Here is a 57300-nt window from a genome sequence, read left to right on the forward strand (position 1 = left end):
GGCGGGGCTGGCGCTCAGCGCCAACGGCGACCCTTCGCGCTTCTCGAGCGTGTTCGACGGGCCGGTCCTGCCCGATTCCCTGCCGGGCTCCCTCGGGCCGCTGGCGGGGATCCTCGCGGGGCTGGAGCACGCGGCGGGCCTGCCCGGCGTAACGCATGTGCTCAGCGTGCCGGGCGATGCCCCGTTCCTGCCGGGCGACCTCGCGGCGCGTCTGGCCGCGTCGCTGGGCGCGAGCCCCATCGCGATGGCGGCATCCGGCGGACGGGACCACTACACGGCGGCGCTCTGGCCGCTGGCCCTGCGGGACGACCTGCGGGCGTGGCTGGAGGCGGGCGAGCGGCGGGTCGGCGCCTTCATTGCCCGGCACGGGGCGGCCGTGGAGGAGTGGCCGATCGAGCCGGTGGACTCGTTCATCAACATCAACACGCCGGAGGACCTGTCACGCGCGGAGGCGTGGCTGCGCAGACGGACCTAAGCATTCACGCCGTCATTGCGAGCGGGGTTCCTCTCCCCGCATGAGGTGCGGGGAGAGAACAGGATTGATCCGTCAGGCGGCGCCGACGGTCGCCTTCACGATCTTGTCCGGCGAGCGCGGCGGCTCGCCCTTGTTGATCGTGTCGATCACGTCCATGCCTTCCACGACCTTGCCCCACACGGTGTATTGCTTGTCGAGGAAGCGGGCATCGTCGAAGCAGATGAAGAACTGCGAGTTCGCCGAGTGCGGGAAGTTCGTGCGGGCCATGGAGCAGGTGCCGCGCACGTGCGGCTCCGCGTTGAACTCGGCCTTCAGGTCCGGCATCTCCGAGCCGCCCGAGCCGGTGCCGGTCGGGTCGCCGGTCTGGGCCATGAAGCCGTCGATGACACGGTGGAACACCACGCCGTCGTAGAAGCCCTGCGAGGCGAGCGTCTTGATGCGCTCCACATGGTTCGGGGCGAGGTCGGGGCGCAGCCCGATGACCACGCGGCCCTTGGTGGTCTCGAGGATGAGGGTCTCGGTGTCGGCCATGAGCGGTTCTCCGTTTCCGTGAGGGGGGATGGGCGTCGCGGGCGGTGGTGAGGCGTCGCCTCACTTCGCCTTGTCGGCCAGCGTCATCCGGACGATCTTGTCGGGGTCCTGCACCGCGCCGCCGGGGGCGCCGGGGGCGGCCTTCTTGATCTTGTCGAGGACGTCGAGACCGTCGGTGACGTTGCCGACAATCGTGTACTGGCCGTTCAGGAACGGCGCGTCGCCGAGGCAGATGAAGAACTGCGAGTTCGCGGAATTCGGGTTCTGCGAGCGGGCCATGCCCACCGTGCCGCGCTTGAACTGCGCGCTCTGCGAGAACTCGGCCGGGATGTCGGGCAGGTCCGAGCCGCCGGTGCCGTTGCCCTTCGGGTCGCCGGTCTGGGCCATGAAGCCGTCGATCACCCGGTGGAACTTCAGCCCGTCGTAGAAGCCGCGGGCGACCAGCGTCTTGATCTGCTTGACGTGCTTGGGCGCGAGGTCGGGACGCAACTCGATGGTGATGCGGCCGTCCTTGGTCTGGAGGTAGACGGTGTTCCCGTCGGCGGCGAGGGCCGGGGTGGACAGGCCCGCGGCGAGGGCGAGCGCGAGGAGCGTGCGGCGTTTCATGGCGCTGTCTTGTCCTTATCGAGGTCGTTCAGGAATGGGTGGCGGCGAACCGCGCCTTGAGCCTCGCGGCCACGGCTGCGGGAACGAAGGGCGAGACGTCGCCCCCCATCCCGGCGATCTGGCGTACCAGGGTCGCGGTGATCGGCCGGGCACTGGTCGAGGCCGGGAGGAACACGGTCTGCACCTCCGGCGCCATGGCGCCGTTCATGCCGGCGAGCTGCATCTCGTAATCGAGATCGGTGCCGTCCCGCAGGCCGCGAATGAACAGCCGCGCCCCGCAGCGCCGCGCCGCCGAGACGGCGAGGTCGTCGAAGGTCACGACGTCGAGCGCCGCCCCCTCCGCCTGCGCCACCGGCCCGCAGGTCTCGCGCAGGAGCGCGGCCCGCTCGTCGGCCGAGAACAGCGGCGCCTTGCCGGGATGCACACCGATGGCGAGCACCAGCGTGTCCACGAGGCGACAGGCTTGGCGCACGACGTCGAGATGGCCGTTCGTGACCGGATCGAACGAGCCTGCATAGAGGGCGGTGCGGGTCATGGCCGGTTGCCCTAGCCTGTTTTGCGGCGAGACGGAACCTTTGGAGGCGAGTTCCCCCTCTCCCCGCCTGCGGGGAGAGGGCTCCGGCGACCTTGTCGTCGCCGGAGCGAGGCGGCCGCCGGGGGTGCGGGGGCGTGCCGGAAAAAGCTCATCCTGTCGGCCCCCTCACCATCGCCCTTCCGGGCTCGCCTCGCCCCCGACAGGGGGGCTCGGCCCTCTCCCCGCATGCGGGGAGAGGGGAACATCCGCGCCCTCGTTACGGAACCGGCGCCACCTCGTGATGCCCATCGAGCACCACGTCGCCCGTCGGCACGGTCTCGGCCACCGCGTCCGCCCGGCGGCGGTCGGGGCTCGTGGCCTCGTCCACGAAGGCGGCGACGGCCTCGGCGAGCGGCAGGGTGCGGGTCTGCTGGCTGCCGAGGCGGCGGATCGAGACGGTGCCCTCCTCCGCCTCGCGCTTGCCGAGCGCCAGCAGCACCGGGACCTTGGCCAGCGAGTGCTCGCGGACCTTGTAGTTGATCTTCTCGTTGCGCAGGTCCGCCTCGACCCGCAGGCCGGCCTTCTCCAGCGCCCGCACCACCTTGGCGGCATAGGCGTCGGCCTCGCCGGTAATGGTGGCGACCACCACCTGCACCGGGGCGATCCAGAGCGGGAAGTGCCCGGCGAAATGCTCGATCAGGATGCCGGTGAAGCGCTCCATCGAGCCGCAGATCGCCCGGTGGACCATGACCGGCGGCTTCTTCTGTCCGTCGGCGTCGATGTAGAAGGCGCCGAACCGCTCGGGGAGGTTGAAGTCCACCTGTGTCGTCCCGCACTGCCAGTCGCGGCCGATGGCGTCGCGCAGCACGTACTCGAACTTCGGCCCGTAGAAGGCGCCCTCCCCCGGGTTCACACTGGTCTTGATCCGCCCGCCGGACTGCTCCTCGATCTGGGCCAGCACGCGGGTCATCACGCCCTCGGCGTGGTCCCACAGCGCGTCCGAGCCGACGCGCTTCTCCGGCCGGGTCGAGAGCTTCACGACGATCTCGCCGAAGCCGAAATCGGCATAGGTCGAGAGGATCAACTCGTTGATCTTCAGGCACTCGTCGGCGAGCTGGTCCTCGGTGCAGAAGATGTGCGCGTCGTCCTGGGTGAAGCCGCGCACGCGCATCAGCCCGTGCATGGCGCCCGAGGGCTCGTAGCGGTGCACCACGCCGAATTCCGCCATGCGCAGAGGCAGATCGCGGTAGCTCTTCAGACCGTGCTTGAAGATCTGGACGTGGCCGGGGCAGTTCATCGGCTTGAGGGCGAACCAGCGCTTGTCCTCAGCCTCGTCGCCGGCGGATTGCGCGGCGAACATGTTCTCGCGGTACCAGCCCCAGTGGCCGGAGGTCTCCCACAGGGCCTTGTCGAGGATCTGCGGCGCGTTCACCTCGGCGTAGTCGCCCCGGAGCCGGCGGCGCATGTAGGCGATGAGTTCCTGGAACACCGTCCAGCCCTTGGCGTGCCAGAAGACGACGCCCGGCCCCTCCTCCTGGAAGTGGAACAGGTCCATCTCCCGGCCCAAGCGGCGGTGGTCCCGGCGCTCGGCCTCCTCCAGGCGGTGGAGGTAGGCGTCGAGGTCCTCCTTCGTGGCCCAGGCGGTGCCGTAGATGCGGGTGAGCATCGGGTTGTTGGAATCACCCCGCCAGTAGGCGCCCGCGACCTTCATCAGCTTGAAGGCGGTGCCGACCTTGCCCGTCGAGGTCATGTGCGGGCCGCGGCAGAGGTCGAACCACTCGCCCTGGCGGTAGATCTTCAGGTCTTCGCCGGGCGGGATGGCGTCGACGAGCTCGACCTTGAAGCCCTCCTCCTTGTCCGCGAACAGGGCGCGCACGTCGTCGCGCTTCCACACCTCCTTGGTGAAGGGCGCGTCGCGGGCGATGATCTCGCGCATCTTCGCCTCGATCGCCGGGAAGTCCTCCGGCGTGAACGGGGCCTCGCGGTGGAAGTCGTAGTAGAAGCCGTTCTCGATCACCGGGCCGATGGTGACCTGCGTCCCCGGCCAGAGGGCCTGCACGGCTTCCGCCAGCACGTGGGCGCAATCGTGCCGGATCAACTCCAGGCTGCGTGGGTCGGCGCGGTCGAGGAACTCGATGCGGGCGTCGGCGGCGATGGCGTCGTCGAGGTCGCAGACGGTCCCGTCCAGGGCCATGGCGACGGTGCGCTTGGCGAGCGACTTGGCGATGCCCTCGACCACGCTGCGGCCGGTGGTGCCGGCGGCCACCTCACGGGTGTTGCCATCGGGGAAGGTCAGGACGGGCATGGTCTCGGCTCCTGGCTCACTCCTGCGAACGGGGCAGGTAAGCGGTTCGGGTTGATACGAAGGCGGGCCGTGTAGACGGTTTCGCGGCGCGAGGAAACGGGTTCCCGCGCCGTCCTTGCGAGCGCAGCGAAGCAATCCAGAGGGAGCCGCCACGCCTGGAGAGGTCCCGCAGCCCTGGGTTGCTTCGCTGCGCTCGCAAGGACGGTGAGGTGAGCGATCCGCCTACCCCGCCGCCCGGATCGCGCCCTCGGCCTCGGCCTCGGCCAGCGCCCGGCCGACCATCAGCAGCGCCGGGCCCTCGAAGCCCGCCGCCTCGACGAGACCGGCGAGGTCGGCGGCGGTGCCGCGCACCACCTCCTGGTTCGGGCGGGTGGCGTTGAAGACGAGGAGGGCCGGGGTCCGCGGATCGAGGCCCTCGGCCACGGCGCGCTCCAGCAGGGCGCCCAGCGTGCGCTTCGGCATGTAGACCACCGTCGTCACGCTCGAATCGCCCAGCGCCGCCCAGTTCAGGTCCTCCGGCAGGCCGCCCTTGCGGTCGTGGCCGGTGACGTATTGCAGGCGGCGCGCCGCGTCGCGGTGGGTGAGGGACAGGCCGAGCGAGGCGGCCGCCCCCTGCGCCGCCGAGACCCCGGGCACCACCGTCACGGGGATGCCCGCGTGGCGGCAGGCGTCGATCTCCTCGCCCGCCCGGCCGAAGACCAGCGGGTCGCCCGACTTCAGCCGCACCACCTGCTTGCCGGAGCGGGCGAGCTGCACCATCAGCGCGTTGATGTCGTCCTGGCGGCAGGAGGGGCCGTGCCCGGTCTTGCCGACGAGCATGGTCCGGGCCTCGCGCCGGGCGTAGTCGAGGATCGCGGGGGCGACGAGGTCGTCGTAGAGGATCACGTCGGCGTTGCGGAGCGCCCGGAGCGCTTTCAGCGTCAGGAGTTCGGCATCGCCCGGCCCGGCCCCGACGAGGGTCACGGCCCCGCCCTTCGGCGCCGTCTCGGTCTCGCCGAGGAGTTCGGCGAGGTCGGAGGGAGCGGGTTCCCGGTCGGGCTCGGCGAAGGCGCGCTCGGTGAAGCGTTCCCAGAAGAACCGCCGGTCGGAGAAGCCGTGGAAGCGGGCCGTGACCTGCTCCCGCCAGTCGCGGGCGGCGCCGACCCAGCGGCTGAACCCGCGCGGCAGCATCGCCTCGATCCGGGCGCGGATCGTCTGTCCGAAGACCGGCGCGGCGCCCTCCGTCGAGATGCCCACCACCAGCGGTGAGCGGTTGACGATGGCGCCGAACTTCACGTCGCAGAGATGCGGCCGGTCCACCGCGTTGACGATGGCGCCCGTGGCCCGGGCGGCGGCCACGAAGGCCACCGCGTCCACCTCGTCCTCCATGGCGCCGACGCAGAAGGCCGCGCCCCAGAGGTCGTCGGGCGTCCAAGACCGTTCGTGCAGGGTGACGGCGCCGTCGACGATCTCGCCCGGCACGGCGCGCAGTTCCTCGGAGGGCTCGGGCGCGTAGACATCGACATGGGCGCCGGCGGCGGCGAGCACCTTCACCTTCCACGGCGCCCCGCCGGAGGAGCCCGCCAGCACCACCCGCTTGCCGCGCAGGGGCACGAAGACCGGCAGCACGGCGAGCGGTTCGAGGCCGGCCGCGGCGGTCTCGCGGGGGGCGCGCATCGGGCGGGGGGCAGACACGTCAGTCACTGGTCTTTGTCCGAAGCTCCGTCCCTCCCACGACCTCATCCTGAGGTGCTGCGAAGCAGCCTCGAAGAAGGGCTCCAGGGGGCGCTGCGGGCACTGGAGGCCTCCGTCGAAGCCCGCTGACGCGGGCACCTCAGGATGAGGTCACGGGATGGACAGCCGTTTTTCTCTGACGCGAAGGTATAGCACCAATCACGCCGCTTTTGCGGTCTCCCCGGTGAGCAGCTTGCGGATCTCTGGGATGCACGAGCCGCAATTCGTCCCGGCCTTGCAGGCGGCGCCCACGGCTTCCACGCTGCCGGCCCCGCCCTGGATCGTGGCGGTGATGACGTCGAGGCCGACGCCGTGGCAGGCGCAGACGGTGGGGCCCGCACCCTCCGTGGCCGCCCGGCCGGAGAGGAGCGCCCGGCGCTCCGGCGCCTCCGGCTCGGGGGCGGCGAAGAGGGCCTTGGCCGCCTCCCAATCGGGGCGGGCTTCGGTGGGGGCCACCGCGATGCTGGCGACAAGGCGCGTGCCGTCGTAGACCGCGCAGCGGTAGCGGCCGCGGGCGTGGTCGGCGTATTCGGCCAACTCGTATCCGCCCGCCTGGACGAGGCCGCGGAGCGCCAGGGCGACCTCCCGCGAGCCGTCATGGGTGGCGAACTGCACGCCCCAGCCGCCGGGGATGGCGGCCCTGGCCCACCACCAGGCCTCCGGCATCGGCACCGCCTCGCGGGAGAGGACGAAGCCCCGCGCCCGGTAGGCGACGGCGGCGATGGCGGCGGGCGTCGCCTTCAGCTCCGGCTGGCCCGAGACCGGATCGGGCACGCCGCGCGCCAGGGCGCCGACGCGGGCCGCCGAGGCGTAGGTGGCGTTCCAGTGCATCGGCATGAACAGGTGCCCCGGCGCCACCGCATCGGTGACCATGACCTCCAACTCGGCGGCGCCGTGGGCCGTCGAGACCCTCGCGATCCCGCCCACGGTGAGGCCATGAAACGCCGCATCCTCGGGGTTGACCTCTACGAAGGGCACCGCCCGGTGGGCCGAGAGCCGCTGGCTCTTTCCCGTCCGGGTCATGGTGTGCCAGTGGTCCCGGACCCGGCCGGTGTTGAGCACGAAGGGATGCGCGCCGCCCGCCGCCTCGGCGAGGCCGGGTGGCTGCACGGCCACGAACCGCGCCCGGCGGTCGAAGGTGAAGAACCGCCCGTCGGAGAACAGGCGCGGCTTCGGCCCGCCGCGCTTCGGCAGCGGCCACTGCACGGGCGAGGCCGCCGCGTAGGCGCCGTCCGAGAGGTCGGCGAGGGCGCCGAGGTCGAAGTCGCGGGTTCCCCCGTTCTCGAAGGCGGAGAGGGCGGCGTGCTCCCGGAAGACCGCCGCCGCGCTGGGCCACGCGAAGGCCTTCCCGTGTCCGAGGCGGCGGCCGACCTCGGCCAGCACCGCCCAGTCGGCACGGGCCTCGCCGGGGCTGTCGAGGAAGCGGCGCTGGCGGGAGATGCGCCGCTCGGAATTCGTGACCGTGCCGTCCTTCTCGCCCCACCCCTGTGCGGGCAGCAGCACGGTGGTCCGCGCCCTGGCTCTGGCGGTGTCGGCATTGGCCATGATGTCGGAGACGATCAGGAGGTCGAGCCCCTGGATCGCCTCGCGGACGTGGTCGGCGCGGGGCATGGAGACCAGGGGGTTGGTCCCCATGACCCAGAGAGCCTTGATCCTGCCCGCCCGCACCGCCTCGAACAGGGCCACCGCTTTCATGCCCTCGCCGGTGATGATCCGGGGGGCGTTCCAGTAGCGGCGGACGCGGTCCACCTCCTCGGGGGCGAAGTGCATGTGGGCGGCGAGCATGTTCGACAGCCCGCCGACCTCCCGCCCGCCCATGGCGTTGGGCTGGCCCGTCAGGGAGAACGGCCCCTGCCCCACCCCGCCGATCCGGCCGGTGACGAGATGGCAGTTGATGATGGCGTTGCCCTTGTCGGTGCCCTGCATCGACTGGTTCACGCCCATGGAGAAGGCGGTGACGACCCGGCGCGTGCGGGCGAACAGGTCGTAGAAGGCGCTGATGGCCTGCGGGGCGAGACCCGTGGCGATGGCGACCGCGGCGAGGTCCGGGGCGATCTGCCGGGCACGGTCGAGGGCGGTGTCGAGGCCCGCCGTGTGCTCCTCCACGAAGGCCCTGTCCCTGAACCCGTGGTCGGCGAGGTGGACGAGGAGGCCGGAGAACAGGGCCACGTCGCTGCCGGGCTTCAGCCCGAGGAACATGTCCGCCTCCTGCGCGGTCTGGGTGCGGCGGGGGTCGATCACCACCAAGTGGGTGCCGCGCTTGGCCTTCGCGTCGGCCATGCGCCGGAACAGGACGGGATGGCACCACGCGGCGTTCGAGCCGACGAGGACGATGAGGTCGGCCTCGTCGAGGTCCTCGTAGCAGCCGGGCACCGTGTCGGAGCCGAAGGCGCGGCGGTGGGCCGCCACCGCGCTCGACATGCACAGGCGCGAATTGGTCTCCACATGGGGCGTGCCGACGAAGCCCTTCGCGAGCTTGTTGGCGACGTAATAATCCTCGGTGAGCAACTGGCCGGAGAGGTAGAAAGCGATCGATTCCGGCCCGTGCGCCTCCGCAATCCGCTGCAATTCGGCGGCGGCGGTGCCGAGCGCCGCGTCCCAGGAGACCCGGGCGCCGTTGAGCGCGGGGTGGAGCAGGCGGTCCTCCAACGACAGGGTCTCGCCCAGCGCCGCGCCCTTGGAGCAGAGGCGGCCGAAATTCGCGGGATGCTCGGGATCGCCCGCGATGCCCGCGCCGCCCTGCCCGTCCGGCGTCGCGAGCACGCCGCAGCCGACGCCGCAATACGGGCAGGTGGTGCGGACCGTGGCGGTCATGGGGATCCTTCCGGCTGTCCCCCTCCCCCTTGCGGGGAGGGGTTAGGGGTGGGGGTGGTTCAGGAGGCGCCAGTGCGCTTCGTTCTGCGCCACCCCCACCCCCGGCCCCTCCCCGCAAGGGGGAGGGGAGCAGGTCGCGCTCAGTACACGTCCGCCTGATACCGCCCGGCCTTCTTCAGCGCGGCGAGGTAGGCCACGGCCTCCTCGGCGTTCATCTTGCCGTGCTGGGCGGCGACGTCGATGATCGCGCGCTCCACGTCCTTAGCCATGCGCTTGGCATCGCCGCAGACATAGAAATGCGCGCCGCCGTCGAGCCACTTCCACAGGTCGGCACCGTTCTCGCGCATCCGGTCCTGGACGTAGGTCTTCTCCGATCCGTCGCGGGACCATGCCAGCGACAGGCGGGTCAGCACCTTGTCATCCTTCAGCTTGTTCAGCTCGTCCTTGTAGAAGAAGTCCGACGCCTGCTTCTGGTGGCCGTAGAACAGCCAGTTCCGGCCCGGCGCCTGCGTCGCCGCGCGCTCGCGCAGGAAGGCCCGGAAGGGCGCGATCCCGGTGCCGGGGCCGCACATGATCACGTCCTTGCCCAGATCCTCCGGCAGGGCGAACCCGTGGGCCTTCTGAAGGTAGACCTTGACCTTGGTCTGCTCCGGCAGACGCTCGCCCAGGTGGGTCGAGGCGACGCCGAGCCTCAGCCGGGAACGGTGGTTGTAGCGTACCGCATCGACGGTGAGGGACACCCGGCCGACATCCATCTTCGGCGAGGACGAGATGGAGTAGAGCCGGGGCTGCAACTCGTCGAGGGCTTCGAGGAAGACCTCCGCGTCGGGCCGGGCGCCGGGGAACTTGTGCAGGGCGCCGAGCACGTCGAGGTACGCCGCGTCCCCGTCCGGGTCGTCGCCGGAGGCGAGCGCCTGCGCCTTCCGCCGCGCCTCGCCGGAGGTGAGGAGGGAGAGAAGCTGGTAGAGGTTGTCCGGCGCCGCACCGAGGGAGTAGTCGGCGAGCAACCTTTCCCGCAGGGTCTTGCCGCCGATCATCCGCTCCGGCCGGGCGCCGAGTTCGGCGATCACCGCGTCGGCCAGCGCCGGGGCGTTGGCCGGGAAGAGGCCGAGGGAATCGCCCACCACGTACTTGATCGGCGTGCCCTCCAGGCCGATCTCGATGTGCCATGTCTCCTTCTCGCCGCCGGGCTCGTTGAGGCGGCGGCGGGAGAGGAACAGGGCCTCCACCGGGTTCTCCCGGCAATAGCCGAGGGGGCCGAGGTCGGGGGCCTTCGCCTCGGCGGCGGGCGCTGAGGCGGCGGGAGCGGCGCCGCCGGCGGCGCCGAATTCCTCCTCCAGCTTCTTCAGCATCCGCATCGTCTCCTTGCCGCCGGGCTGGCAGAGGTTCAGACGCGCCTCGTTCTTCAGGAAGATGGCGTTGGCGTAGTCGGCGCAGTTGTAGCCGCACTGGCCGCAATCCTGCTGCGCCATGGCGGCCATCAGCTTCTGGGCCTCGGGCCGCTCCTTGGCGAGGTCCATGCGGTCGGGCAGCGGCATCGACGGGTCGTGCCAGGGCGCGTCGTCGTTGTCCGCGAGTTTTTTGGACTCGCCGCCGGGCATTTCACCTGGCGCCAGCGCCGTGGCGCCCTCGATGGCGGGGCCGAGGAGGGCGGCGAAATAGCCCGAGAGCCACGCCCGCTGGTCCGGGTCGAAGGGCGCGGTCTCGGGGATCAGGACGAGAGGAGGAGCGACGTGCTGGGTCATGCGGCTTCCCTCATGGCAGGGACGGCTTCGGCGGCGTCGCGCAACGCCTCCGGTCCAGTGCGGGCGGTGAAGGCTTGAAAGGTCTCGTCGCGGCCGGCGCGGCCGGCGAGGTAGGCGTGCAGCAAAGCCTCCACGCGCTTGGGCGCGTCCTCGGCCTTCACGGCCTTCCAGATCTCGGTGCCGATCTTCGGGGTCTCGGCGAAGCCGCCGCCGACCACGATGTCGTAGCCCTCGACGGTGTCGCCCTCCTCCGAGACCACGACCTTCGCGCCGATCAGGCCGATGTCGCCGATGTAGTGCTGGGCGCAGCTATGGTGGCAGCCGGTGAGATGCACGTTCACCGGCACGTCGAGGGCCGTGACCGTGCGCTCCACATGCTCGGCGATGAGCATGGCGTGGCCCTTGGTGTCGGAGGCGGCGAACTTGCAGCCCCGCGCGCCCGTGCAGGCCACGAGCCCCGCCCGGATGCCCTCGGCCTTGACCGAGAAGCCGAGCGCCGCGACGCGCTCCTCCACCTCCGCGAGCTTCGCATCCGGAACGCCCGAAAAGATGAAATTCTGCCAGACGGTGAGGCGGATCTGCCCGTCGCCGCACTCCTGGGCGATCCTGGCCAGCGCCCGCACCTCGTCGCTCAGCATCTTGCCGACGGGGAGCACGACGCCGACCCAGTTCAGGCCCGGCTGCTTCTGCGGATGCACGCCGACATGGCTGTACCGGCTCGTGGGCTTGCGCGGCGCGATGTGGGCCGGATCGACCCGCTCCAGCTTGCGGCCGAGCTTGTCCTCGACGGCGGCGAGGTACTTGTCGAAGCCCCAGGCGTCGAGCACGTACTTCATCCGCGCCTTGTTGCGGTTCGTCCGGTCGCCGTTCTCGATGAAGACGCGGATGATCGCGTCGGCGACCTGGTTGCACTCCTCCGGCTTCAGCACCACGCCGGTGTCGCGGGCGAGGTCCCTGTGCCCGGAGATGCCGCCGAGCACGAGGCGCATCCAGATGCCGGGGGCGACGGACGCGTCCTCCAGCACCTCCACGGCCTGGAAGCCGACATCGTTCGTCTCCTCCAGCACCGGCATCACGCCGCCGCCGTCGAAGGCGACGTTGAACTTGCGCGGCAGGCCGTAGAGGGAGCGGTCGTCGAGGATCCAGTTGTTCCAGGACTTGGCGAGCGGCCGCGTGTCGAGGATCTCCTGCGGGTCGATCCCGGCGGTGGGCGAGCCGGTGACGTTGCGGATGTTGTCCGCCCCCGCGCCCTGGGCGCCGAGGCCGATGTCGGCGAGCCCGTCGAGGAAGGGCTGGGCATGCTCCGGCGCGATCTCCCGGACCTGCAGGTTCGCACGGGTGGTGACGTGGACGTAGCCGCCGCCATGGGCGTCGGCGAGGTCGGCGACCCCTGAGAACTGCCAGTGGTGCAGCACCCCGTTCGGGATGCGCAGGCGGCACATGAAGCTCGTCTGGGTCGGGGCGACCCAGAACATGCCGTGGTAGCGCCAGCGGAAGTTGTCCTCGGGCTTGGGCGCCTTGCCCTGGGCCGCCTCGGCCTTCAGCCGGTTGTGCCCGTCGAAGGGGCTTTCGGCCCGCTTCCACTTCTCCTGATCGCAGAGCTTGCCGCCGGCCTTCACCGTGGCGTCCTGCGCCTTGAGGTGGATCGCGTCCGGGCCGGTGGGCTCGGGCGCCGGGGCGGCGGCCGGGCCGCCCGCGAGGCCGCCGGTGATCCGCGCCGCGCCGATGCCGGCGGCGAAGCCTTCGAGGTAGCGTGTCTGCTCGGCGTTGAATGCGTCCGCCATCTGGGCCTCCTTACGCCGCGAGGGAGTGGGGCGCCGGGCGCCCGAACATGAGATCGTCCACGTCGCCGACCGGCTCGCCGGAGCGGATCAGCGCCTTGCAGGCCGCCTGCTCGGCGATGTCGCCGACGAAGACCGCGCCCACGAGTCGGCCCTCCCGCAGCAGCAGCTTGCGGTAGAGTCCGGCGCCGGGATCGAAGAGGGTGACCGCCTCGGCATCCTCCGGCGTGTCCACGATCCCGGCCGAGAACACCGGCAGCCCCGAGATCTTGAGGCTGGTGGCGAGATGCGTGCCCGCGTAGGCGGCGGAATGCCCGGCGAAGAGCCGGGCCAGCGCCTCGGCCTGCTCGTAGGCGGGCTCCACGAGGCCGTAGACGAGGCCCCGGTGCTCGGCGCACTCGCCCAGCGCGAAGATGCGCGGGTCGGAGGTCGCCATCGTGTCGTCCACGAGGATGCCCCGGTTGGTGGCGAGCCCGGCGCCCTGCGCGAGCGCCACCGACGGGCGCACGCCCACCGACATCACCACGAGGTCTGCGGGGAGGACCGTGCCGTCCGCGAGGCGCAGCCGTTCCACCCGGCCCTCGCCCTCCACCGCCGCCGTGTCGGCGCCGAGTATCACCCTGACGCCGCGCTGCTCCATGGCCCGGCGGACGAGCCCGGCGGCCGGATGGTCGAGCTGGCGCTCCATCAGCCGGTCCATGACGTGCAGCAGCGTCGTGTCGATGCCGAGCCGACCGAGCCCCGCTGCGGCCTCCAGCCCGAGGAGCCCGCCGCCGATCACGATGGCCTTCGCATGCTGAACGGCCGCCTGGCGGATCGCCGCCACGTCGGCCAGATCGCGGAACGTGATGACGCCGGGCAGGTCCATGCCGGGCTTCGGCAGGCGGATCGGCAGGGAGCCCACCGCCAGGACCAGCCGGTCGTAGGGCAGGACATGGGTGTCGCCGACGATCGCCAGACCGTTCTCCCGGTCGATGGCGGTGACGGGGGCGCCGGTGATGAGGCGGATGCCGTGGGCCTCGTACCAGTCGAGGCCGCGGAAGGCGGTGGCGGCCTCCTCGATCTCGCCGCCGAGCAGCGAGGAGAGGAGCACGCGGTTATAGGCGGCCCGGGGCTCGGCCCCGATGCATGTGACCTCGTAGCGGCCGGGGCAGCCCTCGGTCAGGCGTTCGAGGAAGCGGAGGGAGGCCATGCCGTTGCCGACGACGACGAGCCGCTCGCGCGGTTGCCCGTCCGTCGCCCGCGATGGCGGTCTCGCGGTGTCCAAGAGATGAGTCGGCATCGATCGGTCGCGTCTCGAACCTCGAATCCAGGGATCGTCGGCGGACCGCCCACGAAAAAGCCGCTGCCGGACTCTCGAGCCGGGGCAAGCGGGAGCCCCAGGAGAACCGGATCAGCGGCCTCGCTGACGGCGCTGCCCGTCGCCGTTGACGGACGCGGAGGGTCTTGCACGACGCGTGCCAAGCGCCGATCGTGCGGGATCAGGAGAGGTTTGTCCGCGCTGGCTGTCGGCCGGGAGCCGCGGAAGGTTTGACCAAGGCCGCGGTGCGTTGCACAAAAAGCGGGCGGCTGGCTGCCGAGCGGTCACTATTGACGACGGGAGCGCTGCCGATCGGCACGACGTCCCGTCACCGCGAGCGGAGCGAGGGAATTGGAGGATGCCCTCACTCAGCCGGAGAGCGGCTATCCCTGGATGCCTTCTCTGCGGTCTCAGTGACGGAAATGTATAAAGAGGCGCTTCAGAGCAGCGCAGAGAGGGCCACGAGGAGACCTAGGGTCGGCATGGCGCCGACGATGACGGCCCAGTACCACGTGCTCGGGGCGAGGTTGCGCCGGTTGTCGTTGGCGGGCCGCGGGCCCCGGCGGACATGCCGCACGTAACGCTGCAGCTCGACCCGGCGTGGCAGGGTCGGCGGGAGCGACGCGGCGTCGAATTTGCGGCAACCGGGCATGGTAGATCGACAACGGCCGCAACCCCTGACCGTTCCGTGCGTCCCGCGCATGTCTTGAGGGTGTGGGGCTCGCCGGGCGCGGGGTTCCTCCGTCATCCATCGCCGAAGGGATGATGGCGGACGGATTTCTCCGCGAAGCCGTCGGGAGCGGGCCGCCGGGCGGGGCGGCTCACGGGAGGCCGGCCTCCCGGAGGAGGTCTGGCCGGTACACCGCCCGCGCCGCCGCCTCGCTGGCGCCGTCGCCCGGCACTTGGCCCGCCGCCCGCATCTGCGCGATCAGCCAGTCCAGGCGGGCCGGATCGTGGGCCTGGGCCGAGGCATCGAGCCGCAGATGGCCCAGGGGGCGCGGGATACCGTCCTCCGCCCCGTCCCGGCCGAAGGCGCGGGCGACCGGCCCGGCCTCGCGGTCGACGGCGTGGCGGCGGGCGAGACGGTGGACCAGCTCCTCGCGGTTGGCCGGATCGGCGCACCAGAGCCCGGCCCTGGCCACGGCGCGGACGAGGGGCGGCGTCGCCCCCGCGAGGCGGCTCGACACCGCGAAGACCTTCTCCGGCGCGTCCGGCGCGAGGTCGTAGCCCAGCGCCGCCACGCGGCCGATCCCGGCCGCCACCGCGACCTCGTTCCAGGGCGCCCCGGCGCAGGTGCCGTCCACCAGCCCCCGCGTGAGCGCCTCGACCCCGTGCTGCGGCGGCACCACGACGAGGCGCAGCGCGGCGGGATCGAGCCCTCCGGCCTGCGCGAATAGCCGGACCTGATAGGCGTGGCAGGAGAACGGATGCACGATGCCGATGGTGACCGGCCGCCCCTGCTCCCGCCGGGACGCCGCGACGCGGGCGAAGGCCCGCGCCGTGTCCTGCCACCCTCCACCCGGTTCGAGGGGCAGCGCGTCCCAGAGGGTCCGCGACAGGGTCAGTGCGTTACCGTTGAGGCTGAGCGGCAGGGGCACGACGAGATCGGAGGGCGGTCCCGACAGGCCCAGCGCGCTCGCCACCGCCAGGGGCGCCAGCATGTGGGCGCCGTCGAGATGACCCAGCGCCAGCCGGTCCCGCAGCGTCGCCCAGGACGGCTCCGCCGACAGGTCGAGGTCGAGGCCCTCCTCGCGGGCGAAGCCGAGTTCCCGGGCCATGATCACCGGGGCCGCATCGCAGAGCGGGACGTAGCCGATCTGGAGCCTCATGGTCGTTTCACCCTGAACGTCGCGCACGACAGGCGTGCCCTTTCCCTCCCCCCTCGGCGGGGCTCGTTGCGAGACGCGGTCATCGCCTCCGATCCGACCCTCCCCCTCATCCCGAGGTGCGGCGAAGCCGACTCGAAGGAGGGCTCCGGAAGGCTCCGCGAGCCCTGGAGCCCACCTTCGAGGCCCGGGAAGCCGGGCACCTCGGGATGAGGGCGAGCGTGGGACAACCGGCCACTCGGCCGGACCCTCAGGATGAGGGCGGGGGTGGGAGGAGTATTGCCAAGACCCGCGCAGAGGGGAGAGGAGGAGACGGCGCGCTTCGTCGACCATCCCCCGACGGTGCCCACGGGGCGGGGAGGCAGGCGGGCCGCGCTCATCCGAGCAGGTCCGCCGTGGTGACGATAGCGCGGGCGATGTCGGCGATCTTGCGCTTCTCGTTCATGGCCTTGCGCCGGAGCTGCTTGTAGGCCTCCTCCTCGGAGAGCCCCTTGAGGTTCATGAGGATGCCCTTCGCCCGCTCGATAAGCTTGCGGTCGGCCAGTTCGCCCCTCGCCTCGGTGAGCTCCCGCTGGAGCCGGGCGAAGGCGTTGAAGCGCAGGATCGCGATGTCGATGATCGACTTGATCCGCTCCGGCCGCAGACCGTCCACGACGTAGGCGGAGATGCCGGCATCCACCGCCGCCTCCATCATCGTCGTGTCCGAGCGGTCGACGAACATTGCCACCGGCCGCCCGGCATGGCGCGAGACGCCCGACATCTGCTCCAGGATGTCCCGGCTCGGACTCTCCAGATGAATTACCACCACGTCGGGCTTGAGCGCGCTCACCCGCTCCTGGAGGTCGGCCGTGTCGGGTAGGACGACGATGCGGCCGATCCCGGCGGCGCGCAGGCCCTCCTCCAGGATCGCCGCGCGGGCCTGGCTCGGGTCGATCACGGCGACGGTGAGGCTGGTGTCAGTCATCGCGGCCCAGGCACGGGGGGCGGAGCGCGTCCTGTAACCCACGGATCCTGGGACGCGAAGGGAGCAGGCAAGGGACGTGCCCGACGGCCAGCCCGCCGCGCCGCGCCCCGACGGGCGGATCCGCCGGTTACCCCCGCGTAACCGATCGGTCCAGCTTCCGCCGCATTTGCGCGGCCAAGTTGCGACATTCGGTGTCGTTCAGAGGGTCGAGAAGCGAATGCGCGGACCTGATGGAGCCTCGGCCGGGATGTCCTGCCGGTCCAGCGACCGGTCCGCCCTGGCCGATACGGGCGGGCGCATGAGCATGCCCTTCCTGCCGACGCTGGCGACGGTGGTCGTCCTGGCGGCGGCCTCGGTGTTCTGTCCGAAGGGGCAGGCCCCCTCCCCCGGCGCCGCCGCACGGATGATCCCGGCCACCGGCGCGCCGAGCCTCGCCATGGCCGAACCGGTGGCACCCGCTCCCGAACGCGTGCCCCGCCTCCCGGCGGTGGTGGCCTTCGGCGAACTCTACCCCCTGACGGTCCTCCCCGCCGAGCCGACCACCACCGCCGCGATCCCGGCGCCGGCCGCCCCCGCCACGCGGGCGGCCTCCGCCGCGAGGCCGCAGCGGCGCCTGACCGCGACGGGCCGGCGCTCCTGCACGGGCCATCACTGCCCGGACAATCCCCTCGCCGCCGCCAAGTCCTCGGTCGACTCGCCCTTCGCCGCCGCCAAGCCTTCGGCGAACCCGGCCACCGAGACGGCCGAGGCCGAGACGCCCGCCTCTGTCTCGCCCTCCTCCCCCGTTCCCTCCGCCCTGCCCTTCACCGATACGGTGGCCGAGGCCGTCGTGCCGGTGGCCCGGAAGGTCGGCGCGGGGCTCGGCGCGCAGATCGAGGGGCTCGGCGCCCGCGTAGACCAGATCACCGGCACGGCCGGAGATCTGGTGCGCGGTGGGCGGAGCGTGGTGAAGGGCTCCGTCGCCGCCCTCACCGACAGCCTGCTCTGACGGTCGCGGCCGGGACAGCCGTCTCGTCCAGGCGGAGCCCTCGGCCGGACTGTCCGGCCGGAAAGGCCCTGGCGGCCTATGAACTCCTTCCCGTTCTTGCTGTCGCGGCGAAGCCCTTCAGGGTGGCGGACCCCATCCCGATGGGGCGCATCCCGGCTCTTTCCGGCTGGACACTTGGCCGGATTCCCGGATTGAGGGCGAGGATGGCGCAGGCCGACGTCCCGGCCCATACCGGAGGGCCGCCCGCCGCTTTTTCGCACCGCAGCACACGCGCCCCTGGACCTCGCCGCCGCCGAGCCTAGTTCGGCGTCATCGTCGACCGGGGACCGCGGCTGTGGCCGAACGCATCGAGGACTACGCGCTTCTCGGAGACGGACGCACCGGCGCCCTGGTCAGCCGCAAGGGCAGCGTCGATTGGCTGTGCTGGCCGCGCTTCGACGCCGCCGCCCTGTTCACCGCCCTGCTGGGCACGCAGGAGCACGGTTTCTGGGCGATCGCGCCCGTCGCCGGGCATGTCGAGACCCAATGGGCCTACCGCGAGGGCTCCCTCGTCCTCGAGACGCGGCACAGGACCCGCCAGGGCGAGGTCCTCGTCACGGATTTCATGCCCACCGGCGACGGGCCGCACCTCGTGCGCCTCGTGGAGGGCGTCCACGGGACGGTGGCGATGCGCACCGAACTGGCGGTGCGGTTCGATTATGGCTCGGCGGTCCCTTGGGTCTCGCACTCCGAACTCGGGGACCTGCGGGCGGTGTCGGGCCCTCACAAGGTGGTGCTGCGCACCGACGTGCCCCTGCAAGGCACCGAGCGGCAGACGACGGTGGGCGAGTTCACCGTCCATGCGGGCGACCATCGCCGCTTCGTCCTGAGCTACGGCGCCTCGCACGAGCCCGATCCGGCGCCCATCGAGCCCCGGGCGATGCTTGCGGCCACCGACCGGACGTGGCGCGACTGGTCGCGCCGCTGCGCCCACGGCACGCCCTGGGACGCGCTGCTGCAACGCTCGCTCCTCACCCTCAAGGCGCTGATCTACCACCCGACCGGCGGCATCGTCGCGGCCCCCACCGCCTCCCTGCCGGAGGGCCTCGGCGGCGAGCGCAACTGGGATTACCGGTTCTGCTGGCTGCGCGATTCCACCCTCACCCTCATCGCCCTGATGGACGGGGGCTACATCGACGAGGCGCGCAACTGGCTGAACTGGCTGGTCCGCGCCGTGGCCGGCAATCCCGAGCAGGCGCACATCCTCTACGGTATCGGCGGCGAACGCCTGCTGCCCGAGATCACCCTCGATTGGCTGCCGGGCTACGAGAACTCTAGCCCCGTGCGAATCGGCAACGCGGCGGCCTCGCAGTTCCAGCTCGACGTCTACGGCGAACTCTTCGACGCCCTGTACCAGGCGCGGGTGCGCGGCCTCGCGGTGAGCGAGGACGGCCGCCGGGTCGGCCTCGCGCTCCTCGGCCACCTGGAGACGGCGTGGCAGCGGCCCGACGAGGGCATCTGGGAGGTGCGCGGCGGCTCGCGCCACTTCGTCCATTCCAAGGTGATGGCCTGGGTCGCCTTCGACCGGGCGCTGAGGATGTACGAACTCAACCCCTCGACGGTGTCGAAGGAGCAGGCCGAGCGCTGGAAGACGATCCGCGACACCATCCACGCCGAGGTCTGCGAGAAGGGTTTTGACAAGGATCTCAACAGCTTCGTCCAGTATTACGGCGCGAAGGCGCTTGACGCGAGCCTGCTCCTCATCGCCCATACCGGCTTCCTGCCGCAGCACGACCCCCGCGTCGTCGGCACCGTGGAGGCGATTGGCAGGGGCCTGATGCGCAACGGGTTCATCCTGCGCTACGAGACCGAGGGGCAGACGACGGACGGCCTGTCGGGCAACGAAGGCGCGTTCCTCCCTTGCACCTTCTGGTATGCGGACAATCTGATCGGTCTGGGGCGGCGGGACGAGGCCCGCGCCCTGATCGAACGATTGATCGGGATCTGCAACGATCTCGGCCTCGTCAGCGAAGAGTACGACGTGCATGCCGAGCGACTTGTGGGTAACTACCCGCAAGCGTTCACCCATGTGGCCCTGGTCAACACGCTTCTCAGCTATGCCCACGGCGAAGGGCCGGCGGAGAAACAGGGCGGTAAAGCTGATGGCGCGCCCCCCGCCGTTCACCGGCACCGGGTGGCCCAGCGGTAGAGACGAAAGAACAGGACGACCCCATGAGCGGAGCCGACACACCCGCCCGCGCCGGGCTTGCCGAGATCGACAGGCTCAGCATCGACACGATCCGCACCCTGGCGATCGACGCGGTGCAGAAGGCGAATTCCGGCCATCCCGGCGCGCCGATGGCGCTGGCCCCCATCGCCTACACCCTGTGGAACCGCTACCTGCGCTACGACCCGGCGCATCCGCACTGGCCGAACCGCGACCGGTTCGTGCTTTCCTGCGGCCACGCCTCGATGCTGCTCTACGCGCTGCTGCACCTCGCCAACGTCGCGGAGAGCGACGGCGGCAACGCACCGGCCGTGAGCCTCGACGAGATCAAGCGCTTCCGGCAGATCGACAGCCGCACCCCCGGCCATCCGGAATACCACTTCACCACCGGCGTGGAGACCACCACCGGGCCGCTGGGCCAGGGCGTCGCGAACTCCGTCGGCATGGCGATGGGCGGGCGCTTCCTCAGGGAGCATCTCAACCGGCCGGGACTGCCCCTCTTCGACTACAACGTCTACGCGCTGTGCTCGGACGGCGACCTGATGGAGGGCGTCGCCTCGGAGGCCGCCTCCATCGCCGGGCACCTGCGCCTGTCGAACCTGTGCTGGATCTACGACGACAACACCATCACCATCGAGGGCCACACCGAACTCGCCTTCGGGGAGGAGGTCGCCACCCGCTTCCTCGCCTATGGCTGGCAGGTGCTGCGGGTCGCCGACGCCAACGACGTCCACGCCATCACGGCGGCGCTCGACACCTTCGTCGCGAGCCGGGACCGGCCGACGCTGATCATCGTCAAGTCGGTGATCGGCTACGGCGCCCCGAAGAAGCAGGGCACCTCCAAGGCCCACTCGGACGCGCTCGGCGAGGACGAGGTGAAGGGGGCCAAGCGCGCCTACGGCTGGCCGGAGGACGCGCAGTTCCTCGTGCCCGACGGCGTGATGGAGAATTTCCGCGACGGCATCGGGAAGCGCGGCGCCGCGCTCTACGACGCATGGCAGGGCCTGTTCGCCAAGGCGAAGGACTCGGACGCCGCCCATGCCGAGCAGCTCTCGGCCTTCCTCGAAGGGCGCCTCCCCGAGGGTTGGGACAAGGATATCCCGGTCTTCGAGGCGGACGCCAAGGGCCTCGCCACCCGCGAATCCTCGGGCAAGGTGTTGAACGCGATTGCCCAGCACGTGCCGTTCCTCCTTGGCGGCTCGGCGGATCTCGCCCCGTCCAACAAGTCGAACCTGACCTTCGAGGGCGCGGGCTCGCTCACCCCGCTGAACCCCGGCGGGCGCAACGTCCATTTCGGCGTGCGCGAGCATGCCATGGGCTCCATCGTGAACGGGCTGGGCCTCGTGGGCTTGAGGGCCTACGGCGCGACCTTCCTCGTCTTCGCCGACTACATGCGCCCGCCGATCCGCCTCGCCGCGCTGATGGAGCTGCCGGTCTTCCACATCTTCACCCACGACTCGATCGGCGTGGGCGAGGACGGGCCGACCCACCAGCCGGTGGAGCAGTTGCTCTCGCTCCGCTGCATCCCCGGCCTGGTGACGATCCGCCCGGCCGACGCCAACGAGGTGGCGGAAGCCTACCGGGTGATCTTCTCGCTGAAGGATCAGCCGGCGGTTCTGGCCCTCTCCCGGCAGGCCCTGCCGACCCTCGACCGCTCCAAGTACGGCGCCGCCTCCGGCACCGCGAAGGGCGGCTACGTGTTGGCCGACAGCGAGGGCACGCCCGACGTGATCCTGCTCGGCTCCGGCTCCGAGGTGCAGCTCTGCGTCGGCGCCTACGAGGCGCTGAAGGCCGAGGGCGTGAAGGCCCGCGTCGTCTCCATGCCCTCCTGGGACCTGTTCGAGCGGCAGGACCAGGGCTACCGCGACGCGGTGTTGCCGCCCGCCGTGAAGGCGCGCGTCGCCGTCGAGCAGGGCAGCGTCATCGGCTGGGACCGCTATGCCGGCTCGGAGGGCACCATCGTCGGCATGAACACCTTCGGCGCCTCGGCGCCCCTCAAGGATCTCCTGACCAAGTTCGGGTTTACCCCCGAGAAGGTGCTGGAGGCCGCGAAGGCGCAGGTGGCCAAGCACAGGCATTGAGGCAACTCCCCTCCCCTTTGCGGGGAGGGGTCGGGGGTGAAGGTGGTGCCGGATGATGCCCGGCGGCGCCTTCTGAACCACCCCCACCTCCACCTCCTCCCTGCGAGGGGGAGGAGAGCAGGTCGCGATTGACAGCACGAGGCTCGGACATGAACGCGCTCAAGGCCCTGCACGACCGACAGGATCAGGCCGTCTGGCTCGACTTCGTCGCCCGCGGCTTCATCGAGAAGGGTGAACTGAAGACGCTCGTGGAGGAGGACGGCCTGCGCGGCGTCACCTCCAACCCGTCGATCTTCGAGAAGGCCATCGGCCACTCGGACGAGTACGACGCCAGCCTGAAGGCGATGCAGGACGGCGACGACCACCGCGTCATCGACATCTACGAAAGCCTCGCCATCGCCGACATCCAGGCGGCGGCGGACGTGCTGCGCCCGGTCTACGAGGCGAGCGACGGGGCCGACGGCTACGTGAGCCTCGAGGTCTCGCCCTACCTCGCCCTCGATACGCAAGCGACGCTGGACGAGGCCCGTCGCCTCCACAAGGCGGTCTCCCGCGACAACCTGATGGTGAAGGTGCCCGCGACGCCGGAGGGCATCCCGGCGATCCGCCAGCTGACGGCGGAGGGCATCTCGATCAACGTCACCCTGCTGTTCTCCCAGGAGGCCTACGAGGCGGTGGCCCGGGCCTTCATCGACGGGCTGGAGGAGCGCGCCAGGGCGGGCCACGACGTCTCGCGCATCGCCAGCGTGGCAAGCTTCTTCATCAGCCGCATCGACACGCTGGTGGACAAGCTGCTCGACGACAAGATCGCCGCCGCCAACGACCCCGACGAGACGATCGCGCTGGGCTCCCTCAAGGGCAAGGTCGCCATCGCCAACGCCAAGCTCGCCTATCAGCGCTACAAGCGGATCTTCGCCGAAGCTCAATGGCAGGCGCTGGCGGAGAAGGGCGCCAAGGCCCAGCGCCTGCTCTGGGCCTCCACGGGCACCAAGAACAAGGCCTATTCCGACGTGCTCTACGTCGAGGAGCTGATCGGCCCGAACACCGTCAACACCATGCCGCCCGTCACCATGGCCGCCTTCCGCGACCACGGCGAGGTCCGCGCGACGATCGAGGAGGACGTGCCCGGCGCCGAGGCGGTGATGGCGGGCCTCGCCCGCGCCGGCATCGACATCGAGGCGGTGGCCGAGCAACTCGTGAAGGAGGGCGTGCAGCTCTTCATCGACGCCGCCGACAACCTGCTCGGCGCGGTGGCGGGCAAGCGCGCCGCGCTGCTAGGCGCCCGCCTCAACCCGCAGGCGCTCGCCCAGTGCGACATCCTGAGCGCGGAATCCGCCAAGGCCGTGGAGGCGTGGCGGGCAAGCGGCGCGATCCGCCGCCTCTGGGCGCGCGACGCCACGGTCTGGACCGGCGCCGACGAGGCGAACTGGCTCGGCTGGCTCCACATCGTGGAGGAGGAACTCGAGAAGGCCGCCGACTATGCCGCCTTCGCCGACTGGGTGAAGGGCCAGGGCTTCACCCATGCCGTGGTCCTCGGCATGGGCGGGTCGAGCCTCGGTCCGGAGGTGTTGAGCCTGACCTACGGCCAGCGCGAGGGCTTCCCGGCGCTCCGCATCCTCGACTCGACCCACCCGGACGAGGTCCGCGCCGTCGAGGCCGGGATCGACCTCGCCCGGACGCTGTTCATCGTCTCCTCCAAGTCCGGCTCGACCCTGGAGCCCAACGTCTTCCGCGACTACTTCTACGACCGCGTGAAGCAGACCGTGGGCGACAGGGTGGGCGACCATTTCGTGGCCGTCACCGATCCGGGCTCCGACATGGAGAAGGCGGCCAAGTCGCAGAACTTCGCGAAAATCTTCTACGGCGTGAAGCAGATCGGCGGGCGCTACTCGGTGCTCTCGGCCTTCGGCCTCGTGCCCGCCGCCGCCATGGGCCTCGACGTCGAGGACCTGCTGAGCCGCGCCCGGATCATGGTCCGCTCCTGCGGCCCGGCCGTGCCGCCGCACAACAATCCCGGCGTGCTGCTCGGCACCGCCATGGGCGCGGCGGCGCTCAAGGGCCGGGACAAGGTGACGGTCATCGCCTCCCCCGGCATCGCGAGCTTCGGTGCCTGGGCCGAGCAGCTCATCGCGGAATCGACCGGCAAGGTCGGCAAGGGGCTGATCCCGGTGGACGGCGAGCCGGCGGGCGTGCCGGCGGTCTACGGGCACGACCGGTTCTTCCTGTACCTGCGCCTCGACAACCAAGCCGACCCCGCCCAGGACGCCGCCCTCTCGGCGCTGGAGAAGGACGGTCATCCGATCGCCCGGATCGGCCTCGACGGCGTCGAGCAGCTGCCGCAGGAATTCTACCGCCTGGAGATCGCCACGGCGGTGGCCGGTGCGCTCCTGGAGATCAACCCCTTCGACCAGCCCGATGTCGAGGCGAGCAAGATCGAGACGAAGAAGCTGTTCGCGGAAGCCGAGAAGAGCGGGTCGCTTCCCGGCGAGACGCCCCTCTACGAGGACGAGACGCTGGCCCTCTTTGCCGACCCCGCCAATGCCGAGGCGCTGCCCCAGGCCCGGGACGGGCTCGATGCCGCCCTCAAGGCCCATCTCGGCCGCCTGCGGCAGGACGACTACGTCGCCCTCCTCGCCTACATCCCCCGCAACGAGGCGAACCACGCCGTGTTGCAGGAGGCGCGTCTGGCCGTGCGCGATGCCCGCAAGGTGGCGACCTGCCTGGAATTCGGGCCGCGCTTCCTCCACTCCACGGGGCAGGCCTACAAGGGCGGGCCGGATACGGGCGTCTTCGTGCAGATCACCGGCGACGCCGCCGAGGACCTGCCGATCCCGGGCCGGTCACTCGGCTTCGCGACGGTGGTCGCGGCCCAGGCCCGGGGCGACTTCGCGGTGCTCGCGGAGCGCGGGCGCCGGGCCCTGCGGGTCCATCTCAAGGCCGGGCAGAACGAGGCCGGGCTGAAGCGCATCGCCGCCGCGCTGAAGGCGGCCGTGGGGTGACGCGGTTGTCTCCCCTCCCCCGCGACACGCTGCTCTCCTCCCCCTTGTGGGCAGGAGGTGGAGGTGGGGGCGGTTCAGAAGGCACCGGCTCGCCTCGTCCGGCACCACCCCCACCCCTACCCCTCCCCACACGGGGGAGGGGAACACCCGGGAGCTATAGGCGATGCAACTCGGCATGATCGGCCTCGGCCGGATGGGCGGCAACATCGTCCGGCGGCTGCTGCGGAACGGGCACACGGCGGTGGTGTTCGACCGGAACGCGCAAGCCGTCGAGGCCCTGGTGAAGGAAGGGGCCGTCGGGGCGACGAGCCTCGAGGACCTCGTCTCCAAGCTCGAGCCGCCCCGCGCCGCCTGGGTGATGCTGCCGGCCGGAGCCATCACCGAGGAGACGGTGCAGGCGCTGGGCGGCCTGATGCAGGCGGACGACTGCATCATCGACGGCGGCAACTCCTTCTTCGGCGACGACGTCCGCCGGGGCGGCGAACTGAAGGCCAGGGGCATCCACTACGTGGACGTCGGCACCTCCGGCGGCGTCTGGGGCCTGGAGCGCGGCTACTGCATGATGATCGGCGGCGACCGGTCGGCCGTGGATCGCCTCGACCCGATCTTCGCCACCCTGGCGCCGGGCCTCGGCGACGTGCCCCGGACCCCGGGCCGCGAGGGTCGCGATGCCCGCGCCGAGCAGGGCTACATCCATGCCGGTCCCACGGGGGCGGGCCACTACGTCAAGATGGTCCATAACGGCATCGAGTACGGGCTGATGCAGGCCTACGCGGAGGGGTTCGACATCCTCCGCCACGCCAATTCCGAGAACCTGCCCGAGGAGCGGCGCTTCGACCTCAACCTCGGCGACATCGCCGAGGTCTGGCGCCGGGGCAGCGTGGTGTCCTCCTGGCTCCTCGACCTGACGGCCCAGGCGCTGGCGGGCGACGACAGCCTGGAGGGCTTCTCGGGCTTCGTGGAGGATTCCGGCGAGGGCCGGTGGACCATCAACGCCGCCATCGAGCAGGCCGTGCCGGCCACCGTCCTCTCGGCCGCCCTCTACCGCCGCTTCCGCTCGCGGGAGGACGCCTCCTACGCCGACAAGCTCCTCTCGGCGATGCGCAAGGGCTTCGGCGGCCACCAGGAGCCGAAGAAGTCGTAAGAGCCCCTGGCCCCACCCATCGCACTCGCGAGGATCGCATGGCGACGCTGCCCGCCGGAACGCACGTCCTGCCCGATCCCGACGCCGTGGCCCGGGAGGCGGCCGAACGCCTGATCGTCGCCTGCCACGAGGCCGGGGAGGAGCGGGTCGCCGTCTGTCTGTCCGGCGGCTCCACGCCGAAGCGCCTCTACGCCCTCCTCGCCGGTCCCGAATTTTCCGCGCGGGTGCCGTGGAAGCGGATCCACTGGTTCTTCGGCGACGACCGGGCCGTGCCGTGGGACGACCCGCGCAGCAACGTCCACATGGTGCGCGAGGCCTTCGGCCACGGCAGCGCGATCCCGCCGACGCACCTGCACTTCATCCCCTCGGACGAGGGGCTCGAGGCCGGGGCGCGGGCCTACGAACGCACCCTCCTCGACGTCTACGGCGCCGACACCCTCGATCCGGCCCGGCCGCTCTTCGCCCTCGTCCTGCTCGGCCTTGGCGAAGATGGGCACACCGCTTCGCTGTTTCCCGGCAAGCCGGCGGTCGAGGAGACGGGCGCCCTCGTCGCTCCCGTCCCGGAGGCGGGCCTCGAACCCTTCGTGCCCCGGATCAGCCTGACCTTCCCCGCGCTGGCGAGCGCCCGGCACGTTCTGTTTCTCGTCACCGGCGCGGGCAAGCGCGCGCCGCTCGCCCGGCTGGCCGCCGGCGAGGATCTGCCCGCCGGGCGGGTGAGGGGTCCGCAGGTGGCATGGCTGCTCGACGAGGCGGCGGCGGGCTAGTGCATCGATCCAGTCGGAGGCGTCAGCCGAGACTGGAAAAATTGATGCAGAAACAATTATCTAGTGCAGACACGCATGAACGAAGTGAGTGCGTCACGGCACTGGTGCAAGGCTCGGCCGACGCCTCCGTCTGGATCGATGCACTCAGGCGTTTTTGGTTTGATCCGGGCCGCTTGCTCGACCGTCTTGCGAGCGAAGCGAAGCCATCCGGGGATACGCCACGTTCGGTCAGGCCCCGCTGCCCTGGATCGCTTCGCTGACGCTCGCAAAGACGGGGACGGCGTCTGATCCAAGTATCGCCGAAACCGCTCAAGCGGCCGTTACCCTCTGGCAAGGTTGGGGCGGCTATGCTGCGCGACCTCCACGCCGCAGGCTTGGCCGTGTCCCGCGCACGACCGTCACCGGCCGATCCGAAGAGTACGATGCGCGCCTCTCCCCCAGCCTCCCCACCGTCGCGGGGGCGCGGATCGGTGATCGGAGAGGCCGCCGACCGGGCGGGCAGCGTCCTCGCGGGCCTGCTCGACGCCGCCCGGCTCACCGGAACCGTCGATCCGCAACTCATCGACGACGGGCTCGACCCGATCCTCGGGGCGGTGAGCGAAGCCGGCCTCGGGGCGTGGCTCGACACGGTGCGCGCCTACGACGACGCCACCTACCAGCACTGCCTGCTGGTGGCGGGGCTCGCCGCGACCTTCGGCATCGCCCTCGGCTACGGGCTGCGCGACCGGGAGCAGGTGGTCCGCGCCGCCCTCGTCCACGATGTCGGCAAGGCACGCATTCCCTTAGGCATCCTGAACAAGGCCGGTCCCCTCGACCCGGCCGAGCGTGCGGTGATGCGCACCCACACCACACTCGGCCATGCCCTGCTGATTGAGACCGGCGGATTCGAGGACGCGCTCCTCTCCGTCGTTCGCCACCATCACGAATTGCTCGACGGGACGGGATACCCGGACAAGCTGTCCGGCGACGAGATCCCCGGCATCGTCCGGTTCATCACGATCTGCGATATCTACGCGGCGCTGATCGAGCGGCGCCCCTACCGCGAGCCCCTGCCGACTTCCGAGGCCCTCGGCCACCTGCGCGCCATGGGCCGCAAGCTCGATCCGACCCTGGTCGCCGCGTTCGAGCGGGCCGTGGCGGAGCTTTAGACACCGTCATTGCGAGCGAAGAGAAGCAATCCAGGGATGCGCCGAGGTCCAACAAGGATCCTCCGCCCCCGGATTGCTTTTCTTCGCTCGCAGTGACGAGCGATCACACGAAATGCTTCGAGAGCTTCAGGCCCTGGGCTTGGTAGTTCGAGCCGGCACCCGCGCCGTAGAGGGTGGCGGGCTCCTCGGCCATGCGCTCGTAGACGAGGCGGCCGACGATCTGGCCGTCCTCCAACAGGAAGGGCACGTCCCGGGAGCGGACTTCCAGCACCGCCCGGGCGCCCGCCCCTCCCGCCCCGGCATGGCCGAAGCCCGGATCGAAGAAGCCCGCGTAATGGACCCGGAACTCTCCCACCAGCGGATCGAAGGGCACCATCTCGGCGGCGTGGTCCGGCGGGACCTGCACCGATTCCTTGGAGGCGAGGATGTAGAACTGGCCGGGATCGAGGATCAGGCTGGCGCTGCCGTCGGCGGGCAGGCGCTCCCAGAAGGCGTCGATCCCGTGGGCGCCCGGCGCATCCACATCCACGAGGCCGGTATGGCGCTTGGCCCGGTAGCCGATCAGCCCGTCGAAGCCCGCCAGGTCCACCGACACGGCGACGCCGCCCTGGAGCGAGGGCGCGGCGACGTTCACGAGCGGCGTGCGCGCGTGCAGCGCGGCGAGATCGGCCTCCGCGAGGCGCGGCTGGCCCCGGCGGAAGCGGATCTGCGACAGGCGCGAGCCGGTCCGCACCAGGACGGGGAAGGTGCGCGGCGAGATCTCCGCGTAGAGCGGCCCGGCATAGCCCGGCTCGACCTGATCGAACGCCTCCGCCCGGTCCGCGATGACGCGGGTGAAGACGTCGATGCGCCCGGTCGAACTCTTGGGGTTGGCCGACGCCGCGAGGTCCGACGGTAGCGCAAGGCTCTCCTGCAACTCAGCGATGTAGACGCAGCCGGTTTCGAGGACAGCGCCGGGGCGCAGGTCGATGGCGTGGAGCGACAGGCGCCCGACGCAATCGCCCACGGTGCGTGAGGCGCCCGGCAGGAAGCTGGTGCGGACACGGTAGGCCCGCTGGCCGAGCCGCAGATCGAGGCTCGCCGGCTGGATTTGGTCGGCCGCATAAGGAGTTGCGGGGCGTATCCCGCCCGCCTCCGTCAAGGCGGCGATCGCCTGGGCGGGCAGGATTCCGTCCGTCCTCGAGGTCACGCCCGCACCCATCGCTCCGCTCCCGTCGCGCCGCCCCCGCGGTCCCGGCCCGTCGGATGCCCGGGGGCCGCGCCGTCCCTTGTCCGCGACGGGCTCCTAAGGTCGCTTTAACGCTCCCTTGACCAGACGGTGACGCTACACGACGGAAACGCGCGACGTAATCCGCCGCAATTGACGGCGATTCTCCCGCCAACTACCACCTACACCGCGGTGCGGCGAAAGCCGGTCCGGTCGAATCGCATGCTCTCCGGGGGCCGTTCAGGGCAATGTACAAGGCCGAGACACGGGGGATCAGCGTAACGGTGCAGCCGCGCTTCGTGGAGGAGGAATCCTCCCCTCACGAGAGCCGCTATTTCTTTGCCTATACCGTCGAGATCGTGAACAACGGGTCGGAGCAGGTCCAGCTCCGTTCGCGCCACTGGCGAATCATCGACGGGCGTGGTGCCCTGCAGGAGGTGCGGGGCGCGGGCGTCGTCGGCAAGCAGCCGGTTCTGGAGCCGGGCGAGTCCTTCTGCTACACCAGCGGCTGCCCCCTCACGACACCCGACGGGCTGATGGCCGGCAGCTACACGATGGCGACGGTGGCCGGCGAGAGCTTCGAGGCCGAGATCCCCGCCTTCTCCCTCGATAGCCCGCACGTCCGCCGCAGCCTGCACTGAGTCCGGCCGGTCCCGTTCGGGTGACGTGCAGACCGGGGGCTCCCCGGAGGGATCATGTCCACGACCAGCGAGCGGATGAGCCCGCTCGAAATGCTCTCGCGGCTCGTTTCGTACGACACGGAGAGCGACAAGCCCAACCTCGCGCTGATCGACTGGGTCGGCGCCTATCTCGACGGGTGGGGCGTCCCCTCGCGCCGCTTCCCGAACGCGGCGGGCGACAAGGCCGCCCTGTTCGCCACGATCGGCCCGTCCGTGGACGGCGGCGTCATCCTCTCGGGCCATACCGACGTGGTGCCGGTCACCGGTCAGGACTGGACCTCCGACCCCTTCACCCTGCGGGTGGCGGACGGGCGGGCCTACGGGCGCGGCGCCGTCGACATGAAGGGCTTCTGCGCCCTGGCGCTGGCCCTCGTCCCGGACATGCTCGCGGCCGGGCTCACGCGGCCGATCCATCTCCTCCTGTCCTACGACGAGGAGACCACCTGCCTCGGGCCCCTGGATGCCATCGCCCGGTTCGGCGAGGACCTGCCGCGCCCCGGAGCCTGCATCGTCGGCGAGCCCACGGGCCTCGACGTGGCGGACGCGCACAAGAGCATCGTCACCTATCTGACCACCGTCCACGGGCGCGAGGCGCATTCCTCCCGGCCGGAACTCGGCGCCAACGCGGTCACGGCGGCCTGCGACCTCGTCGCCGAACTCAACCGTATCGCCGACCGGATGATCGAGCGGGGCGATGCCTCTGGCCGGTTCGAGCCACCGGCCACCACCCTCCACGTGGGCACGATCCAGGGCGGCACCGCCCGCAACATCCTCGCCCGCGAGTGCCGGTTCCACTGGGAGTATCGCGGCCTGCCCGACCTCGATCCCGCCGAGGTCCCGCGCCTGTTCGCGGCGGCGGCCGCCGAGGTGACGGCGCGGCGGCTCAACCGCTACGGCGAGTTCGGCCGGATCGACACGCTCGAGGAGGTGGCGATCCCCGGCCTCGCCCCCGATCCGGGTTCGGAGGCGGAGCGCCTCGCCCTGCGGCTCGCCGGACGCAACCACACCGTGGCCATGCCCTATGCGACGGAGGCCGGACGCTTCCAGGCGGCGGGCATCCCGACCGTGGTCTGCGGCCCCGGCGACATCGCCCAGGCCCACCAGCCGGACGAGTTCATCACCCTCGACGCGCTCGCCGGAGGGGAGGCCTTCCTGCGCCGCCTCATCGCGGAGTGCGCGGCATGACCCTCCGGGCACACGAACATGTGAAGTTGCGGCCGCTGGAGCGCGAGGACCTGCGCTTCGTCCACCAGCTCAACAACAACGACAGCATCATGCGCTACTGGTTCGAGGAGGCCTACGAGTCCTTCGCCGAGCTGCAGCAGCTCTACGAGCGCAACATCCACAATCAGACCGAGCGCCGCTTCATCGTCGCCGCCCCGGACGGCGAGCCCGCCGGGCTGATCGAGCTGGTGGAGATCAACCACCTCCACCGCCGCTGCGAGTTCCAGATCGCGATCCACCCCTCGTTCCAGGGCCGGGGCTACGCGTGGCGGGCGACGCGGATCGTGATGGATTACGCCTTCAGCGTTCTCAACATCCACAAGTTGTACTTGCACGTCGACCGAGAGAACCAGCGTGCCGTGCGGATCTACGAGCGCTGCGGCTTCCGGCCCGAGGGCGTGCTCAAGGACGAGTTCTTCGTGAACGGCCGCTACCGGGACGCCGTGCGCATGTGCCTGTTCCAGCCCGACTACCTCGCCGCCCGCGGCGGCGGCGACCCGGCGGAGCCGGTGCTGAAGACGTAGTCTGGGACACGTCTTCCAAGGGGCGCTCTCGGCTTTGCCGTCCGCCGTCTCATCCTGAGTGTCCGGCCGGAAAGTCGCCGACTCTCACTCCTCCCACCTGATCCTGAAGTGATGGGTGGGATCGGAGCACGGCGTGTCGTCGCCGTAGAAAGGGCCGGGCTTTCGCCCGGCCCTCTGGTCGTCAGGGTTTACCGGCCAGCGCCCGCACCCGCGCCGCCACCGGCCTTCATGCCGCCGGCATTGGCACCGCCGCCCGCGTTCATGCCACCCGCGGCACCGGCGCCCTCGGCGCCGCGACCGCCGCCGCGCTGCATGTCACCACCACGGTTGTCGCCGCGCTCCATGCCGCCGCCCTGGTTGCGGTCGGAGACGTTGCGCATGGCGTTGCCACGGTCGGCGTCGCCGCGCATTCCGGCATTGCGGGCGCCGTCGTTCTTCATGTCGTTCTTGGCGTCGTTCCTGCCGTCACGCTTCATGTCGCCCCGGTTCTCGCCGCGGGCCTGAACGTCGCCGCGACGGTTCTGCTCGCTGCGGAAGCCGCCCCGCTCGCGGTCCGTGCGGACGCTCGTGCGGGTCTCGGTGCCGAAGCTCGCCCCGACCACGCCGCCGGACAGGCGACGGTACTCGGCCGAGCCGTAGCGGACGCGTTGGCCGCGGATCACCACCCAGCGCTCGCTCGGGCCGGTCTCGCGGATGCTGACGAGGCGGCGGTACTCGGGCGAGCCGTAGAGGACGCGCTGGCCGCGGATGGTCACGTAGCGGGTGCGGGTCCCGGTCTCGCGAACGCTGACGAGGCGGCGGTACTCGGGCGAACCATAGACGACGCGCTGGCCGCGGATCACCACGTAACGCTCGCGCGGGCCGCGATGCTCGACGATCAGGCGGCGATACTCGGGCGAGCCGTAGACGACGCGCTGGCCGCCGATGAACACGAAGCGCCCCTCGCGGCGGAAGCCGCCCTCGAAGCGCGCGCTGGTGCGGGTCTCGACGCGGTCGCGACCGCTCCGGAACTCGCCGCGCGTGGCAGTGCGGTCGCTGTCGCGACGGTCGCGGTCCGCGCGGTCGCCGCGCTCGGCACCGTTGCGGGCGCTCCGGTCGGTTTCGCGATCTCCGGCGCGGTCGGCACCCCCGGCCCGGTCGGCCTTCGCGGTGTCGGCCTTGGCAGAGTCGGCCTTGGCAGCGTCGGACTTGGCATCGGCCCGGCCGGCGCGGTCCTGGCTCATCTTGCCGCCCGCGTCGCGGTCGGTGCGGGCGCCGGTCGCCTCGCCGCCTGCCGCGACACCGCCGTTCATGCCGCCGGCCTTGGCGCCGCCCTCGGCCTTCATGCCGGCTTCCGGACGGCCCTGGCCGCCGCCGGCCCCGCCGCGCTCGCCGCCGCCCATGCCCTGCTGGGCATAGACCGACGTGCTGAGCAGGAGCGCGGCCAAGCCGACGGACACTCGTGTGGTAAGGTGAGACATGGCGTTTCCTCAGCTGGAAAATTACGCTTCGCAACGCTGAGGGATTGGAAAGGGTTCAACTGTCGGAGTGTAGAAAATCGCGCAACACTAACGAGTACTTGCGCGTTCCGCGAAGATAAGCTTGGCCGTAAGGCGGGATCGTACGTACTCTTCGCTCTGTTTGAGGCTGGCGGACGGCGTCGCGGTCCATGCTTGCGGCGCGCAGGGAAAGGCCACGTCCCGCGAAGCGCGGGACGCGCGGACGGGCCTTTCAGGTGGCTACTGCCCCTGCCCGATCTCCGCCTCGACCTCTGCCGGATCGAGATCGTAGCGGCGGGAGCAGAACTCGCAGGTGATGACGATGCGGCCGTCGTCGGCCACCATGTCCTTGCGCTCCTGCGGGCTGAAGGACCGGATCATCCCCATCACCCGCTCCTGGGAACAGCGGCAGGTCTCGCGGACGGGCTGCCGGTCGAACACCCGCACGCCGCGCTCGTGGAACAGACGGTAGAGCAGACGTTCGCTCGTTACGTTCGGGTCGATGAGTTCGTGGTCCTCGATGGTGGCGGCGAGCGAGCGCGCCTCGACCCAGGCGTCGTCCTCCGGCGCATCCGTGCCGAGATGGGCGTGGCCCTCGGGGATGTCGCCCGGCGGCAGGTCCGCGAGGCGCGCCCGGTCGATGGATTGGGGCAGGAACTGCACGATCAGGCCGCCTGCCCGCCAATGCCCGGCCGCGCCGTCCACCGCCTCGGCGACCGCGAGGCGCACGATCGTCGGGATCTGCTCCGACTGACGGAAATACTGGTGGGCCGCCTCCTCCAGGCTCTGGCCCTCCATCGGCACCACGCCCTGGTAGCGGCTGGCGGCGCTGCCCTGGTCGATGGTCATGGCGAGGTGGCCGTTGCCGATAAGGTCGGCGTCGCGCAGGGGGGCGGTGCCGAGGGCCGCGACCCGTTCCGCATCGAAACGGGCGGTGGCGCGCAGCCGGTCGGGCGCCTCGAAATCGACCACGATCATCTCGACCGGGCCGTCGGTCTTGGTCTGGAGCTGGAAGCGGCCCTCGAACTTCAGGGAGGCGCCGAGCAGCACGGTGAGCGCTGCTGCCTCGCCGAGCAGCCGCGCGACGGGGTCGGGGTAGCCGTGGCGGCGCAGGATCGTGTCGATGGAGGGGCCGAGGCGCACCACCCGCCCGCGCACATCGAGCGCCTCGACGGCGAAGGGCAGCACGGCATCGTCGACGCCGGGGGTCTCGGTTCCTGCGGTCATGGTCTCTCCGGGGATCTCCCCGTCATATGGTAACCCGAGGCGGGGTTCCCAAAGGGCCGTCCTCGGATGCTCCTAGGCACGATCCGCTGCGGGCCGGGCGCTCGCCATCGTCCTTGCGAGCGGAGCGAAGCAATCCAGGGATGCACTCCCTCAGGAAGCGTCCCGCTGCCCTGGATTGCTTCGCTCCGCTCGCAAAGACGTCGGCGGCATCACGGAGTATCCGCCGCGCTACGCTCCGCCCGCCTCCAGGCACCACGCCAGGATGCCCTTCTGCGCGTGGAGCCGGTTCTCGGCCTCGTCGAACACCACCGATTGCGGCCCGTCCATCACCTCGGCGGTGACCTCCTCGCCCCGGTGGGCGGGCAGGCAGTGCATGAAGATCGCGTCGGGCTTGGCCGCCGCCATCAGGGCCGCATCGACCCGGTAGGGGGAAAGCAGGTTGTGGCGGTGGCTCTCGTCGTCGTCGCCCATGGAGACCCAGCAGTCGGTCACCACCGCGTCCGCCCCGTCCACCGCCGCGCGGGCGTCGGTGGTGACGTTGAGCCTCGCGCCCTCGCGCTGCGCCCAGGCCACCAGGGATGCGGGGGGCGCCAGCTCCGGCGGGCTGGCGACGTTGAGGGTGAAGTCGAGCCGCGCGGCGGCGTGGACCCAGCTCGCCAGCACGTTGTTGGCATCGCCCGACCACGCCACGGTGCGGCCGCGGATCGGCCCCCGGTGCTCCTCGAAGGTCAGCACGTCCGCCATGATCTGGCAGGGATGCGAGTGCTTGGTCAGCGCGTTGATCACCGGCACGGTGGCATGCTCCGCGAGTTCGAGCATCTGCCCGTGATCGAGGATGCGGATCATGATCGCGTCCACGAAGCGGGAGAGCACCTGCGCCGTGTCGCCGATGGTCTCGCCCCGGCCGAGCTGCATCTCGGAGCCCGTGAGCATCAGCGTCTCGCCGCCCAGTTCGCGCATCGCCACGTCGAAGGAGACGCGGGTGCGGGTCGAGGGCCGGTCGAAGACCATCGCGAGCGTCTTGCCCACGAGGGGCCGCTCGGCCGCGCGCGCGCCCTTGCGGCGGATCGCCTTCATGTCGGCGCTCGCATCGAGCATCCGGCGGATCTCGTCCCCCGAGAAGTCGGAGAGATCGAGGAAGTGGCGGGGCGCCGGGGCGGCGGCCGCGCCGGCCGCCCGTCCGTTCAGGGGGCGACCGTTGGGGAGGGTTGTCATCGCAATGGACTTTCCGGCGGTGCCCTACTCGGCCGCCCCGCGCAGCGCCTCGAACCCGGCCGCGGCGGCATCGAGCCGCCGGACCGCCTCATCGACGTCCGACTCGGTGACGATCAGCGGCGGAATCAGCCGCACGACGTTGTCGCCCGCCGGGATCACGAGGAGGTGGGCCTCCCGTGCCGACACGGCGAATTCGGTGTTGGGGACGGCGAGCTTGAGGCCGATCATCAGCCCCTCGCCGCGGACGTCCTCGATGACCCGCGGGTGCCGGTCCCTGAGGGCGGCGAGCTTCTGCTTCAGCCGCAGGCCCGTCTGCGCCACGTGCTCCAGGAACCCGTCCGAGAGGATCACGTCGAGCACGGCGTTGCCCACCGCCATGGCGAGCGGGTTGCCGCCGAAGGTCGAGCCGTGGCTGCCCGCGATCATGCCGCGCGCCGCCTCGCGGGTGCAGAGGCAGGCCCCCAGCGGGAAGCCGCCGCCGATCCCCTTGGCCGCCGAGAGGATGTCCGGCGCGATGCCGGACCACTCGTGGGCGAAGAGCTTGCCGGTGCGGCCGATGCCGGTCTGCACCTCGTCCATGATGAGGAGCAGGCCGTGCCGGTCGCAGGTCTCGCGCAGGCGGCGCAGGTCGGCGGGGGGGATGACCCGCACGCCGCCCTCGCCCTGGATCGGCTCGATCATCAGGGCGGCGGTCTCGGGGCCGATGGCCGCCTCCAGCGCCTCGAAGTCGCCGGTGGGCACCTGATCGAAGCCATCGACCTTCGGGCCGAAGCCGACGATGTACTTCTGCTGGCCGCCTGCCGCGAGGGTGGCCAGCGTGCGCCCGTGGAAGGCGCCCTCGAAGGTCACGATCCGGTAGCGCTCGGGATGTCCGCCCGCCGCGTGGTACTTCCGCGCGACCTTGATCGCCGCCTCGTTGGCCTCCGCCCCCGAATTGCAGAAGAACGCGACCTCCGCGAACGTCGCCTCCACGAATCGCCGGCCGAGGCGCTCGCCCTCCGGGATCTGGTAGAGGTTCGAGACGTGCCAGACCTTCCCCGCCTGCTCGGTGAGCGCGGCGACGAGGTGCGGGTGGGCGTGGCCGAGCGCGTTCACGGCGACGCCCGCCCCGAAATCGAGGTATCGCTCTCCGTCCTCCGCGACGAGCCATGCGCCCTCGCCTCGGACGAAGGCGAGGGGAGCACGGGCGTAATTCGGCAGAAGGGCGGATGTCACGATCCGGTCTCCATCGCACCTGAGGTCCCGCCGCGCGACGGCGCGGCGCCACCAAATGAAAGTGCCGCCTCGATCACCGGGCGGCACGCGCGCGATTACTATGAATCGGCTCTGCCGTGTCAATCGCGCAAACTCCGTGCCGGGCGCGGGGCAGGGTCTCTTCCGACGGTCCGGTCGCGCTTCCGGCGCTCCCCGCCGCCCCTTGCGCGGAGGGCCTCCGCCATGCTCCAGAACCCGCCGCGAACGTGACAGGGGAAGCACCGCATGAGCACGATCAAGGACCGTCTGGCGAAACTCGGCCTGAGCCTGCCGAAGGCGGCGGCGCCGGTGGCGAATTACGTGCCCTTCGTGCGGACCGGCGCCCTCGTCGTGATCTCCGGCCAGGTTTGCTTCGGACCCGACGGGACCATCGCGCCGGAGCACAAGGGCAAGGTCGGCGCCGCCGTCTCGCCCGAGGCCGGCAAGGAGGCCGCCCGCCTCTGCGCCCTCAACATCCTCGCCCAGCTCGAGGCGGCGGTGGGCGACCTCGACCGGGCCGTGGAGCAATGCGTCCGGCTCGGCGGCTTCATCAACGCCGCCCCCGGCTTCTCGGCGGTGGCGGGCGTGATGAACGGCGCCTCGGACCTGATGGTCGAGGTGCTGGGGGACCGCGGGCGGCACGCGCGCTCGACGGTCGGCGTCGCGGAACTGCCCCTCGACGCGGCGGTCGAGGTCGAGGCGATGTTCGAGGTGCGGGGATGACCGGCTGGCTCACCGCGCGGCCCATCGCCCATCGCGGGCTGCACGACCGCGCGGCGGGCCGCCCCGAGAACACCCTCGCCGCCGCCCGCGCGGCGGTGGCGGGCGGCTTCGCCATCGAGTGCGACGTGCAGCTCAGCGCCGACGGCGAGGCGATGGTTTTCCACGACTTCGCCCTCGGCCGGCTGACGGAGGCGAGCGAGCCGGTCGGTGCGACGACGGCCACCGCCCTCGGCCGGCTGACCGTGGCGGGGTCCGCCGAGACGATCCCGACCTTGCCGGATTTCCTGGCTGCGGTGGCCGGGGCGGTGCCGGTGATCGTCGAGATCAAGTCGGCCTATGACGGCGACCTGAGGCTCGCCCGGCGCACGGCGGAGGTCGCGGCGGCCTACGAGGGGCCGGTGGCGCTGAAATCCTTCGATCCGGCCATCGTCGCCGCCCTGCGGGAGGGGCTGCCCGCCCGGATTCCCCGGGGCATCGTCGCGGAAACGAGGCAGGACGACCCCGCCTACGCGGCGATGACGCCGAGCCAGCGGCGCAGCCTGTCCGACCTCCTGCACTTCGACGAGACCCGGCCGGATTTCCTCTCCTGGCGGGTGGACGACCTGCCCTGCGCGGCCGCCGCCCTGTGCCGCCTGCTCGCCGGGCTCCCGGTGATGACCTGGACGGTGCGGACACCCGAGCAGCGCGCGCACGCGCAGGCCCACGCGGACCAGATGGTGTTCGAGGGGTTTTTGCCTTGAGACGGAACGGAGTGGATAAATCCGGCAGTGAATATCACTGTAGATCGGATGGTCTGCCGGAGGCCCCTCATGCCCACTCCCCGCGGACAGATGACCGTCACCCTCACCGAAGAGTTGGAGACATTCGTCCGGGACAAGGTGCGCGAAGGGGCATTCGCGACACCGAGCGAATACATCCGCGATCTCGTCCGCACCCGTTACCTCGCCGAACAGGATCGTACGGCGCGGCTTCAGGCGCTCGACGCTGCGCTTGCCGAGGGCTTAGCGGATGCGGAGGCCGGTAGGCTGGTGCCAGTGGGTGAAGCCTTCGCCCGCGTTCGGGCCGCCCTCGGAATGGCGGACGAAGATAAGTCGGCGTGAAGGTCGTCCTCTCCGAAAGGGCGATCGACGACCTCGTCGGGATCGGAGCCTTATCAGACGGGACAACCCTGCCCGCGCTGCGACCTTCGTGTCCGAACTGGAGGCGCGCTGTCTCACCCTGGCCGACATGCCCAGGGGCTATCCGCTCCTTGCCGGTCGGGAAGCCAGCGGAATTCGAGGGCGTCCGTTCGGCGATTACCTGATCCTCTACCGGGTCGAGGACGTCGCCGCGCGCATCGACGTTCTTCGGGTGCTGCGCGGCGCGCGAGACATCGACGCTCTCTTGTTTCCACAGGATTGAGTCCGTCCCCCCTGCATCCATCCGCCGCTTGCCCCTCCCCCGGCGACCGCTAGAGTGGGCGGCATGAAGCACGCCTCCGCGCCGCCGCCGGACGCCGAAGCCCTGACGGTGAGGGCTCTCCCCGGGCTCAAGGAGATCGGGGCGCAGGTCTGGGATGCCTGTGCCCTCTCGCCCGAGACCCTTGCGGCGGGCGACGAGACCCACAACCCCTTCGTGACCCACGCCTTCCTCTCGGCGCTGGAGGAGTCGGGCTGCGTCTCGCGGCGCACCGGCTGGCTGCCGGTCCACGTGGCCGTGGAACGGGCGGGCCAATTGCTCGCCGTGGCGCCCTGCTATCTGAAGTCCCACAGCCAGGGGGAATACGTCTTCGACCACGGGTGGGCCGACGCCTTCGAGCGCGCCGGGGGAAGCTACTACCCGAAGCTCCAGGTCAGCGTGCCCTTCACCCCGGTGACCGGGCCGCGCTTCCTCATCAGTCCCGGCGCCGACCCGGATTCCGCGACGGCGGCCCTCCTGGCCGGCCTGCGGGCCCTGCGGGGGGAGACGGATGCGTCCTCGGTCCACGTCACCTTCATGCGCGAGGCGGAGTGGGAGCGCGCCGGGGCGGCGGGATTCCTGAAGCGCACCGACCAGCAGTTCCACTGGGAGAACGACGGCTACGCCACCTTCGACGACTTCCTGGAGGCGCTGGCCTCCCGCAAGCGCAAGACCATCCGCCGGGAGCGGCGGGACGCGCTGGCGCCCGGCATCACCATCGAGCACCTGACGGGCGCAGACCTGACCGAGGCGGTGTGGGACGCGTTCTACGGGTTCTACATGGATACCGGCGCCCGGAAGTGGGGCAGGCCGTACCTCAACCGCCGGTTCTTCTCGCTCCTGTCGGAGCGGATGGCGGACCGCGTCCTGCTCATCATGGCCAAGCGCGGCGGCCGCTACATCGCGGGCGCGATCAACCTGATCGGCGACGCGGCGCTCTACGGCCGCAACTGGGGCTGCACCGAGGACCACCCGTTCCTGCATTTCGAGGTCTGCTACTACCAGGCGATCGAGTATGCCATCGCCCACGGCCTCAAGCGGGTGGAGGCGGGCGCGCAGGGCGAGCACAAGCTGGCCCGGGGCTACCGGCCGGTGCTGATGCACTCCGCCCACGACATCGCGGACCCGTCGCTGCGCAAGGCGGTGGCCGACTACTTGCAGCGTGAACGCGCCCACGTCGCCGAGGCGGTCGATGTCCTCGACACCCTCACCCCGTTCCGGCGCAGCACCCCCGACGAGCAGGCATGATGGACCCGATCGCACATATCCAAGGCTTCGCCGACGAGTTGACCGCCCTGCGGCGGGACCTTCACGCCCATCCCGAGATCGGCTTCGAGGAGGTGCGCACGTCGGGCATCGTCGCCGGGCTGCTGGAGGGGTACGGCTTCGAGGTGCACCGGGGCATCGGCGGCACCGGGGTCGTCGGCCTCCTGAAGGGGCGTACCGACAATGGCCGCCGCATCGGCCTGCGCGCCGACATGGACGCCCTGCCCATTGAGGAGGAGACCAACCTCCCCTACCGTTCCACCATCCCCGGCAAGATGCACGCCTGCGGCCATGACGGGCACACGACGATGCTCGTCGGCGCCGCCCGCTACCTCGCGGAGACGCGCAACTTCGACGGCACGGCGGTGCTGATCTTCCAGCCGGCGGAGGAGGGCCTCGGCGGCGCCCGCGCCATGCTGAAGGACGGGCTGTTCGAGAAGTTTCCCTGCGACGAGATCTACGGGCTGCACAACCAGCCGGGGGGCCAGCACGGCCACATCAAGCTGCGCCCCGGCGCCCTGATGGCGGCGGCGGACTTCTTCGACATCCGCATCCGCGGCCGGGGCATCCATGCGGCGCAGCCGCACCGGGGGGTCGATCCCATCGTGGTCGCCACGGGCCTCGCCCAGGCCCTGCAATCCATCGCCTCGCGCAACGTCGATCCGCTGAAGTCGCTCGTCCTGTCGATCACCCGGATCGAGGCGGGCTCGGCCTACAACGTCATCCCCGAGACCGCCCACATGGCGGGCACGATCCGCACCTTCGACAAGGAGGTCCGGGCGCTGACCGCCGCGCGGATGCGGGAGCTCTGCGCGGGCTTCGCCGCCGCCTACGGCGCCGAGATTACCGTGGACATCGAGGACAAGTTCTCCGTGCTGGAGAACGCCCCGGAGCAATCGGCCGCGGCCGCCGCCGTCGCCGCCGAGCTGATCGGCGAGGCGCAGGTCGATACGGATGCCCCGCCCCGCATGGGCAGCGAGGATTTCGCCGACATGACCATGGCCGTGCCCGGCGCCTATGTCTGGCTCGGCGCCGGTCCGGGGGCGGGCCTGCACAATGCCGGCTACGACTTCGCCGATTCGATCATCCCCGTCGGCAGCGCCTTCCTCGCGCGGCTCGTGGAGCGGCGGACGGCCGCCTGACGGGCCGGGGCTCGACAGGCGGAAGGGCCGGTGAGACAGTGGACGACGAACGGGACGGGAGGCGGTCATGTCGGCCGACATGCGGGAATCGCGGGCGAGCCTGATCCTGCTCGGCCTCTCCGTCGCGGCGGTGCTGATCTTCGGCGCCCTGACGCTGCTGATGCAGGCGGGATGACGGGCGGCGGGAGGCCGAGCCCCGGACCCGCCGAGGCCCGCATCCTCCGCAATCGCGCCGTCCTACTGCACCAGCACCGCTTGGCCGCACAATGTGCCGTCGACGGTGTAGTCGGCGTAGCCGACCCGTAGGCCCAGCACCTTCAGCACGCCGTTGAGAACCAGATCGAGCGACGGCGCCGCCGCGCCGAGGGTGAGGTTCAGGGCCGGGGCGAGGAGGCCGCTCACCCCGAGCCCGTTGACCTGCAGGTTGAGGCTGCCGAGCAGGCTCCCCGTCAGCGACTGGGCGATGGCCCCCGAGGAGATGCTCTTCACCGTGTGCGCGGTGATGTCGGCATCCGAGAAGGTCAGGCTCTGGGAGGTCGAGCCGATGGTCGCCAGCGCCCGGCCCGAGACCGTCACGAGATTGAGCGGCGCCGCGATCATCAGCGCCGGCTGCGACAGGTCCGGCCCGACATCGCCGCCGTTGATCGCCTGGCGCGATACCCCCGCGATCGCCAGGGTGGCGATGCCGGTCTGGCCGTCGATCACCACCTGACGGCCGCCGGGAACGGCGGACGAGCAGGTGAGGCTCTTGAGCGTTCCCTGGGCGGGGGCGAGGGCGACGTACAGGGGTAGGTTGAGGGAGCCGAGGTTCAGGGGCGCCGTGAGGGACGCCTCGATCAACAGGCGGGTCTGGGCGGTGCGCACGGTGGCGTTGGGGGTGCCGGGCCTGACCCAGCCCGAACTCCGCCGCCGCTCGCCGATCGCCAGGGTCAGCTTGGTGGAGAGGAGGCCCGGAATCGTGGCGCCGAGGTCGATCGAGACCTGGGACTGCCCGTTGGCCAGTGCTGCGGCGGCGCTGACGAGCCCCATGACCGACAGCGACGGCCCGGCGACCCCGCGCCCCGGCGCCAGGGCGCCGACGTCACCCAGGGGATCGATCTGGGAGATCGGCACGACGTTGCCGGCATTCGGCAGGGCGTTGAGGATCCCCGTGAGCGCGGAGGCGGCGCCGCCGCCCGAGGCGGTGCGCAGGGCCATCAGCACCTGCCCGACGCTGGCATTCGATTGGGCGATCTCGGCGTAGCTCGCCCCGCCCATGTTGAGACTGGCGCCGAGGGCGTCGAGGACCTTGAACCCGTCGACCCGCGCGCTCAACAGGGCATTGTAATCGAGTAGGGAGAGCGTCAGCTTCGTCCCGAGCAGCGCCCCGAGGATGGCGTTGGGCAGGCCGCTGCCGTCGAGGGCCACGAGACCGGATCCGACGGAGAAGGCGGCGAACTGCGCCGTGGCCGCCGTCCCGGTGACCCGGATCGGCACCGAGGACGGCAGGCCGATGACCCGCCCGAAATTCACCGGCGCGCTGGTGGACAGGCCGACCTGGACGGCGTTGATCGCGGCCCCGCCGGGCTGGAACCGGGCGCCCACCGCGGCGGTGGCGTCGTAGCTGCCCGGCGTGACGGTGGCGGCGGTGGCGGCCGTGCCGTAGCCGTTGTCGCTCAAGGAGCGGCGGCTCGCCTCGGCGGCGCGGGCGATGTCGCTCGCTCCCAGCATCGCCGCGATGTCCACCGCGCCCTGGGCCTTGCGCCGGGCCTGGACCACCACCCCGAGATCGACGCCGACGGCGGCGACCCCCATCAGCAACGTGGAGCCGAAGGCGACGAGGATGATGACGTTGCCGCCCCGGGCCGTGCCGAAGGCCCTCCCCCGCTCCGCGACCGCCCGCAGCCAGGACGCGGCCGACCGCCGGAGACGGTCGATCACAGGCCGCCCCGCCGGACGCTCACCGTGCTCGTCAGGAAGGCGGGGATCTGCGGAACGAGACGCGCGAAGCTGCCGAGGCCGAGGGTGCTGGCATCGAGTCTCACCGTGACCACGGTGACGTTCGCATCCGTGGGGTCCGCCCCGACCTCGACCGAGACGCTGCCCGGCCGGAACAACGCGCCGTTGGTCAGGCTGCGGGTCACCGTCGTCTGCGCGAGGGAGGCGCGCTCCGCATCGGTGACGCCCCCGATCGAGGCCCGCGCCGCCTCTGCGGCAACCAACCGCAAGTTGTGCGCTGCACCCAAGCAGATGCCGAACACGGCGATTCCCGCGAAGAGGAGCAGGAGTACCGGCGCGATGAGGGCGAATTCCACGGCTGCGCCGCCCCGGCGGCACCGGGAGAGTTTTGCGAGACACCGCAGCGCCATAGGGTGATCGTCCATGTCTCTGCGCATCGGAAACCCCCTCCTCGCGCCAAGATCGATACAACCCAGGGTGGAACTGGAATCCTAATTTTAAGTTGAATTGTTCCGGCGCATTCTGTGGGCCTCGCGGGATGGCCGGGAAGCGCGCTTTCAGATCGTGACGGCGGGGCGGCCGCTGCCGAAGCCCGCGGGATCGATGGCCGCGCTCTTCACGATCGCGACGACCTCCCGCCCCGGGACGAGGGCGAGGTCGCGGACCGCCGCGGCGGTCAAGCGGGCCGCCAGGATTGCGCCGTTGCAATCGATCTCGACCAGCACGCCCGTCTCGGCGGGGTTCAGGGCCGCGATCCGGCCCGGCAGGACGTTCCGGGCCGAGAGACCCTGCGGCGGGTCGAGCGCGACGAGGACGTCCCGGGCGGGCACCCTGACCCGGACCCGCGTTCCGGGCGGATGGGCGAGGTCCGGCACGAGGAGTTGTCCGGCCTGCCCGGTCAGGCGGACGAGGCCGCTGGCGGGATCGGCGCCTGCGACCTCCATCGCCAGCAGGGCACCGGGCTCGCCGTGCAGGGGGATGAGGTCCGCCCGGCGCAGGATCGCCTCGGCGGGGCCGGCGGCGGCGACGCGCCCCCCCTCGAGCACCACGATGGTGCCCGCAAGCCGGGCGACCTCCGCGACGGAATGGCTGACATAGACCACCGGCACCCCGGCCTCGTCGCGCAGCCGCTCGATGTAGGGAAGGATCTCGGCCTTCCGGGCCTCGTCGAGGGCGGCCAGGGGCTCGTCCATCAGCAGGAGACGGGGCTCGGCGAGCAGCGCCCGGCCGATGGCGACCCGCTGGCGCTCGCCCCCCGAAAGCCCCGCCGGGCGCCGGTCGAGGAGCGCGCCGATGCCCAGCATCCCCACGACGGCGGCGAACTGCGCCGGATCGTGGCGACGGCGGGCGAAGACGCGGCCGTAGGCGAGGTTCTGCCGGACGCTGAGGTGGGGGAACAGCCGCGCGTCCTGGAACACGACGCCGATCCGCCGCCGGTGCGGCGGCAGGAAGACCCGCGCGGCCGTATCCACCAGCACCTGCCCGCCCGCCACGATCCGCCCCCGGTCGGGCCGCGCCAGCCCGGCGACGAGGTCGATGAGGGTCGTCTTGCCCGATCCGGAGCGGCCGAACAGCGCGGTGAGGCCCGGCCCGGCGGCGAAGGCGGCCTCCAGGGCGAAGTCGCCCCGCCGCAGGCTCACGTCGACGGCGATGGCAGCGGCCTCGTCGGCGCTCATTCCGCCTCCAGCCGCCGGCCGGCGCGGGCGGCCAGCGCCTCGGAGACGAGGAGCGCGGTGATCGACAGGGCGACCGAGACCAGGGTGAGGCTGAGCGCCGCCCCCTCCCCGCCCGGCACCTGGGTGAGGGTGTAGATCGCGGAGGGCAGGGTCTGCGTCTCGCCGGGGATGTTCGAGACGAAGGTGATCGTCGCGCCGAATTCGCCCATCGCCTTGGCGAAGGCGAGCACCGCCCCGGCGAGGCATCCGGGCAGGCTCAGGGGAAGCGTGACGGTGAGGAAGACCATGAGGGGCGGGGCGCCGAGGGAGCCCGCCGCCTGTTCGAGGCGCCGGTCCACCGCCTCCAGCGACAGGCGCATCGCCCGCACCATGAGCGGGAAGCCCATCACTGCGCAGGCCAGCGCCGCGCCGGTCCAGCGGAAGGCGAAGACGATCCCCGCCTCGGCCAGCGCCGCCCCGAACACGCCCCGCCGCCCGAAGGCGAGGAGCAGCAGGTAGCCGGTGACCACCGGCGGCAGGATCAGCGGCAGGTGGACGACACCGTCGAGGAGCGCCCGGCCGGGGAACCGCCGCCGGGCGAGGAGCCACGCCACCGCGAGGCCGGGCGGCAGGGAGGCGAGCGTCGCCACCGCCGCCACCTTCAGGCTCAGGAGGACGGCCTGCCATTCCTCGGGGCCGAGGCCGATCAGGCCGGGACCGACGCTCATGCCCGGATGTCCACCGCGTATCCCGATCGACCGCGGCCGGCCGATCCGATCCGCTGCGCCCGCGATCTTATGGCCGCCGCCGGGGCGGGCAAGGGCCCGCGCCAGAATCGCCGGGGCGACGGCGGGGCCCGGTGCCCCGGCTCACTCCTTGCCGGGTGCCTTGGGCGTGCGGGTTTCCGCGCGATGCAGGCGGCTCAGCGCCACGAGGAGGCGCCCGGGCAGGGGCGCTTCGGCGGGCGGGGCACCGTATTCGGAGAGCTGGGGCCGACGCGGGTTCCGAGCGAGGACGATCGGCCCGTTGGGACCGGACCGGTCGGGAAAGGGGCGACGCGAACTGGTCACTTTTTACTCATCCCTGACATGGCTTGAACACGAAGCTCCCGGAAACGCCGACCTCCGGCGCGGGTTCCTGGCATTCCTGGTCAACGGTTCGCCGGGATGGCGCAATCCTGGGCATTGTTGCGAAAGAACCGCGGGAGTCGGCGCCACCCTGCGATTCCCCTGTGACAGGCCGCCCGCGGACCCTTACAGGAACGGGACCATGCTCGAAGGTCTCCCGCCCCACCGCCCCACTCACGTCCTGCGCCTCGACACCGACGAGAGGTCGGCGCGGGCCATGACCGACCTGCTCGGCGAGATGTTCGATCCCACCGAGACGGCGGTGGCCGCCTTCGAGGATGCGGACGGCAAGACGTGGCGCCTCGAAGCCTACTTCGCCGACGAGCCGGACGAGACGTTCATCCGCGAGTTGATCCGCCCGGTGATCGGAGACCGGGCGGATGAGGCCGAGTTCCGCACCATCGCCGAACAGGATTGGGTGCGCTCCTCGCTGGAGGGGCTGAAACCGGTCCGGGCCGGGCGCTTCCTCATCCACGGCTCGCACGACCGGGGCGAGCGGCGCGCCAACGACCTCGCCATCGAGATCGAGGCGGCCTTGGCCTTCGGCACCGGCCACCACGGTACCACCCTCGGCTGCCTGCGGGCCTTCGTGGCCGAGCGCAAGCGCCGCCGCCCGCGCCATGTCCTGGATGTGGGAACGGGGACGGGGATCCTGGCCTTCGCAGCGGCCAAGGACCTGCGCCGCCCGGTGGTGGCCGGCGACCTCGACCGCGAGGCGGTGGTCACCGCCCGGGAGAACGCCCGGCTCAACGGCCTCGGCCCCTGGCTGAAGCTCTACCACGCGGGCGGCACCCGCCATGCGACGGCGGCCCGGCCCCGCCGCTTCGACCTCGTCTTCGCCAACATCCTCGCCAAGCCCCTGCGGATGCTCTCGCCGAGCCTGTCGGCAGTGGTGGCGACGGGCGGCACCCTCGTCCTCTCGGGGCTCATCGAGCGCGACGTGCCGGGGGTGCTCTCCGCCTACCGCCTCCAGGGCTTCACCCTGGTTCGGAAGGGCGTCATCGAGGGATGGGTGCACCTCGTCCTGCGCAGGGGCGGCGCCGCGCCGCGGGCGAGGCGCTGAACCGCGCCTGGACGACGGCATTTCTCGGGCATGAGCGACGCGAGCCCCACTCCACCCAACGACGATCCCCTCACCGAGGGCGCCCGCGCCCGCGCGCACGGCCGCCCGAAGGATGCCTGCCCCTACCCGGCCGACTCGCCGGAGCGGGCGGCCTGGCTCGAGGCCTATGACGGCCTGCCCGCCGCGACCGCGGTGCCTCCCGGCCCCTGACGGGAGCGATCCGCCCGATGCCACGTTGCCGCCCTCCCTCCCGGGGCGGTAGGCTCGCGCCATGACCGAACCCCGCCCCCGCTTCCAGACCTTCGACGACCCGAGCCATCGCAAGGGGCCGGAGCGGATCTCCGCCTTGCGCGCCGCCCTGCGGGAGGCCGGGCTCGACGGGTTCGTCGTGCCCCGGGCCGATGAGCACCAATCGGAATACGTGCCCCCCAATGCCGAGCGGCTGGCCTGGCTCACCGGGTTCACCGGCTCGGCCGGCACCGCCGTGATCCTCGCGGAGGCCGCCGCGCTCGTCGTGGACGGCCGCTATACCCTCCAGGCCCCCGCCCAGGTGGAGACCGGCCTGGTGAGCGTGGTGCCCCTGGCCGAGCAGACGCCGGAGGCGTGGATCGCCGCCCATCTCGGCCGGGACAAGGTGCTCGGCTACGATCCGTGGCTGCACACGCCGGACGGGGTCGAGCGCTTGGAACGGGCCGCCGCGAAGGCCGGCGGCAGCCTGCGGGCGCTGCCGGAGAATCCCATCGACGCCTGCTGGGCCGGGCGGCCGAAGGCACCCGCCGGGCGCGTCGTCTCCCATCCCGAATCCCTCGCGGGGATGACGGCGGCGGACAAGCTGACCCGGATCCGCGCGGCCCTCGTCCCCGATTCCTGCGACGCGCTGGTGATCTCCGATCCGCACAACCTCGCCTGGGCCTTCAACCTGCGCGGGGCGGATGTGGGCCATACGCCCCTGGCGCTCGGCTACGCGATCCTGCCGCGCGAGGGGCCGGCGCGGCTCTACCTTGCCTCCGGCGACATCGATCCCGGCCTGCGCGTGGCCCTGGAGCCCATCGCCGTGATCGCCCCCCGCGTCGATCTGGAGGAGGGCCTCGCCGCCCTGGCGGGCGCGCGCGTGCGTCTCGACGGGGCGAGCGCGGCCATCGCCCTCAAGGAGCGGATCGAGTCGGCGGGCGGCACGGTGGATGTCGGCAAGGACCCCATCACCGCGATGAAGGCGGTGAAGAACGCCGCCGAGATCGCAGGCACCCGCGCCGCCCATCTCCGGGACGGGGCGAGTGTGACGCGCTTCCTGGCGTGGCTCGACGGCGCGGCGGAGGCGGGCGGCCTCACCGAGATCGCCGCCGTGGAGGCGCTGGAGGATGTCCGGGCCGAGGGGGGAGAGTTGCGCGACGTCTCCTTCCCGACCATCTCGGGCTCCGGCCCGAACGGCGCCATCGTCCATTACCGTGTGACGCGGGAGACCGACCGCACGGTGCGGCCGGGGGAGTTGTTTCTCATCGATTCCGGCGCTCAATACGTGGACGGCACCACCGACATCACCCGCACCGTGGCCGTCGGCACGCCGGACGCGGAGATGCGCGACCGCTACACCCGCGTACTCCAGGGGCACATCGCCATCGCGCGGGCCGTCTTCCCCAAGGGCACCACCGGCGCGCAGATCGACGCCTTCGCCCGCGCCCCCCTGTGGCGGGCGGGGCTCGACTTCGACCACGGCACCGGCCACGGGGTCGGCGTCTTCCTCTCGGTGCACGAGGGGCCGCAGCGCATCGCCAAGGCCGGGCCGGTGGCTCTGGAGGCCGGGATGATCCTCTCCGACGAGCCGGGCTACTACGCCACCGGCCGCTACGGCATCCGCATCGAAAACCTCGTCCTCGTGGAGCCCCGCGCCGTCGCGGGCGGCGAGCGGCCGGTCCTCGGCTTCGAGACCCTGACGCTGGCGCCTTACGACCGGCGGCTGATCGACACGGCCCTCCTCGAACCGGGCGAGCGGGCCTGGATCGACGCCTACCACGCCCGGGTGCGGGAGGCGCTGACGCCCCTCGTGGACGGGCCGACGCGGGATTGGCTGGAGCGGGCGACGGCACCGCTGGAGGGGTGATGGTGCGGAGAAGCCGCGCCTCTCACCCCATCATTGCGTACGGAGCGAAGCACTCCAGGGAACGCAACCTCCCGCGACAGCCCGCCGCCCTGGATTGCTTCGCTCCGCTCGCAATGACGGAGGGAACGGGACGGTGGCCCGCCCTATAAAAGCCGGTGGAACCGACGAGAAACCGCCGGCCGTCCGGCGCGAAGAGTCCCGCATGATCGCCCGCCTTCTCCTGATCCTCGCCTGCCTCGGCCTCGGCCCGTCGATGGCGCAGGGGTTCCGCCCCCCGGCCGACCTCGTGCAGGCGAGCCTCCTCGCCGAGCCGCAGGCGGTATCGGGGGCGACGCCGTTCACCCTCGCCGTGCGGATGAAGATGAAGCCCGGCTGGCACGTCTACTGGCGCAATCCGGGCGATTCCGGCCTGCCGCCGGAGGTGACGTGGAGCCTGCCCGCCGGCTTCAGCCCCGGCCCGATCCAGTGGCCCGCGCCGCACCGGATCCCGATCGCGACCCTGATGAATTACGGCTACGAGGACGAGGTGACGCTCCTCGTCCCCGTCACGCCGCCGCCGAGCCTCGATCCGGCCGAGCCGGTGCGGATCGCGGGCAAGCTCACCTACCTCGTCTGCGAGACCGAATGCATTCCGGGCTCGGCCGAGCTGCGCCTGACCCTCCCCGTGGGCCCGGCGACCCCCGACGCCGCCAACGCCGCCGTCTTCTCGGGGGCCCGCGCCGCGATGCCCGTGGCCCCGGTCTGGCCGATGAGCCTGTCCCGGACCGGCGACCGGATCCGCCTCGACTTCGCCGCCACAGGCCTGAAGGCCGACCAGATCAGGGCTGCCACCTATTTCCCCTACGGCGAGACGGTGATCGACAACGCCGCCGAGCAGGTGTGGAGCGTCGACGCGCAGGGCCTGCACCTGACCCTCGCCCAGGGAGACGACAAGGCCGGGATCGGCACCCTGCCCGGCGTGCTGGCGGTCGAGGAGGCGACCGGTGACGGCACCAGCCGCCTCGCCTTCGCCTATGGCGACGCGCCGGCGGCCCCGGCCGCCACGGCTCCCTCCGTCGCGGGAACCGCCTCCCCCGCCCCCTCCCCGTCGCCGGCGGCCACGCAGGATCCGCCGACCCTGGTGGCGGCGATGGGGCTCGCCCTCCTCGGCGGCTTGATCCTCAACCTGATGCCCTGCGTCTTCCCGGTCCTGTCGATCAAGGTGCTGGGCCTCGTGCGCCATGCGGGCGAGGGCGCGGGCCGGGTGCGGCTGCACGGCCTCGCCTATACGGTCGGCGTGCTCGCGAGCTTCCTCGGGCTGGCCGGGCTGCTCATCGCCTTGAAGGGCGGGGGCGCCTCGCTGGGCTGGGGATTCCAGCTCCAATCCCCGATCGTGGTGGCGGGCCTCGCGTACCTGATGGTGGCGGTGGGCCTGAGCCTGTCGGGCGTTTTTCACCTCGGAGGACGGCTCGCGGGGATCGGCGACGGGCTCGCCCGGCGCCCGGGGCTTTCGGGCTCGTTCTTCACCGGGGTGCTCGCCACGGTGGTGGCCACGCCCTGCACCGCGCCGTTCATGGGGGCGGCGGTGGGCTTCGCCCTGACGCAGGGGGCGGGCGTGGCGCTCGCCGTCTTCGCGAGCCTCGGCCTCGGCCTCGCCCTCCCCTTCCTCGCCCTCACCCTGTTCCCTGGCGCCCTCCGGTTCCTCCCCCGGCCGGGCGCCTGGATGGAGACCCTGAAGCAGGCCCTCGCCTTCCCGGTCTACGCCACGGCCGCGTGGCTGATCTGGGTGCTGGCGCAGCAGGTCGATGCGCGGGGTCTGCTCGCGGCGCTGCTCGGCGTGGTGTTCGTTGGCTTCGCGGCCTGGGCCTGGGAGCGTGGACGCGGCGCCGGGCCACTCGCGGAGCGGATCTTCCAGGGGCTCGCCGGTCTCGCGGTGATCGCCGTCGTCGCGTTGGGCGTCGGCCTCGCGCAGGACCGCGCGGCGCCCGGCGCCCAGGCGGCCTCCGCCGACGGGATCGAGCCCTTCACCCGCGCTCGGCTGGAGGCCCTGCGCGAGGGCAAGCGGCCGGTCTTCGTGAACATGACCGCCGCGTGGTGCATCACCTGCGCCGTCAACGAGACCACGTCGTTGAATCGCCCCTCCGTGAAGGCGGCGCTGAAGGCGAAGGGCGTCACGTACCTCAAGGGCGACTGGACCAACCAGAACCCGGAGATCACCCGCCTCCTCGAGGAGCACGGCCGCAGCGGCGTGCCGCTCTACCTGCTCTATGCCGGCACGGGCGAGCCGCAGGTGCTGCCGCAGATCCTCACCGAGGGCACGGTGCTGGACGCGCTGAAGGCGATTCCCGACGGGGGGCGGAACGCGGCGCTGGCCGAATGAGGTTGCAGCCCAACCCCGTCATTGCGAGCGAAGCGCAGCAACCCAGGGATCCGCCACGTTCGGTGAGGTCCCGCTGCCCTGGATTTTGCTTCGCTGACGCTCGCAATGACGGTCGCGGCTACGGCTCCAGCGTGAACGTCTCGTCGAAGGCGTAGCCCGAGCCGCGCACCGTGCGGATCGGATCGACCTGCCGGGGTCCGTTGAGGGCCTTGCGCAGCCGGCCGACATGGACGTCCACCGTGCGCTCGTCGATGTAGACGTCGTGCCCCCAGACCCCATCGAGCAGCTGCTCGCGGGAGAAGACGCGGCCGGGGCTGAGCATCAGGAATTCCAGCAGTCGGAACTCGGTCGGCCCGAGATGCAGTTCGCTCCCCGCCCGCCGGACCCGGTGGCCGGTGCGGTCGAGCTCGATGTCCCCCGCCGCGAGGCGGTCGGCGACGTGGGCGGGCTTGGCCCGGCGCAGGAGGGCGCGGACGCGGGCGAGGAGTTCCGGCACCGAGAAGGGCTTGACGATGTAGTCGTCCGCGCCGGTCCCGAGGCCGCGCACCCGGTCGCCTTCCTCGCCCCGGGCCGTGAGCATGATCACCGGCAGCCGCTCGGTCTCCCGGCGGGCGCGGATGCGGCGGCAGAGCTCGATCCCCGACAGGCCGGGCAGCATCCAGTCGAGGAGGACGAGGTCCGGCGTGCGCTCGGCGAGCAGCAATTCCGCCTCGTCGCCGCGGGCGGCGGCATCGACGCTGAAGCCCTCGGATTCGAGGTTGTAGCGCAGCAGGGTGGTGAGCGCCTCTTCGTCCTCGACGATCAGGACACGCATGGTCGATGGTCCATCTCACGCCCCGGACCCAGATCAGCAGGATGCGGGGATCGGGTCACGCTGATATGCGGTCGGGCCGAACCCAAGGGGCAGCGCCCAACTGTCAACAGGAACGCGCCGATCTCTCCGTCCCCGCCGTCATTGCTTCGCCCCGCTCGCAAGGACGGCGGGTGGAGGCGCGCCTCAGGCCCCCGGCTCCACCGTCGCGTAGTTCGACGCATCGTTCTTCGGCCGGTCGCCGACGAAGTTCTCGCCGGTGGCGAGGTAGTGGATCGTCTCGGCGATGTTGGTGGTGTGGTCGCCAATCCGCTCGACGTTCTTGGCGCAGAACAGCAGGTGCGTGCAGAACGAGATGTTGCGCGGGTCCTCCATCATGTAGGTCAGGAGTTCCCGGAACAGGGAATTGTACAGGGCGTCGATCTCGCCGTCGCGGTTCCAGACGTCCTGCGCCGCCTTGGTGTCGCGGCTGGCATAGGCATCGAGGACGTCCTTGAGCTGCCCCTCGGCGAGGTCGCTCATGTGGCGGACCCCGAGCACGATCTTCTGGGCAGGGGCGTGGTCGGCGATGGCCATCACGCGCTTGGCGACGTTCTTGGCGAGGTCGCCGATCCGCTCCAGGTCGCCCGAGACGCGGATTGCGGAGATGGTTTCGCGCAGGTCCACCGCCATGGGCTGGCGCCGGGCGATGAGGAGCACCGAGCGCTCCTCGATGTCCCGCTGGAGCGTGTCGAGGCGCTTGTCGGCGGCGATGACGGCCTGGGCGAGGACGCCGTCCTGGCGGACGAGGGCCTGGGTCGCCTCGCCCGTCATCTTCTCGGCGATGCCGCCCATTTCCGAGATCGACCGGCGCAGGTTCTCGAGGTCGGTATCGTAGGAGGTAACGATGTGGCCGGGCATGGCGTGACCCTCTCTGTTCGGCTCAGCCGAAGCGGCCGGTGATGTAGTCCTGCGTGCGGCGCTCGGTCGGGTTCATGAAGATCTTGTCGGTCTGGCCGAATTCGACCAGCTCACCGAGATACATGAAGGCCGTGTACTGCGAGATGCGCGCCGCCTGCTGCATGTTGTGCGTGACGATCACGATGGTGAACTCGTCGCGGAGCTGCTCCATCAGCTCCTCGATGCGGCCCGTGGAGATCGGGTCCAGCGCCGAGGTCGGCTCGTCGAACAGGATCACCTCCGGCTGCTGCGCCACGGTGCGGGCGATGCACAGGCGCTGCTGCTGGCCGCCGGAAAGACCGGTACCGGGCTGCTTGAGCTTGTCCTTCACCTCGTCCCACAGGGCGGACTTGCGCAGGGATTCCTCCACGCGCCCGTCGAGTTCCGACTTCGGCAGCTTCTCGTAGAGGCGCAGGCCGAAGGCGACGTTGTCGTAGATCGACATCGGGAAGGGGGTCGGCTTCTGGAACACCATGCCGATGCGCGAGCGCAACTCGTTCAGGTCGATCTTCGGGTCGAGGATGTTCTGCCCGTCGAGGAGGATCTGCCCCTCGGCCCGCTGCTCGGGGTACAGGCTGTAGATGCGGTTGAAGCAGCGCAGGAGGGTCGACTTCCCGCAGCCCGACGGTCCGATCAGCGCGGTGACCTTCCGGTCGTAGAAGTTCAGGTTGACGTTCTTCAGGCCGTGGAACGACCCGTAGTAGAAGTTGAGGTCCTTCACGGCGATGCGAACCGCCCGGGCCGGCGCGGACGTCTCCCGGCCGACGGTGCCGGTGGGAAGAGCGGAGGCGGCGTTCATCGTCATATCCTCGTCGGTGGTGCGCACGTCTCGCCCTCAGCGGCTGCGGCGAGGGTTGATGACCAGCCTGGCGATGATCGACAGGGCCAGGATCGTTCCGGTGATCAGGAGGGCGCCCGCCCAGGCCAGCCCCTGCCAGTTCGGGTAGGGGGAGAGGGCGAACTGGTAGATCATCACCGGCAGGTTCGCGATGCCGCCCATCAGGTTGGACGAGAACCACGAGTTGTTGTTCAGCGCCGTGAACAGCAGGGGCGCGGTCTCGCCGGCGATGCGGGCGAGCGCCAGGATGATGCCCGTCACGATGCCCGCCGAGGCGGCCCGCCACGTCACGCTGGTGATGACCACGGAGGGCGGGGCGCCCAGCGCCGCGCCGGCCTCGCGCAGGGTGCCCGGCACGAGGCGCAGCATGTCCTCGGTGGTGCGCACGATCACCGGGATCGCGATGATGGCGAGCGCCACGCCCCCGGCCCAGCCGGAATAGGTGCCCATGGGGCGCACCATCAGCGTGTAGACGAAGAGGCCGATCAGGATCGACGGCGCCGAGAGCAGGATGTCGTTGAGGAAGCGGATCACGTCGGCGAGCTTCGAGGTCCGTCCGTATTCCGCGAGGAAGGTGCCGGCCATCACGCCGATCGGCGTCGCGACGACGATGCCGATGGTGGTGAGGACGAGGCTGCCCAGGATGGCGTTGGCGATGCCGCCGCCTTCCGAGCCCGGACCCGGCGTCGGCTGGGTGAACAGGGACGGGGAGAAGCCGCGGATGCCCTCGACGATGAGCATCAGCAGGATCGAGCCGAGCACCACCGCACCCACCACGGTGGCGACGAGGCAGGAGAGGCGCAGGGCCCGGTCCGCGACCCGGCGGCCCGGCCGGATGCGGCCGGTCCGGGCCGGGGGCGGCGACAGGGTGTTCGTGAGGGTGTTGGTGGCGTCCATGTTCGTCGCGACCTCGGCAGCGTGATCGTCAGGCGGCCCGCACGCGGCGCGTGAGCAGCCGGGCGACGATCAGGACGATGAAGGTGATGACGAACAGGATGCAGCCGAGCGCCATCAGCGCGTTGAGCTGCAGGCCATCCGCCTCGTTGAACTCGTTGGCGATGCGCGAGGCGATGGTGGAGGACGGGTCGAAGATCGAGGCCGAGAGACGGTTGGCGTTGCCGACCACGAAGGTCACCGCCATCGTCTCGCCCAGCGCCCGGCCGAGGCCGAGCATGATCGCCCCGATGATCGAGACGGCGGCCTGCGGCACGAGCACGTGGCGCACCACCTCCCAGGTGGTGCAGCCGATGCCGTAGGCGCTCTCGCGCAGCACCGTCGGGATCTGTTCCAGCATGTCCCGGGCGATCGAGGCGATGAACGGCACGATCATGATGGCCAGGATGATGCCGGCCGTGAGCACGCCCACGCCCGAGGGCACCCGGGCGTAGAGGATCGTGCCGAGGATCGGCATGCCCTCGACGAGGTTCGAGACGGGGATCTGCACGAAGCGCGCGAAGAGCGGCGCGAACACGAACAGGCCCCACATGCCGTAGATGATGCTGGGGACGGCGGCGAGCAGTTCGATGGTCATCGCCACGGGCCTGCGCGCCCAGCCGGGGCAGAGCTGCGTGAGGAAGATCGCGATGCCCAGCGACACCGGCACGCCGATGAGCAGCGCGAGCACGGCCGAGGCCACGGTGCCGATCACGGCGACCAGGGCGCCGTACTGCTCGGTGCCGATGTTCCACGCGCTGGAGGTGAGGAAGCCGAAGCCGAATTCGCGGAAAGCGGGCCAGCCGCCGTAGATGATCGAGCCGAGGATGCCGGCCAGGACCAGCAGGACGATCAGGGCGGCGCCGTAGGCGCAGGCGCGGAAGGTGGCGTCCAATCCCTTGCTCGGCCCCTTGCGGATCGCGGGGCGGGGTCGGGCGACGGCGACGGATTGCGTCAAGGCGGGCATCCGCAATTCTCTGAGGTCCGGGACTGTTACCGCGGGGGAAGCCGCGAGGCGAGAGAGGGGGCGCAGTGCTCCGGCCCGAGGCCGACGGGCCGGTGTCTCCCGGCCCCCTCCCGACCCTCGTCAGTTCGTGAAGGCGGGCTTGCCGTCTTTGCCCTTCACGGTCTTCCACTCCTCGTGGATCAGGCCGACCACGTTGTCCGGCAGGGGCACGTAGTCGAGATCCGAGGCGAGCTTGTCGCCGTTCTTGTAGGCCCAGTCGAAGAACTTGAAGACTTCGGCGGTCTTGGCCGCGTCCGCCGGCTCCTTGTGGACCAGGATGAAGGTCGCGGCGGTGATCGGCCACGCATCCGCACCCGCTTGGTTGGTGAGCGAAATGCCGAAGCCGGGGGCGGCCTTCCAGTCGGCGCTGGCGGCAGCGGCCTGGAACGCCTTGTCGGTCGGCTCGGGGAAATTGCCGTCCTTGTTCTGGATGAGGGCGTGGGCCAGCTTGTTCTGCTTGGCGTAGGCCGACTCGACGTAGCCGATGGAGTTCGGGACCTGCTTCACGGTGGCGGTGACGCCCTCGTTGCCCTTGCCGCCCTGGCCCACGGGCCAGGAGATGGTGGTGGCGGCGCCGAAGTCCTTCTTCCAGGTCTCGGAGGCCTGGGAGAGGTAGGTGGTGAAGATGTTGGTCGTGCCCGAGGCATCGGAGCGGTAGACCGGCGTCACGTTGGCGTCGGGGAGCTTCACGCCCTCGTTCAGCTTGGCGATGCGCGGGTCCGACCACTTGGCGATCTTGCCGGCGTAGATGTCGGCGATCACGTCGCCGGTGAGCTTCAGCTTGCCGGGCTCGACGCCCTGGATGTTCACGACGGTGACGACGCCGCCCATGACGGTCGGGAACTGGATCAGGCCATCCTTGGCGAGCTGCTCACCCTTGAGGGGGGCGTCGGTGGCGCCGAAATCGACGGTCTTGGCCTGGATCTGCTTGATGCCGCCGCCCGAGCCGATCGACTGGTAGTTCAGTCCCGTGCCGGTCTCCTTGCGGTAGGCTTCCGCCCATTTGGAGTAGACGGGGAAGGGGAACGTGGCCCCTGCCCCGGTGATGTCGGCGGCGAGCGCCGCGGAGGCGAACTGGGCCGTCGCGAGGCCGAGGGCGAGCGCGTAAGCGAAGGGTTTCAAAGGATTCTCCGTCTCGGTCGGTCGCGCTGTCGCCGCACCCGGCGGGACCGCGCACATGCTCGGGGCACGAAGGGCCCGGCCGGCGACGCCGCGGTACTGCAGGGTTGTGACAGGCCAATGACACGCCCCGCCACCGGACCGGGGGAAACCA

The 57300-nt window shown here is 71.2% G+C and carries 49 protein-coding genes (1 of these 49 cut by a window edge); 21 read left to right on the top strand and 28 right to left on the bottom strand.

Going from position 1 to position 57300, the window contains the following annotated elements; all coding sequences use genetic code 11:
* Nucleotides 1-475, top strand: the 3' portion of a protein-coding gene (gene mobA / locus MFF06_RS05770; RefSeq protein WP_238202065.1) for a molybdenum cofactor guanylyltransferase MobA. It extends 134 nt beyond the left edge of the window; 475 of the gene's 609 nt are visible here — the last part of the coding sequence; its start codon lies beyond the left edge, outside the window; it ends in the stop codon at nucleotides 473-475.
* 72 nt (nucleotides 476-547) lie between these two features.
* Here mobA and MFF06_RS05775 read toward each other — a convergent pair whose 3' ends face one another.
* From MFF06_RS05775 to MFF06_RS05830, 12 genes are all read right to left on the bottom strand, one after another.
* Entirely contained in the window at nucleotides 548-1006 is a 459-nt protein-coding gene (locus MFF06_RS05775) for a peptidylprolyl isomerase (protein ID WP_238202066.1), read from the bottom strand.
* A gap of 60 nt (nucleotides 1007-1066) precedes the next feature.
* Nucleotides 1067-1612: a peptidylprolyl isomerase gene (locus MFF06_RS05780; RefSeq protein ID WP_238202067.1), complete on the bottom strand. Its 546-nt coding sequence runs from the start codon at nucleotides 1610-1612 to the stop codon at nucleotides 1067-1069.
* 28 nt (nucleotides 1613-1640) lie between these two features.
* A complete protein-coding gene (gene coaD, locus MFF06_RS05785) occupies nucleotides 1641-2147 on the bottom strand; it encodes a pantetheine-phosphate adenylyltransferase (protein WP_238202068.1) in 507 nt (168 codons plus the stop codon).
* 256 nt (nucleotides 2148-2403) lie between these two features.
* Complete coding sequence (gene thrS, locus MFF06_RS05790; protein WP_238202069.1) at nucleotides 2404-4431, bottom strand: threonine--tRNA ligase; 2028 nt, start codon at nucleotides 4429-4431, stop codon at nucleotides 2404-2406.
* Nucleotides 4432-4653: 222 nt separating this feature from the next.
* A complete protein-coding gene (cysG, locus tag MFF06_RS05795; protein WP_370876738.1) occupies nucleotides 4654-6105 on the bottom strand; it encodes a siroheme synthase CysG in 1452 nt (483 codons plus the stop codon).
* 198 nt (nucleotides 6106-6303) lie between these two features.
* Nucleotides 6304-8958: a nitrate reductase gene (locus tag MFF06_RS05800; RefSeq protein WP_238202070.1), complete on the bottom strand. Its 2655-nt coding sequence runs from the start codon at nucleotides 8956-8958 to the stop codon at nucleotides 6304-6306.
* Between the two features lie 140 nt (nucleotides 8959-9098).
* Complete coding sequence (locus tag MFF06_RS05805) at nucleotides 9099-10703, bottom strand: sulfite reductase subunit alpha (protein WP_238202071.1); 1605 nt, start codon at nucleotides 10701-10703, stop codon at nucleotides 9099-9101.
* Entirely contained in the window at nucleotides 10700-12487 is a 1788-nt protein-coding gene (locus tag MFF06_RS05810; protein WP_238202072.1) for a NirA family protein, read from the bottom strand. Before MFF06_RS05810 ends, MFF06_RS05805 begins: the two co-directional genes overlap by 4 nt.
* Nucleotides 12488-12497: 10 nt before the next feature.
* Nucleotides 12498-13766, bottom strand: coding sequence for an NAD(P)/FAD-dependent oxidoreductase (locus MFF06_RS05815; RefSeq protein WP_238202073.1), 1269 nt, complete (start codon nucleotides 13764-13766; stop codon nucleotides 12498-12500).
* A gap of 457 nt (nucleotides 13767-14223) precedes the next feature.
* Complete coding sequence (locus MFF06_RS05820) at nucleotides 14224-14436, bottom strand: hypothetical protein (protein ID WP_238202074.1); 213 nt, start codon at nucleotides 14434-14436, stop codon at nucleotides 14224-14226.
* A gap of 169 nt (nucleotides 14437-14605) precedes the next feature.
* Nucleotides 14606-15613, bottom strand: coding sequence for a CmpA/NrtA family ABC transporter substrate-binding protein (locus MFF06_RS05825; RefSeq protein ID WP_238202075.1), 1008 nt, complete (start codon nucleotides 15611-15613; stop codon nucleotides 14606-14608).
* 373 nt (nucleotides 15614-15986) lie between these two features.
* Nucleotides 15987-16574 carry an ANTAR domain-containing response regulator gene (locus tag MFF06_RS05830; RefSeq protein ID WP_238202076.1) on the bottom strand — a complete coding sequence of 196 codons (588 nt, stop codon included), beginning with the start codon at nucleotides 16572-16574 and terminating at the stop codon, nucleotides 15987-15989.
* Nucleotides 16575-16791: 217 nt separating this feature from the next.
* On the opposite strand from MFF06_RS05830, the gene MFF06_RS05835 reads away from it, so the two are divergent.
* The 7 genes from MFF06_RS05835 (at nucleotide 16792) to MFF06_RS05865 (ending at nucleotide 27904) form a co-directional block, all read left to right on the top strand.
* On the top strand, nucleotides 16792-17562 hold the full coding sequence (locus tag MFF06_RS05835; protein WP_238202077.1) for a hypothetical protein: 771 nt from the start codon (nucleotides 16792-16794) through the stop codon (nucleotides 17560-17562).
* Nucleotides 17563-17896: 334 nt separating this feature from the next.
* Nucleotides 17897-19750: a glycoside hydrolase family 15 protein gene (locus MFF06_RS05840; RefSeq protein WP_238202078.1), complete on the top strand. Its 1854-nt coding sequence runs from the start codon at nucleotides 17897-17899 to the stop codon at nucleotides 19748-19750.
* A 23-nt stretch (nucleotides 19751-19773) separates the two neighbouring features.
* A complete protein-coding gene (gene tkt / locus MFF06_RS05845; protein ID WP_238202079.1) occupies nucleotides 19774-21849 on the top strand; it encodes a transketolase in 2076 nt (691 codons plus the stop codon).
* A 149-nt stretch (nucleotides 21850-21998) separates the two neighbouring features.
* Complete coding sequence (locus MFF06_RS05850) at nucleotides 21999-24848, top strand: bifunctional transaldolase/phosoglucose isomerase (RefSeq protein WP_238202080.1); 2850 nt, start codon at nucleotides 21999-22001, stop codon at nucleotides 24846-24848.
* A 163-nt stretch (nucleotides 24849-25011) separates the two neighbouring features.
* On the top strand, nucleotides 25012-25992 hold the full coding sequence (gene gnd, locus MFF06_RS05855; RefSeq protein WP_238202081.1) for a phosphogluconate dehydrogenase (NAD(+)-dependent, decarboxylating): 981 nt from the start codon (nucleotides 25012-25014) through the stop codon (nucleotides 25990-25992).
* Nucleotides 25993-26030: 38 nt separating this feature from the next.
* Complete coding sequence (pgl, locus tag MFF06_RS05860; RefSeq protein WP_238202082.1) at nucleotides 26031-26756, top strand: 6-phosphogluconolactonase; 726 nt, start codon at nucleotides 26031-26033, stop codon at nucleotides 26754-26756.
* A 422-nt stretch (nucleotides 26757-27178) separates the two neighbouring features.
* Nucleotides 27179-27904, top strand: a complete 726-nt coding sequence (locus tag MFF06_RS05865; RefSeq protein WP_238202083.1) for an HD-GYP domain-containing protein — start codon at nucleotides 27179-27181, stop codon at nucleotides 27902-27904.
* Nucleotides 27905-28007: 103 nt separating this feature from the next.
* Here MFF06_RS05865 and MFF06_RS05870 read toward each other — a convergent pair whose 3' ends face one another.
* Entirely contained in the window at nucleotides 28008-29105 is a 1098-nt protein-coding gene (locus MFF06_RS05870; RefSeq protein ID WP_238202084.1) for a 2'-deoxycytidine 5'-triphosphate deaminase, read from the bottom strand.
* 254 nt (nucleotides 29106-29359) lie between these two features.
* Between MFF06_RS05870 and apaG the strand changes: the two genes are divergently transcribed.
* From apaG to speG, 3 genes are read left to right on the top strand one after another with little or no spacing between them, the layout of a single operon-like run.
* Nucleotides 29360-29752, top strand: a complete 393-nt coding sequence (gene apaG / locus MFF06_RS05875) for a Co2+/Mg2+ efflux facilitator ApaG/CorD (RefSeq protein ID WP_238202085.1) — start codon at nucleotides 29360-29362, stop codon at nucleotides 29750-29752.
* Between the two features lie 54 nt (nucleotides 29753-29806).
* Nucleotides 29807-30976 carry an acetylornithine deacetylase gene (gene argE, locus MFF06_RS05880; protein WP_238202086.1) on the top strand — a complete coding sequence of 390 codons (1170 nt, stop codon included), beginning with the start codon at nucleotides 29807-29809 and terminating at the stop codon, nucleotides 30974-30976.
* Nucleotides 30973-31539: a spermidine N1-acetyltransferase gene (speG, locus tag MFF06_RS05885; protein ID WP_238202087.1), complete on the top strand. Its 567-nt coding sequence runs from the start codon at nucleotides 30973-30975 to the stop codon at nucleotides 31537-31539. Before argE ends, speG begins: the two co-directional genes overlap by 4 nt.
* A 188-nt stretch (nucleotides 31540-31727) precedes the next feature.
* Here the strand turns inward: speG and MFF06_RS05890 are convergent, their stop codons facing one another.
* From MFF06_RS05890 to MFF06_RS05905, 4 genes are all read right to left on the bottom strand, one after another.
* Complete coding sequence (locus MFF06_RS05890) at nucleotides 31728-32999, bottom strand: hypothetical protein (protein ID WP_238202088.1); 1272 nt, start codon at nucleotides 32997-32999, stop codon at nucleotides 31728-31730.
* A 258-nt stretch (nucleotides 33000-33257) separates the two neighbouring features.
* Complete coding sequence (locus MFF06_RS05895; RefSeq protein WP_238202089.1) at nucleotides 33258-34244, bottom strand: Hsp33 family molecular chaperone; 987 nt, start codon at nucleotides 34242-34244, stop codon at nucleotides 33258-33260.
* A 228-nt stretch (nucleotides 34245-34472) separates the two neighbouring features.
* On the bottom strand, nucleotides 34473-35459 hold the full coding sequence (gene argF, locus MFF06_RS05900; RefSeq protein ID WP_238202090.1) for an ornithine carbamoyltransferase: 987 nt from the start codon (nucleotides 35457-35459) through the stop codon (nucleotides 34473-34475).
* Between the two features lie 24 nt (nucleotides 35460-35483).
* Entirely contained in the window at nucleotides 35484-36674 is a 1191-nt protein-coding gene (locus MFF06_RS05905; RefSeq protein WP_238202091.1) for an aspartate aminotransferase family protein, read from the bottom strand.
* 264 nt (nucleotides 36675-36938) lie between these two features.
* Between MFF06_RS05905 and MFF06_RS05910 the strand changes: the two genes are divergently transcribed.
* The 6 genes from MFF06_RS05910 (at nucleotide 36939) to MFF06_RS05935 (ending at nucleotide 41260) form a co-directional block, all read left to right on the top strand.
* The gene (locus tag MFF06_RS05910; RefSeq protein ID WP_238202092.1) at nucleotides 36939-37415 is read left to right on the top strand and encodes a RidA family protein; all 477 of its coding nucleotides are present in this window, start codon (nucleotides 36939-36941) and stop codon (nucleotides 37413-37415) included.
* On the top strand, nucleotides 37412-38155 hold the full coding sequence (locus tag MFF06_RS05915; protein WP_238202093.1) for a glycerophosphodiester phosphodiesterase family protein: 744 nt from the start codon (nucleotides 37412-37414) through the stop codon (nucleotides 38153-38155). Before MFF06_RS05910 ends, MFF06_RS05915 begins: the two co-directional genes overlap by 4 nt.
* A gap of 90 nt (nucleotides 38156-38245) precedes the next feature.
* Nucleotides 38246-38515 (top strand): type II toxin-antitoxin system ParD family antitoxin, encoded by a 270-nt coding sequence (locus MFF06_RS05920; protein WP_238202094.1) that lies wholly within the window; start codon nucleotides 38246-38248, stop codon nucleotides 38513-38515.
* A gap of 88 nt (nucleotides 38516-38603) precedes the next feature.
* Nucleotides 38604-38816, top strand: a complete 213-nt coding sequence (locus tag MFF06_RS05925; RefSeq protein ID WP_238202095.1) for a type II toxin-antitoxin system RelE/ParE family toxin — start codon at nucleotides 38604-38606, stop codon at nucleotides 38814-38816.
* 63 nt (nucleotides 38817-38879) lie between these two features.
* Nucleotides 38880-40100: a GNAT family N-acetyltransferase gene (locus tag MFF06_RS05930; RefSeq protein WP_238202096.1), complete on the top strand. Its 1221-nt coding sequence runs from the start codon at nucleotides 38880-38882 to the stop codon at nucleotides 40098-40100.
* Nucleotides 40100-41260 (top strand): M20 aminoacylase family protein, encoded by a 1161-nt coding sequence (locus tag MFF06_RS05935; RefSeq protein ID WP_238202097.1) that lies wholly within the window; start codon nucleotides 40100-40102, stop codon nucleotides 41258-41260. Before MFF06_RS05930 ends, MFF06_RS05935 begins: the two co-directional genes overlap by 1 nt.
* 237 nt (nucleotides 41261-41497) lie before the next feature.
* Here the strand turns inward: MFF06_RS05935 and MFF06_RS05940 are convergent, their stop codons facing one another.
* The 5 genes from MFF06_RS05940 to MFF06_RS05960 all read right to left on the bottom strand — a co-directional run bounded on the left by MFF06_RS05940 (nucleotide 41498) and on the right by MFF06_RS05960 (nucleotide 45923).
* A complete protein-coding gene (locus MFF06_RS05940) occupies nucleotides 41498-43180 on the bottom strand; it encodes a TadG family pilus assembly protein (RefSeq protein ID WP_238202098.1) in 1683 nt (560 codons plus the stop codon).
* Nucleotides 43177-43623 (bottom strand): TadE/TadG family type IV pilus assembly protein, encoded by a 447-nt coding sequence (locus MFF06_RS05945; RefSeq protein WP_238202099.1) that lies wholly within the window; start codon nucleotides 43621-43623, stop codon nucleotides 43177-43179. Before MFF06_RS05945 ends, MFF06_RS05940 begins: the two co-directional genes overlap by 4 nt.
* Nucleotides 43624-43755: 132 nt before the next feature.
* Nucleotides 43756-44874, bottom strand: a complete 1119-nt coding sequence (gene modC / locus MFF06_RS05950) for a molybdenum ABC transporter ATP-binding protein (protein ID WP_238202100.1) — start codon at nucleotides 44872-44874, stop codon at nucleotides 43756-43758.
* Complete coding sequence (gene modB / locus MFF06_RS05955; protein WP_238202101.1) at nucleotides 44871-45581, bottom strand: molybdate ABC transporter permease subunit; 711 nt, start codon at nucleotides 45579-45581, stop codon at nucleotides 44871-44873. The genes modC and modB overlap by 4 nt, the downstream gene beginning before the upstream one ends.
* 141 nt (nucleotides 45582-45722) lie before the next feature.
* Complete coding sequence (locus MFF06_RS05960) at nucleotides 45723-45923, bottom strand: hypothetical protein (RefSeq protein ID WP_238202102.1); 201 nt, start codon at nucleotides 45921-45923, stop codon at nucleotides 45723-45725.
* A 199-nt stretch (nucleotides 45924-46122) separates the two neighbouring features.
* Here MFF06_RS05960 and MFF06_RS05965 point away from each other — a divergent pair, with 199 nt between their 5' ends.
* The 4 genes from MFF06_RS05965 to MFF06_RS05980 all read left to right on the top strand — a co-directional run bounded on the left by MFF06_RS05965 (nucleotide 46123) and on the right by MFF06_RS05980 (nucleotide 51500).
* Nucleotides 46123-47043, top strand: a complete 921-nt coding sequence (locus MFF06_RS05965) for a 50S ribosomal protein L11 methyltransferase (RefSeq protein WP_238202103.1) — start codon at nucleotides 46123-46125, stop codon at nucleotides 47041-47043.
* Nucleotides 47044-47073: 30 nt separating this feature from the next.
* Complete coding sequence (locus MFF06_RS05970; RefSeq protein WP_238202104.1) at nucleotides 47074-47253, top strand: ribosome modulation factor; 180 nt, start codon at nucleotides 47074-47076, stop codon at nucleotides 47251-47253.
* 61 nt (nucleotides 47254-47314) lie between these two features.
* Nucleotides 47315-49141: an aminopeptidase P family protein gene (locus tag MFF06_RS05975; RefSeq protein ID WP_238202105.1), complete on the top strand. Its 1827-nt coding sequence runs from the start codon at nucleotides 47315-47317 to the stop codon at nucleotides 49139-49141.
* Nucleotides 49142-49343: 202 nt separating this feature from the next.
* The gene (locus MFF06_RS05980) at nucleotides 49344-51500 is read left to right on the top strand and encodes a protein-disulfide reductase DsbD family protein (protein ID WP_238202106.1); all 2157 of its coding nucleotides are present in this window, start codon (nucleotides 49344-49346) and stop codon (nucleotides 51498-51500) included.
* 118 nt (nucleotides 51501-51618) lie between these two features.
* Here the strand turns inward: MFF06_RS05980 and phoB are convergent, their stop codons facing one another.
* The 6 genes from phoB to pstS form a co-directional block, all read right to left on the bottom strand.
* Nucleotides 51619-52314, bottom strand: a complete 696-nt coding sequence (gene phoB, locus MFF06_RS05985) for a phosphate regulon transcriptional regulator PhoB (protein WP_238202107.1) — start codon at nucleotides 52312-52314, stop codon at nucleotides 51619-51621.
* Between the two features lie 183 nt (nucleotides 52315-52497).
* A complete protein-coding gene (gene phoU, locus MFF06_RS05990; protein ID WP_238202108.1) occupies nucleotides 52498-53211 on the bottom strand; it encodes a phosphate signaling complex protein PhoU in 714 nt (237 codons plus the stop codon).
* 22 nt (nucleotides 53212-53233) lie between these two features.
* Nucleotides 53234-54049, bottom strand: coding sequence for a phosphate ABC transporter ATP-binding protein PstB (pstB, locus tag MFF06_RS05995; RefSeq protein WP_238202109.1), 816 nt, complete (start codon nucleotides 54047-54049; stop codon nucleotides 53234-53236).
* A 36-nt stretch (nucleotides 54050-54085) separates the two neighbouring features.
* Nucleotides 54086-54985 carry a phosphate ABC transporter permease PstA gene (gene pstA / locus MFF06_RS06000; protein WP_238202110.1) on the bottom strand — a complete coding sequence of 300 codons (900 nt, stop codon included), beginning with the start codon at nucleotides 54983-54985 and terminating at the stop codon, nucleotides 54086-54088.
* Nucleotides 54986-55013: 28 nt separating this feature from the next.
* Nucleotides 55014-55988: a phosphate ABC transporter permease subunit PstC gene (pstC, locus tag MFF06_RS06005; protein WP_238202111.1), complete on the bottom strand. Its 975-nt coding sequence runs from the start codon at nucleotides 55986-55988 to the stop codon at nucleotides 55014-55016.
* Between the two features lie 120 nt (nucleotides 55989-56108).
* Nucleotides 56109-57149: a phosphate ABC transporter substrate-binding protein PstS gene (pstS, locus tag MFF06_RS06010; RefSeq protein ID WP_238202112.1), complete on the bottom strand. Its 1041-nt coding sequence runs from the start codon at nucleotides 57147-57149 to the stop codon at nucleotides 56109-56111.
* Between the last annotated feature and the right edge of the window lie 151 nt (nucleotides 57150-57300).

The sequence above is a fragment of the Methylobacterium aerolatum genome (assembly GCF_022179085.1).
Classification (GTDB): domain Bacteria; phylum Pseudomonadota; class Alphaproteobacteria; order Rhizobiales; family Beijerinckiaceae; genus Methylobacterium; species Methylobacterium aerolatum.

Coding starts and splice junctions, on each gene's coding strand:
- MFF06_RS05775 (WP_238202066.1), bottom strand. CDS start 1,006: ATGGCCGACACCGAGACCCTCATCCTCGAGACCACCAAGGGCCGCGTG.
- MFF06_RS05780 (WP_238202067.1), bottom strand. CDS start 1,612: ATGAAACGCCGCACGCTCCTCGCGCTCGCCCTCGCCGCGGGCCTGTCC.
- coaD (WP_238202068.1), bottom strand. CDS start 2,147: ATGACCCGCACCGCCCTCTATGCAGGCTCGTTCGATCCGGTCACGAAC.
- thrS (WP_238202069.1), bottom strand. CDS start 4,431: ATGCCCGTCCTGACCTTCCCCGATGGCAACACCCGTGAGGTGGCCGCC.
- MFF06_RS05800 (WP_238202070.1), bottom strand. CDS start 8,958: ATGACCGCCACGGTCCGCACCACCTGCCCGTATTGCGGCGTCGGCTGC.
- MFF06_RS05805 (WP_238202071.1), bottom strand. CDS start 10,703: ATGACCCAGCACGTCGCTCCTCCTCTCGTCCTGATCCCCGAGACCGCG.
- MFF06_RS05810 (WP_238202072.1), bottom strand. CDS start 12,487: ATGGCGGACGCATTCAACGCCGAGCAGACACGCTACCTCGAAGGCTTC.
- MFF06_RS05815 (WP_238202073.1), bottom strand. CDS start 13,766: ATGCCGACTCATCTCTTGGACACCGCGAGACCGCCATCGCGGGCGACG.
- MFF06_RS05820 (WP_238202074.1), bottom strand. CDS start 14,436: ATGCCCGGTTGCCGCAAATTCGACGCCGCGTCGCTCCCGCCGACCCTG.
- MFF06_RS05825 (WP_238202075.1), bottom strand. CDS start 15,613: ATGAGGCTCCAGATCGGCTACGTCCCGCTCTGCGATGCGGCCCCGGTG.
- MFF06_RS05830 (WP_238202076.1), bottom strand. CDS start 16,574: ATGACTGACACCAGCCTCACCGTCGCCGTGATCGACCCGAGCCAGGCC.
- MFF06_RS05835 (WP_238202077.1), top strand. CDS start 16,792: ATGCGCGGACCTGATGGAGCCTCGGCCGGGATGTCCTGCCGGTCCAGC.
- tkt (WP_238202079.1), top strand. CDS start 19,774: ATGAGCGGAGCCGACACACCCGCCCGCGCCGGGCTTGCCGAGATCGAC.
- MFF06_RS05850 (WP_238202080.1), top strand. CDS start 21,999: ATGAACGCGCTCAAGGCCCTGCACGACCGACAGGATCAGGCCGTCTGG.
- gnd (WP_238202081.1), top strand. CDS start 25,012: ATGCAACTCGGCATGATCGGCCTCGGCCGGATGGGCGGCAACATCGTC.
- pgl (WP_238202082.1), top strand. CDS start 26,031: ATGGCGACGCTGCCCGCCGGAACGCACGTCCTGCCCGATCCCGACGCC.
- MFF06_RS05865 (WP_238202083.1), top strand. CDS start 27,179: ATGCGCGCCTCTCCCCCAGCCTCCCCACCGTCGCGGGGGCGCGGATCG.
- MFF06_RS05870 (WP_238202084.1), bottom strand. CDS start 29,105: ATGGGTGCGGGCGTGACCTCGAGGACGGACGGAATCCTGCCCGCCCAG.
- apaG (WP_238202085.1), top strand. CDS start 29,360: ATGTACAAGGCCGAGACACGGGGGATCAGCGTAACGGTGCAGCCGCGC.
- argE (WP_238202086.1), top strand. CDS start 29,807: ATGTCCACGACCAGCGAGCGGATGAGCCCGCTCGAAATGCTCTCGCGG.
- speG (WP_238202087.1), top strand. CDS start 30,973: ATGACCCTCCGGGCACACGAACATGTGAAGTTGCGGCCGCTGGAGCGC.
- MFF06_RS05890 (WP_238202088.1), bottom strand. CDS start 32,999: ATGTCTCACCTTACCACACGAGTGTCCGTCGGCTTGGCCGCGCTCCTG.
- MFF06_RS05895 (WP_238202089.1), bottom strand. CDS start 34,244: ATGACCGCAGGAACCGAGACCCCCGGCGTCGACGATGCCGTGCTGCCC.
- argF (WP_238202090.1), bottom strand. CDS start 35,459: ATGACAACCCTCCCCAACGGTCGCCCCCTGAACGGACGGGCGGCCGGC.
- MFF06_RS05910 (WP_238202092.1), top strand. CDS start 36,939: ATGAGCACGATCAAGGACCGTCTGGCGAAACTCGGCCTGAGCCTGCCG.
- MFF06_RS05915 (WP_238202093.1), top strand. CDS start 37,412: ATGACCGGCTGGCTCACCGCGCGGCCCATCGCCCATCGCGGGCTGCAC.
- MFF06_RS05920 (WP_238202094.1), top strand. CDS start 38,246: ATGACCGTCACCCTCACCGAAGAGTTGGAGACATTCGTCCGGGACAAG.
- MFF06_RS05930 (WP_238202096.1), top strand. CDS start 38,880: ATGAAGCACGCCTCCGCGCCGCCGCCGGACGCCGAAGCCCTGACGGTG.
- MFF06_RS05935 (WP_238202097.1), top strand. CDS start 40,100: ATGGACCCGATCGCACATATCCAAGGCTTCGCCGACGAGTTGACCGCC.
- MFF06_RS05945 (WP_238202099.1), bottom strand. CDS start 43,623: ATGGACGATCACCCTATGGCGCTGCGGTGTCTCGCAAAACTCTCCCGG.
- modC (WP_238202100.1), bottom strand. CDS start 44,874: ATGAGCGCCGACGAGGCCGCTGCCATCGCCGTCGACGTGAGCCTGCGG.
- modB (WP_238202101.1), bottom strand. CDS start 45,581: ATGAGCGTCGGTCCCGGCCTGATCGGCCTCGGCCCCGAGGAATGGCAG.
- MFF06_RS05965 (WP_238202103.1), top strand. CDS start 46,123: ATGCTCGAAGGTCTCCCGCCCCACCGCCCCACTCACGTCCTGCGCCTC.
- MFF06_RS05970 (WP_238202104.1), top strand. CDS start 47,074: ATGAGCGACGCGAGCCCCACTCCACCCAACGACGATCCCCTCACCGAG.
- MFF06_RS05975 (WP_238202105.1), top strand. CDS start 47,315: ATGACCGAACCCCGCCCCCGCTTCCAGACCTTCGACGACCCGAGCCAT.
- MFF06_RS05980 (WP_238202106.1), top strand. CDS start 49,344: ATGATCGCCCGCCTTCTCCTGATCCTCGCCTGCCTCGGCCTCGGCCCG.
- phoB (WP_238202107.1), bottom strand. CDS start 52,314: ATGCGTGTCCTGATCGTCGAGGACGAAGAGGCGCTCACCACCCTGCTG.
- phoU (WP_238202108.1), bottom strand. CDS start 53,211: ATGCCCGGCCACATCGTTACCTCCTACGATACCGACCTCGAGAACCTG.
- pstB (WP_238202109.1), bottom strand. CDS start 54,049: ATGAACGCCGCCTCCGCTCTTCCCACCGGCACCGTCGGCCGGGAGACG.
- pstA (WP_238202110.1), bottom strand. CDS start 54,985: ATGGACGCCACCAACACCCTCACGAACACCCTGTCGCCGCCCCCGGCC.
- pstC (WP_238202111.1), bottom strand. CDS start 55,988: ATGCCCGCCTTGACGCAATCCGTCGCCGTCGCCCGACCCCGCCCCGCG.